Raw genomic sequence first — 56600 nt, 5'->3', positions numbered from 1 at the left:
TGGTGGCGGGCAACGTGATGGAGCCGTCCTCGATCATCCTGATCATGGCGCCGATCCTGTTCCCGGTCGCGATCAAGCTTGGCATCGATCCCATTCATTTCGGGATCCTGATGACGGTCAACATGGAGGTCGGCCTGTGCCATCCGCCTGTCGGCCTCAACCTCTACGTCGCCTCGGGCATCGCCAAGATGGGGATTACCGAACTCACGGTCGCGGTGTGGCCGTGGCTGCTGACGATGCTGGGATTCCTCGTGGTGGTGACGTATTGGCCCGGCTTGTCGCTGTGGCTGCCGCGGCTGCTGGGGATGTAACTGCGCGCACGGTGCCCCCTTTCTCCTTGTGGGAGGGGGGCTCGCCGCATAGCGGCGAGACGGGTGAGGGGTATCTATCCTCCACGAAAAGTGTTGCGGGTGGAGACATACCCCTGATCCGGCGCTTCGCGCCACCTTCTCCCGCAAGGGGAGAAGGATGAGGGCACCGCCCTTGCCTCGCTGCTTTCGCCTTCCGCCGGCAATGGCAATCATCCGCCAGATGCGGTTAGATGCCGCGCGACAAGCCGGGAGGATGCCAGCATGACTGAACGCAGCGGCGAGCCGAAGGACGCGACACCTTCCGTCATCGCGCAGCAGAACGCGATGCTGAACGCGCTGCCGTTTTCCGACACGCAGGATTTCGACGATGCCGCGCGCGGCTTCCTCGGCACGGTCGAGAACGCAGCGATCACGAACCCGCAAGGGCGGACGGTCTGGAGCCTGCAGCCTTACGGCTTCCTGTCCAATGAAGAGGCGCCGCCCACGGTCAATCCGAGCCTGTGGCGGCAGTCGCGTCTCAACATGCAGCACGGCCTGTTCGAGGTCGTGCCCGGCGTCTACCAGGTGCGCGGGCTCGACATCGCCAACATGACGCTGATCGAGGGCGACAGCGGCGTCATCGTCGTGGACACCCTGACCTCGATCGAGGGCGCGCGCGCCGCGCTCGATCTCTATTTCAGGCATCGGGGGGTGAAGCCTGTTGCGGCCGTCATCTTCACGCACACGCACACCGACCATTGGGGCGGCGCGCGCGGCGTGCTGGAGGAGGATGCGCTGGCAAGTGGCCGCGTGCCGATCATCGCGCCGAATCTGTTCATGGAGCATGCCGTTTCCGAGAACATCATTGCGGGGCCGGCGATGCTGCGCCGGGCGCAGTATCAGTTCGGCTCGCTGCTCGCCAAGGGCGCGCGGGGACAGGTCGATTGCGGGCTCGGCAAGTCGATGGCGGCAGGATCAGTCGCGCTGCTGCGGCCGACCGACCTGATCATGGCGACCGGCGATACGCGTGTGATCGATGGCGTCGCGTTCGAATTCCAGATGGCGCCGAACAGCGAAGCGCCGGCGGAGATGCATTTCTTCATCCCGCGCTACAAGGTTTTGAACCTCGCCGAGAACTGCACGCATAATTTTCACAATCTGCTGCCGTTCCGCGGTGCCGACGTGCGCGACGCCCTGGCCTGGTCGAAATATCTGGGTGAGGCCCTGCAATTGTGGGACGGCAAGGCGGAGGCGATGTGCGGCCAGCATCACTGGCCGGTGTGGGGGCGCGAGCGCATCGGCACGATGATCAGGCAGCAGCGCGACCTCTACAAATTCGCGCATGACCAGACCATCCGCCTGATGAACCACGGCCTCAACGCCGCCGAGATCGCCGAGACCATCCGCTTGCCGAAGAGCCTGGAGGGGGCCTGGCACGGGCGCGGCTATTACGGCCACATCCGCCACAATGTGAAGGCGATCTACCAGAAATATCTCGGCTGGTACGACGCCAATCCGGTCAATCTCGATCCGCTGCCGCCGGTCGAGTCAGGCAGGAAATATGTTGCGTATATGGGCGGCGCCGAGGCCATTCTGGCGCGGGCGCGTACCGATTTCGACAAGGGTGAATTCCGCTTCGTCGCCCAGGTGCTCGGCCATCTCGTCTTCGCCGAACCGGATAACACGGCGGCGCGCGATCTGCTTGCCGATACGCTGGAGCAGCTCGGCTACGCCGCCGAAAGCGCGACCTGGCGCAACGCCTATCTGTTCGGCGCGCAGGAGTTGCGGCAGGGCATGCCGAAGGTGCCGGCGCGTCCGCCGATGCCACGCGAGACGCTGGCCGCGCTGCGCACCTCGCAGCTCTGGGACGTCCTGGGTATCCGCCTCAACGGCCCCAAGGCGGAGGGCAAGCACATCGTCTTGAACTGGCGCTTTTCCGACACCGGCGAGAGCTTCGTGCTGAATCTGGAGAATTGCGCGCTGACTTACACCGAGGGCGTGCAGGCGGAAGGCGCCGATGCCAGCTTCACGCTGGCGCGCGCAACGCTCGACGAGGTGATCGCCAAGCTGACGAGCTTTCCGGAAGCCGTCGCCGCCGGCAAGGTCCAGCTCGCGGGCAATCCGATGAAGCTTGCCGAGCTGATGGGCCTGATGGACGAGTTTCCAAGGATGTTCGAGATCGTCGAGCCGAAGCGGACGGTGGTGGTGTAGAGGGCTCGTGTCCCGGGCGCAGCGCAGCGCGTCCGGGACACGAGAGTAGCAAGTGCCTCAGCGCTACTCCGCGCTGCTCACCAGCTTGATCCGCGGCGCCTGTTTTTCGGCGAGGCTACGGTAGGCCGCGAGATAGTCGAGCGCCATGCGCCGCGCGGTGAAGCGCGTCTCGAACTGCTTGCGGATCGCGGCGCGGTCGAGTTGCGCGAGGCGGCTGACGACACCGGCGGCGCTGAGCACGTCCTCGACGATGAAGCCGGTCAGCCCGTCGTCGATGATTTCAGGCACCGAGCCGCGGTTGAAGGCGATGACCGGCGTTCCGCAGGCCATGGCTTCGATCATCACGAGACCAAACGGCTCCGGCCAGTCGATCGGCAGCAGAAGCCCGAGCGCACCGCTCAGGAAATCCGACTTCTCGTGATCGCTGATCTCGCCGATGAACTCCACCAGCGGGTTGTTCTCGATCATCGGCCGGATCAGTTCGTCGTAGTAATCCTGGTCGGCGCGATCGACCTTGGCCGCGATCTTCAGCGGAATGCCGCAATGAGTCGCGATCTTGATGGCGCGGTCGACGCCCTTCTCGGGCGCGATGCGGCCGAGCACGGCGAGATATTCCTGTTTCGCCGGCTTCGGCGTCAGCAGGTTCTCCGGAAGGCCGTGATGAATCGTCGTCACCCAGTTCGCCTGCGGCACCGGCCGCCGCTGCGCGTTGGAGATCGAGATGACGGGCATCTTGGAGAAGGTGTTGAAGACCGGCTGATGCTCCGGCAGATCGAGCCGGCCGTGCAGCGTGGTCAGGAACGGCGTCGGCTGCCGGTGGAACAACGACCAGGGATAATAGTCGAGATGGAAGTGGAGGAAGTCGAATTCCTCGTCGTCACATTTCTGCCGCACGCGCTCCAGCAGCACCATGTGCAACGCATTGGGATCGCGCACGGAACCGTCGAGACGAAGGGCCTTCGGCCACAGCGCATCCAGCTTGGCTGAGGTCTGGGAATCGCCGCTGGCGAACAGCGTCACGTCGTGACCAAGCGCTACCAACTCCTCCGTCAACCAATGCACCACCCGCTCGGTGCCGCCATACAGCTTGGGTGGAACAGCCTCCGTCAACGGAGCTACCTGCGCGATGCGCATCTCACCATCTCCTCTGCGATCATGAAAGTTGAAACCCCCGCCAGTACGGCACCGGCATGCCAGACAAGGGAACGTTCCCGCAGTTGCGAAGTTCCTCCCTGCGAACGTTACTTATTCGACACGTCCGCGGAGCGTCTCGATGCTGCCACGACATCTTCTCAGATCGTCCGCATCCGCATGTCGTGATCGCCCGGCCCGGGAACCGAGGCGAAGAGGTCGATGTTCAGTCGATCAGTAACAAACGAAAACCAAGCATAACGGGGCGATAGCCACATGGATCATCTTTCTGGATACGCGCGCAGACCATTTGCCTTCGTCTTGCGCTATCTTCGGATGCGAATGGCGTCGCATCTGGTGATCCTGACCGCGGTCGTTGCAGCGGTTGCCTGCTCCGTAGGCACGCAATACGGGGTCAAATCCCTGGTCGACGCCTTGTCTGCTGGCCCGTCGCAGAACGGTGGCGTATGGCTGGCATTCATTTTACTCATGTCGCTGATCGCCGCCGACAATTTCCTGTGGCGAATTGCGAGCTGGACGGCGAGCTTCACCTTCGTTCGGGTCACGGGTGATTTACGCCGTGACATATTTCGTCATCTGACCGGGCACGCGCCGAGCTACTTCTCCGACCGCATGCCCGGCATGCTGACGAGCCGCATCACGGCGACGTCGAACGCGGTGTTCACGGTCGAGAACATGTTCGTCTGGAACGTGCTGCCGCCGTGCATTGCCACAGTTGCGGCAATCGCCTTGATTGGAACCGTCAGTCCTTACATGGCGCTCGGCCTGAGCGTGATCGCCGGCGGCATGGTCCTCGCGATGTTCCGCCTCGCCGCCGCCGGCAAACCGCTGCATGACGACTTCGCCGACAAGGCCGCCGCGGTCGACGGCGAGATGATCGACGTCATCAGCAACATGCCGCTGGTCCGCGCCTTCTGCGGCATCGGCCATGAGCATGAGCGGTTCGACGCGACCGTGAACCGCGAACTGACGGCGCGGAGCCGCAGCCTGCGATACCTCGAGAAACTGCGGCTGCTGCACGCCGCAGTGACTGTGGTTCTGACGATCGCATTGATGGCCTGGGCCATCACGCTCTGGCAGAAGAGCGAGGCGACCACCGGTGACGTCGTGTTGGTTTGTACGCTCGGTATCTCCATCCTGAGCGCGACGCGCGATCTCGCGGTTGCGCTGGTCGATGTCACCCAGCACGTCGCGCGGCTGACCGAGGCGATCGCTACGCTGCTGGTGCCTCACGAATTGCGCGACCACCCCGAGGCGGAACCTCTCGTCAAGAGCGGCGCCGCGATCGCATACAATAACGTCACCTTCGGTTATCCCGGCGGCGACAAGATTTTCGAGCGCTTCAGCCTGCGGCTTCAGCCCGGCCAGCGGGTCGGCCTGGTCGGCCAGTCCGGTGGCGGCAAGTCGACGCTGTTCACGCTGCTGCAGCGCTTCTACGATACCGACGATGGCAGCATCACCATCGACGGCCAGGACATCTCCAAGGTCACGCAGCAGAGCCTGCGCGAGGCGATCTCCGTCGTGCCGCAGGACATCTCGCTGTTCCATCGCTCGATCCGCGAGAACATCCGCTACGGCCGGCCGAATGCCACCGACGACGAGGTGCTGCGCGCGGCGATCGCGGCGCGCTGCGATTTCATCGACAGCCTGCCCGAAGGCCTCGACACCATGGTCGGCGACCGCGGCGTCAAGATGTCCGGGGGTCAGCGCCAGCGCATCGCGATCGCGCGCGCCTTCCTGAAGGACGCGCCGATCCTGCTGCTGGACGAGGCCACCGCGGCGCTCGACAGCGAGTCCGAGGAGGCCATCCGCGAGGCGCTGTCGCGCCTGATGCGCGGCCGCACCGTGATCGCGATCGCGCACCGGCTGGCGACGCTGCGCAATTTCGATCGCGTTGTCGTGCTGAGAAATGGTAAGATCATCGAAGACGGATCGCCCGAGCGCCTCATGCAGGGTCATGGCCCCTATCGTGAACTGGTCACGCAGGAAATGAGCCGGCTCGCGCAAGCCGCCGCGTAAAGCCAACAGTCGCGTTATCGAGTCGGTCGCGTTTCAAAACAAGCGCAGGGGAGCTGCTCATGTCGGCTGAAGCCGTAACCCAACTCGTCTCCGTAACGCGGACCTCGGAACAGGTCGCGGAGCAACCCTTCTATATTCCAATGACGGGGCCCTCGGCACGGCCGCGGCGGTCCCTCAAGCACGACGACATGTTCATCGTGCTCGACAGCCATGGCGACATCGGCGCGTCGGCCGGCGGGCCGGATGGCCTGTTCCATCACGATACTCGCTATCTGGCGCGGCTAGAGCTGGTGCTCGACGATCTCCAGCCGCTGCTGCTCGGCTCCAACCTGCGCGACGACAATTCGGCATTGACCATCGATCTGACCAATCCGGACATTTACCGGGGAGACAGCCTGGTCTTGCAGAAGGATCTGCTGCACATCGTGCGCACGATCTTCCTGTGGCGCGGCACCGCCTATCAGCGCATCGGTGTGCAGAACCATGGCGAGCGGCGCGCCAGCTTCGAGCTGACGCTGCTGTTCGACAACGATTTTGCCGACCTGTTCGAGGTGCGCGGCGAGCGCAGGCCGCGCCGCGGGACCGGCACGAGCAGACTGCTCGGGCCGACCGACGTGCTGTTCGAGTATCGCGGTCTCGATGACACTGAGCGCACCACGGGGCTGCATTTCGACCCGCGTCCGACGCGGCTGTCGGTGAACGCGGCGACCTGGCAGCTCGAACTGGACCCTCACGAATCGAAATCGCTGTTCGTGGCCGTATCCTGCAACCGGCCGGTCGCGGAGAAGCCCGCGCGCTTTTTCAGGGGCTTACTCGCCCACCGCCGCGAGATGCGCCAGTCCACGATGGGCGCCGCCAGCTTCGAAACCTCCAACAACATCTTCAACGAGGTGCTGTGCCAGGCCATGGCCGACCTCAACATGCTGATGACGGAGACGCCGCAGGGGCGTTATCCCTATGCCGGCATTCCCTGGTACTCCACGACGTTCGGCCGCGACGGCCTGATCACCGCGCTGCAGATGCTGTGGGTCGATCCGCGCGTCGCCAAGGGCGTCCTGCGCCGGCTCGCGCATTTCCAGGCCAAGGCGGTCGATCCGCTTGCCGATGCCGCGCCCGGCAAGATCCTGCATGAGATGCGCGGCGGAGAGATGGCGGCGCTGCGAGAGGTGCCGTTCGCGCAATATTACGGCAGCGTCGATTCGACCGCGCTGTTCGTCCTGCTGGCCGGGAGCTATTTCGAACGGACCGGCGACGAGAAGACCTTGATCGAGCTATGGCCGGCGATCGAGGCGGGGCTGGCCTGGATCGACGGTCCGGGCGATCCTGACAAGGACGGCTTCGTCGAATACCAGCGCGCGACCGAGAAGGGGCTGGCCAACCAGGGCTGGAAGGATTCGTATGACGCGATCTTCCATGCCGACGGCCAGCTCGCGGAAGGCAATATCGCGCTCGCCGAAGTCCAGGGCTACGTCTACGCCGCCAAGCAGCTCGCCGCGCGTTGCGCCTTGCGGCTCGGCAAGCCGGACCGTGCGCGCAAGCTCGAGGCCGACGCCAAGGCGCTGGCCGAACGCTTCGAGAAGGCGTTCTGGTGCGAGGAGCTCGGCACTTATGCGCTCGCCCTCGACGGCAGGAAGCGGCCCTGCAAGGTGCGGACCTCGAATGCCGGTCAGGTGCTGTTCAGCGGCATGATCCGCGAGGACCGCGCCCGCCTCGTCGCCGCCGATCTGATGCGGCCGCATTTCTTCTCGGGTTGGGGCATCCGCACCGTCGCGCGGGGCGAAGTGCGCTACAACCCGATGTCCTACCATGACGGGTCGATCTGGCCGCACGACAACGCGCTGATCGCGCTCGGGCTCGCACGCTACGGCCTCAAGCACTCGGTGGCGCACGTCTTCAAGGGGCTGTTCGACGCGGCGACCTACATGGACCTGCGCCGTTTGCCCGAATTGTTCTGCGGCTTCCGGCGCGAGAAGCGGCGCGGCCCGACGCTCTATCCGGTCGCCTGCGCGCCGCAGGCCTGGGCCAGCGCGACGCCGTTCACGCTGCTGGAAGCGGCGCTTGGCATCGAGTTCGACGTGGCGCGTGGCGAGATTCGCCTGCGCAACCCGCATCTGCCGGCGTTCCTCAACGAGGTGATCCTGCGCGATCTGCGTCTGGGCGAGTCCAGCGTCGATCTTCGCGTCAGCCGCCATGGCGACGACGTGGCGCTGGAGGTGTTGCGCACGCGCGGCCAGATCCAGGTCTCGATCGTGCTGGCGCGCTAGCGGCGCGCATGGAGGGCGTCATGCGTGCGATCGGAATATTGGGCATAGCCATCGTAGCGAGCCTGGCGGGCGCGACCTCGCACGCCGCGGACGAACCGCCCACAAGCGCGAGTGAGGCCAATGCGCCGGCGACCCAACCGCCGGCCTCGACCGTGCCGGTCACGCCGAAGGATGCCGCCCCGCCGCCGTCGGTGACCATCATCGGCGCGAGCGAGGCCCATGGCGTGCTCGGCCGCGACGTGCGCAGTGCGGCCGGCGAGGACATGGGCCGCATTGTCGACGTCATCGTCGATCGCACCGGCCATGTGCGCGCCGCAGCCATCGATTTCGGCGGTTTTCTCGGCGTCGGCAGCCGCAAGATCGTGGTGGACTGGAACGCGCTGCGCTTCGGCAAGATCGCCAACAAGAAGGACAGCATCACGCTGGAATTGACCAAGGCGCAGGTCGCGGCCGCGCCGGAATACAAGGAAGACACGCCGATCGTCGTGCTCGGTGCGTCCGGCAGCCTTCAACCGCTGCAAGCAATCCAGTGAGGTGCGGGGAGGGCTGACCGCCTGTGCTGTTGTCGAGGAAGCCGAACCATGCAGATCGCGAGGGCCGCGTTGAACAGGACGACGTCGCCGCGCCATCGGTCGCTAGCACCCCGGCGCCGTCGCGCCAGAGCCTGCGTGGCCTCGACTGGTTCATCTTCTTCCTCGCCGACGTGCAGACCGGATTCGGTCCGTTCATCGCGGTCTATCTGACCACCCAGAAATGGACCCAGGTCGAGATCGGTCTCGTGCTGTCGATCGGCGGCATCGTCGCGTTGATCGGGCAGATGCCGGGCGGGGCGATCATCGATGCCGCGAAATCGGAGCGACTGGTTGCCGCCCTTGCGATCGCGACCATCGGCGCTTGCGCGCTGGCCTATGCCGCGATGCCGATCTTCCCCGTCGTGGTGGCCGCGGCCACCTTGCACGCGGCGGCGAGCTGCGTGCTGGGGCCGGCGATCGCGGCGATCAGCCTCGGTCTCGTCGGCCCCTTCGCGATCGGCGAGCGGCTCGGCCGCAATGCGCGCTTTGCCTCGCTCGGCAACGGCGTGGCGGCGGCGGTGATGGGCACCGCGGGCTATCTGTTGTCGAGCCGCTCGGTTTTCCTGGTGACCTTCCTGCTCGCGATTCCGACCCTGATCGCGCTTTCGCGCATCCGCGAGAATGAGGTCGACATCAGGCGCTGTCATGGCGAGATGCCGGCTGACGCAGCCGTGCGCGGCGACACCAACATCTGGCACCTGATCCGGCAGCGTCCGCTCATCATCTTCGCCCTCAGCGTGCTGCTGTTGCAACTCGCCAACGCCTCGATGATGCCGCTGATGGCAAGCGCCGTGACGGCGCGGTCCGCGCAATGGGCGACGGTGCTTGTCGCCTTTTGCATCGTCGTCCCGCAGGCGATCGTGGCGCTGCTGTCGCCAACCGTCGGCCGCAAGGCGCAGGCATGGGGCCGACGGCCTCTACTTCTGATCGGCTTCGGCGCGCTGATGATTCGCGGCTTGCTGTTTGCGACCGTGCGCGATCCATATCTGCTGGTCGCGGTGCAGGTGTTCGACGGCATCACCGCGGCGGTGTTCGCGGTGATGATTCCGCTGATCGTGGCAGACGTCGCCTTCGGCAGCGGCCATTTCAACCTGGCCCAGGGTATCGTCGGCACCGCGACCGGCATCGGTGCGTCCCTGAGCACAGTGCTCGGCGGCTATGTCAGCGACAAGTTCGGCAACGCGACCGCCTTCATCGGGTTGTCCGGCGTTGCCGCGACGGGGCTGTTGCTGATTCTCTTCGTGATGCCGGAGACGCGGCGCACGGCATGATCGCCGCCTCAAGAAAATGGCCGGCCGAAACGAGTTCGGCCGGCCAAGTTGTAGGGAGGAGGAAAGCTAGGATCAGGCGTCGAGATGTTGCAGGCGCTGACGGTTGCGCAGCACGATCTGGCGGGCGCCGGAGAAGCCCAGGATGCCCTGGGTGTGAAGCTGTGACAGCGCGCGCGACACGGTTTCAAGGGTGAGACCGAGATAATCGCCGATGTCCCGGCGGCACATCGGCAGCGCCATCATGCCGGCAACGGCGAGGCGGCGGTCCATTTCGAGCAGGAAGGTCGCAACGCGCTCCATCGCGGTCTTGCGGCCCAGCAGCAGCATGTGGTCCTCGGCATGGCGCAGCTCGCCAGCCGTCATCGCCCAGAGCTTGCGGGCAACCTGGACGTCGGTGCCTGCAGCCTTCTCGAGGCTGGCGCGCTTCACGAGGCGCACGGTGGTGTCGATGATGGCTTCGGCAGCAAGGCGGTGCGCGGGACCGGATTCGAGGCCGAACACGTCGCCGGGAAGATGGAAGGCGCCGATCTGGCGGCGGCCGTCGGAAAGCAGCTTGTAGCTGCTCACTGCGCCGGAGACGACCTGGTAGACATATTCGGCCGGCTCGTCCTCGCCATAGATCTCCTCGTCCTTGCGGTAGGAGAATTCGGTCGCGACCAGACCGACATGGCCGGTGATGGCGCCGAACTGGTCGGTGACGGGATGGGCGGGAGCAGCCTTGCCGATAATCTGGGTGTTGATCGCCGGGGTGTTGATCGTCTGGGTCAGCATCTTCGCCATCTCCGTTGTGATGGCGCTTTGGTACGCGGTATCCGGCGCTTCGAAAATTTCGATCGATATCTTAAGGGGGGCGCCTTACGTAGAATCCCGTAGGTCAGGCGCGGGGATGGTCCTGGATGGCGTGGCGGATGCACTTGACCAGGTTTTCGTCGAGAAGCGGCTTCAAAACCACGTCTTTGATGCCCGCCATCGCAGCCCGGGCCGAGATGTTCTCGTCGGGGTAGCCGGTGATCAGGATCACGGGCACATGGCGGTCCGATTTGCGCAAGCGGCCGGCCAACTCGATGCCATTGATGTCCGGCATCTTGTAGTCGATGACGTAACAGTCCGGTCCTGCCGTGCTGCCGATGTTGAGCAGCGCCGTGCCACTCCTGAAGGTCCGCACGGCAAAGCCGTCGGTCTCCAGCAGGAACCGTAGGGATCCCAGGACGGCGGCGTCATCGTCGACCACAAAGACGGTGGGTCGTGCGGGGGATGACGGCCGCGCAGGATGTGAGCTGACCTCGATCATGATGTCTGGCTAGCATTGCGCCGGGAAGGTGCCTTGACCTGCCTCAATCGTTGAGCATGCCCGCGCGCATCGCCAGCCGGACCAGTTCCGAAAGGCTGTTGGCCTGCATCTTGGTCATGACATTGGCCCGGTAGACCTCGATGGTGCGCGGGCTGATGTCGTATTCGCGCGCGATCAGCTTGTTGGAGAGGCCCGCAATCAGACCTTCCATGACCTGGCGTTCCCTGGGGCTCAAGGACGCGACGCGGGCGGCGATGTCCTGCGCGACGGCTTCGTTCTTGGCGGCAGGCTCGGCCTGGCGGATCGCCGATTCGATCATGGCGGTGAGGCGGTCGTCATCGAACGGTTTTTCCAGGAAGTCGACCGCCCCGAGCTTCATCGCCTCGACCGCGAGCGGCACGTCGCCATGACCGGTCATGATCAGGATCGGGAACGCGCTTTGCTGCGCCTTCATCCGCTTGAGCAGCTCGATCCCGTCGAGGCCGGGCATGCGCACGTCGGAGAGAACGCAGCCGAAGCCGAGGCCGGGCAGGGCATCGAGAAAGGCGAGTGCGTCATCAAACAGAGTGACGTCGAAACCCGCGGAATCCAGCAGGAAATTCAGTGAATCGCGCATCGCTGCGTCGTCGTCGATGACGTAGACGTGTCCCTTGGTCGTCATGATCAGCTTTCGTCGGTTGCCGGCAAGGTGAAGCGGAATGTCGCTCCGCCCGCTGCGTTACTCTCGGCCCACATGCGGCCGCCGTGAGCTTCGATGATCGAGCGGCTGATGGAGAGCCCCACGCCCATGCCGGTGTCTTTGGTGGTGAAGAAGGTCTGGAATAGATTTGGAATGACGTCGTCCCGGAAGCCGGAGCCGGTATCGGAGACCTCCACCTCGATCATGTCGTCGGCAACGCGGGTGTTGGCGACGACGAGCTCGCGGCGCGGCGACTGCGCCATCGCCTCCAGCGCGTTGCGGAACAAATTGACCAGCACCTGCTGGATCTGCACCCGGTCGGCGAGCACGAGATCGGCGTCGGGATCGAGGCTGAAGCGGAGCTGCACGTTCTGCTCGCGCGCGCCCGCGAGCCCGAGCGCGCCGGCCTCCTCGATCAGCTTTGACAGGCTCTCGACCCGCTTCTCCGATTCGCCGCGGGACACGAAGTCGCGCAGGCGCCGGATGATCTGGCCGGCGCGCAGGGCCTGCTCCGCCGCGCGATCCAGCGCGTTTTCGACCTTCGGCGTGTTGGGATCGCTGCTACCGGCGAGAAGGCGCCGCGACCCCTTCATGTAATTGCTGATCGCCGCCAGCGGCTGGTTGAGCTCGTGGGCGAGCGCAGAGGCCATTTCGCCCATCGCGGTCAGCCGGGAGACGTGGACGAGCTCGGATTGCAATTCCTGGAGCCGGGCCTGGGTCTGCTGATGCTCGGTGAGGTCGCGAACGAAGCCCGTGAAATAGGGCTCGCCGCCGGATTCCATCTCGCCGATCGACAGGTGCATCGGAAAAGTCGTGCCGTCGCGGCGCTTGCCGGTCACGATGCGGCCGATGCCGATGATGTGCGGATCGCTCGTGGTGCGGTAACGGGCGATGTAGCTGTCGTGCCGGGTGCGATCGGGCTCCGGCATCAGGATGTTGACATTCTGGCCGATCGCCTCGTGCTCGGACCAGCCGAACAGGCGCTCCGCGGCCGTGCTGAAAAGCTGCATGATGCCATGGCCGTCGATCACGATCATGGCGTCAGGAATGGTATGGAGAATGGAGCGGAGGTGGGTCTCGCGCGTGCGGAGCGCCTCCTCGACCTGCTTTTCCTCGTCGATGTCGAGAAAGATGCCGGTGAGATGCCGGGCGGTCCCTGCGTCGTCCCTGATAACCCCGGCCCGGGCGCGGATCCACTGCCCGCTGCCGGAGGCGTTCGTGACCCTGAAGGACACGTCGAAGCTGCCGCCACGCTCGGAAACCCGCTTGATTGCGCTCTCGACCCGCTCTCTGTCCGTGGGTTGAAGCCGCGACAGGAAGAGATCGTAGGTCGCCGGTTGATCCCGCTCGATGCCGAGCAAGGCCCTGGCGGTGTCGGACCAGTCCAATTCCCGTGTCGCGAGGTCGAGATCCCAGGTGCCGACGCCAAAGCCCTCGATCCGAACGCGAAAGCGTTCGCCCCGACCGTCGTCCTGCGAGTGCGTTACGCGGGTCGGCGACAAATGATGCTCCTGTCCTGACGCGGCGGTCCCGGACGGGATTACCGCTCGCCTAATGTCGCCCAAGGCCGGGCCGGAGGCAAGTTCTGTTGCCCGCCCGTTGACGGCAAGCCGGGCGTCGGCGGCCTCCTTGATCTATCTCATCTCCATGTGCGGAGGCAGGCGTAAGCTTCACCCAAGTCTTTGCACTGGAGAATTCCGATGACATACGCGACGGTGATGGTCACCCTGGCGCTCGATCAGCCCAACGAAGCGCGTCTTCAGGTCGCCGGTGAGCTTGCTGAACGATTCGAGGCTGCCATCGTCGGGGTCGCCGCGGCGCAGTTTGCACCGCCGCTCTATTTCACCGACGGCGCCGAGGCGCAAGCGCTGATCGACGACGGCGAAGCTTCGGTCAAGGGTCGGCTGGCCGGCCTCGAGGCGCAATTCCGTGCGGCGACCAGGAATCGTGGCGGACATGCGGAGTGGCGCAGCGCCATGGACTTTCCGGCGCGATTCGCCCTGGCGCAGGCGCGCTGCGCCGACATCGTCGTCAGCGGCGGGCAGAGCCCGGCCTTCTCCGACGCGTTCGCGCTCGCAAGTCCCAAGGATCTGGTGATGCAGGCCGGTCGCCCGCTTCTCGTCGTCCCCGATCGGGCCAACTGGCTCGATCTGCGCAGCGTGCTGGTGGCGTGGAAGGACACGCCGGAGGCGCGGCGGGCGGTGGCCGATGCGCTGCCGATGCTGCGCAAGGCGAGGGACGTCACCATCGCCACAATTCCGGAGCGCGACGACGACCGTTCGGTCGTGACGGCCGGCGTCACCGACGTGGCCGCCTGGCTCGCCCGTCACGGCGTCACCGCGACGGCGCGCATCTGCGAGGGCGCCCGGAACGAGACCGCCGCCGCGCAACTGGAGCAAGTCGCGGGCGACGTCGATGCCGGCCTGATCGTTGCGGGCGCTTATGGTCATTCGAGGTTTCGCGAACTGATCCTGGGAGGCGTCACCCAGTATCTGGTCACGCAGACCGCCCGCATCGTGCTGCTGTCGCACTGACGGCCGGCCGGAATCGAATCGAGGAGACGCGCCGTGTACAGATTTCTTGAACAGACCGTCGACGGCTACATGACGCGCAACGTCAAGGCGGTGCAGCGCGACCGTGATCTGCTCGAGCTCAGCGAGATGTTCGAGACCGACGATTTCAACTCCTATCCGGTCGTGGACGACGGACAGGTGGTGGGAATCGTCACCAAATTCGACATCCTGAAGTGCTTCGCCTTCACGCCGAGCCAGATGCTGCCGCGCTATCACGACCTGATGAGCCGCAAGGTCGGCGACGTCATGACGCCCGAGTTCATCTATGTCAGTCCCGACACGCGCCTGACGCGCGTGCTCCAGATCATGGTCGAACACCGCATCCGGAGCATCATCGTGCTCGACAGCGCGCAGAAGCTGGTCGGAATCATCGCCCGCGAGGACGTCATCGCAGCACTCAAGGCGACGGCGCAGGACTGACGGACCATCCCTGATCGAGATTCATCGTCGCCTCCGGGAATTTACGGAGGCGGCTTCCGTTCGCGTGTCACGCCGGGCCGGCGTCCTCGTGCGTCGAGATATTCGAGGGAACCGGCAAGATCGTCGACGGATCCGAAGAACTTAAGTGCTGCTCTTGATTGAAATCAATTCCCGGTGAGGGCGGATGTGGTTTTTGGCGCTGTGTTCTTTCAGAGAGAATCCGCATGAGCCAGCCCTCCATCTCCAAATCCATGACCATCGGTGAAAGCGGCCTGGCTGTCGTGTTCGCAGTCACCGCCTTCCTCTGCGTGATCGCCGCAGCCAAGGCGCTCGATGCGCCCTTCGCCTTCCATGCCGCGCTCAGCGCGGCGGCGAGCCTGGCCGCGGTGTTCGTCATCGTCAACCGCTACCTCGATCGCCCGGCGGCGCTGCCGCCGGAGGAGATCAACGGTCGCCCCAACTACAATATGGGTCCGATCAAGTTCTCCTCCTTCATGGCGATGTTCTGGGGCATTGCCGGCTTCCTGGTCGGCCTCATCATCGCCTCGCAGCTGGCCTGGCCCGCGCTGAACTTCGATCTGCCCTGGACCAGCTTCGGCCGCCTGCGGCCGCTGCACACCTCGGCCGTGATCTTCGCGTTCGGCGGCAACGTGCTGATCGCGACCTCGTTCTACGTGGTGCAGAAGTCCTGCCGCGCGCGCCTTGCCGGCGATCTCGCGCCGTGGTTCGTCGTGGTGGGCTACAATTTCTTCATTCTGATCGCCGGCACCGGCTATCTGCTCGGCGTCACCCAGTCGAAGGAATATGCCGAGCCGGAATGGTACGCCGATCTGTGGCTGACCATCGTCTGGGTCGCCTATCTGCTCGTCTTCCTTGCCACCATCATCAAGCGCAAGGAGCCGCACATCTTCGTCGCGAACTGGTTCTATCTCGCCTTCATCGTGACGATCGCGGTCCTGCATCTCGGCAACAATCCGGCGCTTCCCGTCTCGGTGTTCGGCTCGAAGTCCTACGTCGCCTGGGGCGGCATCCAGGACGCCATGTTCCAGTGGTGGTACGGCCACAACGCGGTCGGCTTCTTCCTGACCGCCGGCTTCCTCGCCATCATGTACTACTTCATCCCCAAGCGCGCCGAGCGGCCGATCTATTCCTACCGGCTGTCGATCATCCACTTCTGGGCGCTGATCTTCCTCTACATCTGGGCTGGTCCCCACCATCTGCACTACACGGCGCTGCCGGACTGGACGCAGACGCTGGGCATGACCTTCTCGATCATGCTGTGGATGCCCTCCTGGGGCGGCATGATCAACGGCCTGATGACGCTGTCGGGTGCCTGGGACAAGCTGCGCACCGACCCCGTGCTGCGCATGCTGGTGGTCTCCGTCGCCTTCTACGGCATGTCGACCTTCGAAGGCCCGATGATGTCGATCAAGGTGGTCAACTCGCTCAGCCACTACACCGACTGGACCATCGGCCACGTGCACTCCGGCGCGCTCGGCTGGGTCGGCTTCGTCTCCTTCGGCGCGCTGTACTGCCTGGTGCCGTGGGCGTGGAATCGCAAGGGCCTCTACAGCCTGAAGCTCGTCAACTGGCACTTCTGGGTCGCGACCCTCGGCATCGTCCTCTACATCTCGGCAATGTGGGTGTCCGGCATCCTCCAGGGCCTGATGTGGCGTGCCTACACCTCGCTCGGCTTCCTCGAATATTCCTTCATCGAGACCGTCGAGGCGATGCATCCCTTCTACATCATCCGCGCCGCCGGCGGTGGGCTGTTCCTGATCGGCGCGCTGATCATGGCCTACAATCTCTGGATGACCGTTCGCGTCGGCGAACAGGAAGTTCAGATGCCCGTCGCTCTTCAGCCGGCGGAATGAGGAGCTAAAGCAATGTCGTTCTGGACACGCCACCAAGTCTTCGAAAAGAACTCGATCGTCCTGATCGTCGGCATCCTGCTGGTGATCGCGATCGGCGGTCTCGTCGAGATCACCCCGTTGTTCTACCTCAAGAGCACGATCGAGAAGGTCGACGGGGTCAGGCCCTACACGCCGCTGGAGCTGGCGGGGCGCAACGTCTACGTCCGCGAGGGCTGCTATCTCTGCCATTCGCAGATGGTCCGCCCCCTGCGCGACGAGGTCGAGCGCTACGGCCACTTCTCGCTCGCCGCCGAGAGCATGTACGACCACCCGTTCCAGTGGGGCTCCAAGCGCACCGGGCCGGATCTTGCCCGCGTCGGCGCCAAATACTCCGACGACTGGCACGTCACCCATCTGACCAACCCGCGGGCGATCGTGCCGCAGTCGGTGATGCCCGGCTACCCGTTCCTCAGCAAGACCGAGGTCGACCCGGATGCGATCGCCGGCGACATGCGCACGCTGAGGGTCGTCGGCGTGCCCTATAGCGACGAGCAGATCGCCAATGCTGCCGCCGATATGAAGGCCCAGGCCGATCCGGAGAACGCCGGCACCGACGCCTTCAACAAGCGCTACGCCAAGGCCGTCGTGCGCAATTTCGACGGCAAGGCCGGCACGCCGACCGAGATGGATGCGCTGATCGCGTACCTGCAGATGCTCGGCACGCTGGTCGACTTCAAGATCTACAACGAGAAAGCCAATCTACGCTGAGAAGGCACGTACGATGAAAGCTATCCTGTCAGTCCACAATCTAGCGTCCGAGCTCGTGACGACGATCTGGACGCCGGTGTTCGTCGCGATCTTTCTCGCGATCATCGCCTACGCATTTTGGCCCCGTAACAAGGCTGCTTTCGATGAAGCAGCACACCTGCCGTTGCGGGAGGAGTGAGAGACCATGACCGATCATCATAGCGACATCGATTCCGTCTCCGGCAAGTCCACGACCGGGCACGAGTGGGACGGCATCAAGGAGCTCAACACGCCGCTGCCGCGCTGGTGGGTGATCTGCTTCTACCTCACCATCGTCTGGTCGATCGGCTACTGGGTCGTCTATCCGGCCTGGCCGCTCGTCTCCAGCAACACCACGGGCATGTTCGGCTACTCCTCGCGCGCCGACGTCGCGGTCGAACTCGCCAATCTCGAGAAGATCCGCGGTGACAAGATGACGGCGCTGGGAGCGGCCTCGCTCGCCGACATCGAGAAGGACCCGGCCTTGCTGGCGCTCGCCCGCGCCAAGGGCAAGACCGTGTTCGGCGACAATTGCGCGCCCTGCCACGGCTCCGGCGCCGCCGGCGCCAAGGGCTATCCGAACCTGAACGACGACGACTGGCTGTGGGGCGGCACGCTCGACCAGATCATGCAGACCATCCAGTTCGGCGCACGTTCTGGTCATGCCAAGACGCATGAGGGCCAGATGCTCGCCTTCGGCAAGGACGGCGTGCTGAAGGGTGACGAGATCGTCACGGTCGCCAATTACGTGCGGTCGCTGTCGGGCCTGTCGACCCGTCAGGGCTTCGACAAAGCCAAGGGTGAGAAGATCTTCGCGGAAAACTGCGTCGCCTGCCACGGCGACGGCGGCAAGGGCAACCAGGAGATGGGCGCCCCGAACCTGACCGACAAGATCTGGCTCTACGGCTCCGAAGAGGCGAGCCTGATCGAGACCATCGGCCAGGGCCGTGCCGGCGTGATGCCGGCCTGGGAAGGGCGGCTCGATCCCGCCACCATCAAGGCGATGGCGGTCTACGTCCACTCGCTCGGCGGTGGAAAATAGCGGATCCGCGGCTCGAACGGTTCAGGCGGGGGCGAACAAAAGTGCCCCCGTTTGAGCTGGATCAACTGATGCGGCGGTGTCGGGTCTAGGTTCAATCGCACCTCTTTCAGAAGTTCCAAGCGATGAACAAGACCGTCAACCCGAACGAGCTGAAGCCTGCGGACGACAACGGACCGCTCTACGCGGCCCGCAAGAAGGTCTATCCGCAGAGCGTCTCCGGCACCTTCCGCCGGATCAAATGGGGCCTGATGGCGATCTGCCTCGGCGTCTATTATTTCCTGCCGTTCGTGCGCTGGAACCGCGGCCTTGGCGCCCCCAGCCAGGCGGTGCTGATCGATCTTCCCAACAGCCGCTTCTACTTCTTCTTCATCGAGCTGTGGCCGCAGGAGGTCTACTACTTCACCGGCCTGTTGATCGTGGCCGCGGTGGCGCTGTTCCTGATGAACTCGGTCGGCGGCCGCATCTGGTGCGGCTATCTCTGTCCGCAGACGGTGTGGACCGACCTGTTCTACGCGGTCGAGCGTCTGATCGAAGGTGACCGGCGCGAGCGGATGAAGAAGGACAAATCGTCCGACCCCCTGAAGCTCGAGCGCATCTCCGAGATCGTGCTCAAGCATTCGATCTGGCTCATGATCGCCTGGTGGACCGGCGGCGCCTGGGTGCTCTACTTCAATGACGCGCCGACCCTGGTGAAGGAGCTCGTCACCTTCCAGGGGCCGATGATCGCCTATATCTGGATCGGCATCCTCACTGCGACGACCTACATCCTCGCCGGCTACATGCGCGAGCAGGTCTGCACCTATATGTGCCCGTGGCCGCGCATTCAGGCCGCGCTCACCGACGAATGGGCGCTCAACGTCACCTACCGCTACGACCGTGGCGAGAAGCGCACCTCGGTCAAGAAGGCTGCCGAGCTGCGCGCGCTCGGCGAGCAGGTCGGCGATTGCGTCGATTGCTACCAATGCGTCGCGGTCTGCCCGACCGGCATCGACATCCGCAATGGACCGCAGATGGAGTGCATCCAGTGCGGCCTGTGCATCGATGCCTGCGACAACGTGATGGCCAAGATCGGCCGGCCGAAGCGGCTGATCGGCTACGACAACGACATCAACATCCATCGCCGCCAGGAAGGCAAGGCGCCGATCTACCGGATCGTCCGGGCCCGCACCATCGTCTACAGCGCGATCATCGCGGCGATCGGCGGCTTCATGGTCTATACGCTGGCGACCCGCAGCCTGCTCGACGTCAACGTGCTGCACGACCGCAATCCGGTCGCGGTCAAGCTCAGCGACGGCTCGATCCGTAACGCCTACACGGTGCGGCTGTTGAACAAGAGCGGCTACGATCGCGCCATCGCCATCGACGTCGAGGGGCCGGTCAATCCCACGATGCACGTCGTCGGCGTCGATTCGGTGACGCCGGATCGGCCGATCATCGTGATCCCGCGCGACTCCACCAGCGAGCTGCGGCTGCTCGTCACCGCACCGGCTGAAAACAACCCGGAGAAGTCAATTCCGGTTCGCTTCCACGTCATGGATATCGGCCTCGGCGTCGCCGCGAGCGCCACCGACAATTTCGTCGCGCCGTAAGTTCAGGAGACCGTCATGTCATCCAAGCCGCTGACTGGAACCAAGGTCTTCCTGATGCTGGTCGCTTTCTTCGGCCTCGTGATCGGCGTCAACGTCACCATGATGAAGCTGGCGATCGCGACGCTGCCCGGCACCGACGTCGACAGCCCCTATGCCGCCGGCCTGACCTACGAGCGCGAGATCTTGGCGGCGCACGACCAGGCTTCGCGCAAATGGAAGGTCAACGCCCATATCGAGCGCCGCAACGACGGCGGCGCAATGGTCCAGGTCGAGGCGCGCGATGCCGGCGGCCAGCCGATCTCCGGGCTGAAATTCGGCGGACGCCTGGAAAGGCCGACCGACAAGCGCGCCGATCTCGCCGTCGAGCTCACCGAGGCCGGCATCGGCCTTTATCGCGGCGATGCCGCGTCCGTCGCGCCGGGCCAATGGGACCTGGTGATCGAGGGCGAGGCGCGGGGGACGCGCGTGTTCATGTCGCGCAATCGCGTGATCCTGAACTGAAGGATTTTGTCATGCAGGTCACGCGCGATTTCTCTCACTATGTTCGCGATGCGGGCGAAGGGGTCCAGCATATCGACCTCGCGGTCGAAGGCGTTCACTGCGCCGGCTGCATGGCCAAGATCGAGCGCGGCCTGTCCGCCATCCCCGACGTCACGCTGGCGCGCGTCAACCTCACCGACCGCCGCGTCGCGCTGGAATGGAAGGCGGGCACGCTCGACCCCGGCCGCTTCATCGACCGGCTCGAGGAGCTCGGCTACAAGGCCTATCCGTTCGAGACCGAGAGCGCGGAGGTGGCGGAGGTCGCCGAATCGCGCTTCCTGCTGCGCTGCCTCGGCGTCGCCGCCTTCGCCACCATGAACGTGATGATGCTGTCGATCCCGGTGTGGTCGGGCAACGTCTCGGACATGCTGCCCGAGCAGCGCGACTTCTTCCACTGGCTCTCGGCGCTGATCGCGCTGCCGGCGGCGGCCTATGCCGGCCAGCCTTTCTTCCGTTCGGCCTGGCGCGCGCTGTCGGCGAAGACGACCAACATGGACGTGCCGATCTCGATCGGCGTGATCCTGGCGCTCGGCATGTCCGTGGTCGAGACCGTCCACCACGCCGAGCACGCCTATTTCGACGCGGCGATCATGCTGCTGACCTTCCTCCTGGTCGGCCGCTTCCTCGACCAGAACATGCGGCGGCGGACCCGCGCGGTCGCCGGCAATCTCGCGGCGCTGAAGGCGGAGACGGCCGCGAAGTTCATAGGTCCCGACGAGATCTCGCAGGTGCCGGTCGCTGCGATCCATCCCGGCGACATCGTGCTGCTCAGGCCCGGCGAGCGCTGCGCGGTCGACGGCACCGTGATCGAGGGCCGCTCCGAAATCGACCAGAGCCTGATCACCGGCGAGACGCTCTATGTCACGGCCGAGCATGGCACGCCTGTCTATGCGGGATCGATGAACATCTCCGGCACGCTGCGGGTGCGGGTCTCGGCTGCGTCCGAGGCGACGCTGCTCGCCGAGATCACGCGGCTGCTCGACAACGCGCTGCAGGCGCGCTCGCGCTACATGCGGCTCGCCGATCGCGCCTCGCGGCTGTACGCGCCGGTGGTGCATGCGACCGCGCTTCTGACCATCCTCGGCTGGGTGGTTGCAGGCGCGTCCTGGCATGATGCGATCGTGACCGGCGTTGCCGTGCTGATCATCACCTGTCCCTGTGCGCTAGGCCTTGCCATTCCGACCGTGCAGACCATCGCCTCCGGCGCGATGTTCAAGTCCGGCGTGCTGCTCAATTCCGGCGATGCGATCGAGCGGCTGGCCGAGGCCGACCATGTCATCTTCGACAAGACCGGCACGCTGACGCTGCCCGATCTCGAAGTGATGAATGCCGCCGACATTCCCACTGACATCTTCGAACTCGCTGGCCGGCTCGCGCTGTCGAGCCATCATCCGGTCGCCGCCGCCGTGGCGCAGGCCGCCGGCGCCAAGTCGCCTGTGGTCGGTGCGGTCGAAGAGGCCGGGCAGGGCGTCCATGCGACCGTAGACGGCATCGCGCTTCGGCTTGGCCGCCCCTCCTTCTGCGGCGCTGAAGCGCTGGTCGGCAGCGCCATGGTCGATCCCGAAGCCTCCATCGTCGCGTTCAGCAAGGGCAACGAAAGCTTCATCCTCTCGGTTCGCCAGGGCCTTCGCCCGGATGCGCAGGCCGTGATTGCAGCGCTGAAGGCGCGCAACATCGGCATCGAGATCCTCTCCGGCGACCGCGAGCCGGCGGTGAAGGCGGCGGCGCATGCGCTCGCAATCCCCGAATGGCGCGCCGGCGTGACGCCTGCAGACAAGATCGCGCGGATCGAGGAATTGAAGCAGCGCGGCGCCAAGGTGCTGATGGTCGGCGACGGCATGAACGATGCGCCTTCGCTCGCGGCGGCCCATGTCTCGATGTCCCCGATTTCGGCCGCGCATCTGAGCCAGGCCACCGCCGATCTCGTCTTCCTCGGCCGGCCGCTGGCTCCGGTGGTCGCCGCGATCGATGCCTCGCGCAAGGCGCTGCATTTGATGCGGCAGAATCTCTGGCTTGCGATCGGCTACAATGTCCTCGCCGTGCCGGTTGCGGTCAGCGGTGTCGTGACGCCCCTGATTGCGGCGGCGGCGATGAGCGGATCCTCGATCCTGGTCATGCTGAATTCGCTGCGCGCCCGCAGCGCCTCGCGGGAGATCGTGTGATGGAGATCCTGGTTATCCTGGTCCCGCTGGCCTTGATGCTCGGCGGTGCCGGCCTCGTCGCCTTCCTGTGGTCGCTCCGGAGCGGCCAGTACGACGATCTCGACGGGGCCGCCTGGCGCGCCATCGCCGACGACGAGCCGCCGCAGGAAGCCCCGGCCAAGCGCTAGCGCTTCAGGGCGAAGGTGAGCAGGGCTGCGACCCCCAGGGCCATGCCGATTCCGGCCACGCATGCATGCCAGCCGAAGGTGTCGAACAGGCGTCCGAGCACGGCCGTACCGATCAGCCCGCCGCTGAAATAACACGCAAGGTAGGTCCCGCTGGCGATGCCGCGGTTGTCGGCGGCCGCCTGTCCGACCAACCCTGTCGCTGCTGCCTGCGCGAAGAATGTGCCGACGCCGACCAGCACCATACCGGTGAGGACTTCGCCCAGATGCGGCATCAGCATCAAGGGCAGGCCCAGCCCGGCAATGGCGAGCGCGCCCCAGATGGTCGGACGCGTTCCGAGCTTTGACGCCACCCTGCCGGCCAGAAGCGTCGTGACGACCGACGGCAGGAAGACGAAATAGACCAGGCCCAGATCCATCATCCCCAGCGCCAGCGGCGGCCGCACCAGCACGAAATTCACGAAGGTGAAGGTGCCGATGAAGGCGAACAGGATGCAGAAGCCGATGCCGAAGGCAGCGCGCAGCCGCGGATTGCGCCAATGTGCGATCATGGCGGCCAGCGGCGGTTCCGGCGGCGCCGCCGCATGCATGGGCGGCACGTGCTTGATCGTGACGTAGACCAGCGCCGCGCCCGCAAGATTGAGGGCCGCGAAGAAATAGAAATTCCAGGCGAGGCCGAGACTGTCGGCAACCGCCGCCGAAATCAGCCGCCCAACGAGATTGCTCGCAACGTTCCCCGTGATGTAGGCAGCAAAAGCGCCGCCGGCGTCCATCGCGCTGCATTGCTCGCCGAGATAGGCGAGGGTGAGCGCGAAGGCTGACGCCATGCAAAGGCCCTGTGCGACCCGCAGGGCGGTGAAGACGGCAAGATTTGGCGCCGAGGCCAGCAGGCTGGTCGGGATCGCCAGCAGCGCCAGGCTGAGCAGGATGCCGCTGCGACGGTCGATGTGCGGGCTGAAAAGGCCGACCACGAGGCTGGCCGTGGCCATGCCGAAGGTGCTGGCGTTGACGGCAAAGCCCATCGCCGCCGGCGTGACGCCGTAGTGCCGCGTCAGCGAGGGCAGGATCGCCTGCGTCGCGAAGAGGTCGACGACGGTCAGGAACGCGGTGAGGCCGATGACGAGCGAGCGCAGCGCCAGACCCGGCGCGTGCGCCTCCATTGTCGGCGTGGCCGGTTTGATCAGTGCGGAAAGATCGGTCATGTCGGTCGTCCTGTAGGGATGCGGCGCCCAGGGTGGGGAAGTCCCGGGCGCCGCATCTCGTAGCGAGCGCGCTGGGGCTGGGGGCGCTCGTTACATGTGGTGGTCGTTGGGATCCTTGCGGACGTCGCCGACATAGAGAATGACGGTGTCCTTGCCGAGGTTCTTCCACCAATGCGAGGTGCCGTGGACTTCGGGACGGATGTCGCCGGCCTTGTGCACGATCGGATCGACGCAGTTCGAGGCGTATTCGACGATCTCGCCCTGCTGCACGAAGATCAGCGCGGGACGGTCGTCATGGCTATGCCAGGGCACGATGCCGCCGGGTGCGATGGTCAGCTTGCGGAAGCGCAGCTCGCGGCCCTCGATATGGGCGGGCTGCTTGCCGAGGTCGATGGCGCCCAGCGTCACGTCGGTGACGCCGACCGGCTTGTAGTCGACCATCTGCTGGGCGTTTGGCTTGACCTTGTCGGCGGGGCATTCGCCCGCGGCGGCCGGCTGCGACACGAATGTCAGTGCGCCGACGAGGGCAAGGCCGGACCAGGCCAGGCGCGACAATCCGGGATGCTTGGACATGAGAAATCTCCTGTGTTGACCGCAACCACGCTGGTTGCCGGCTATGACGGGAGCTTCATCGAGATCGCCTCCATCCTGAAATGCCGGCTCGCTCTCGATGCGATAGCGCGGTGCTATGTTGATGCGCGGCGGCTATCGATCCGATTGGGCAATTGCATTTCCGCTTTCGCGTCATTCGGCGTCCGATGACAGGGCGCCCGATTGGCGGGCGTTCACGTCAATCCGGAGGAGCACCCCCATGCCGAAATTGTCCAAGACCCTGATCGCCACCGCAGCGTTTGCCATTATCGCCACCTCGGCTTTCTCGGAGGCCGCCTGGGACTTCAAGGCCGGCATGGCCTATGTCTATGGCGGCCCGGGCAAGATGTCGGCGATGGCCATGGCCCCGGCCGAGAAGAACCACGAGGCGATGATGAAGAACGCCAAGAAGGTGCCCGACAACACCGTCTTCTTCATGAGCAACGGATCGATGTACTATACTTCGGGGCGGCTCGATCCGACCGGCAATTTCTACGTGAACTGAACGGGTCCTGGCATCGCGGCCGCCCCTTGCGGGCGGCCGAACCGGGAAAATAATATTCACCGAATGCAATGCCGGAGCAGAAGATGACGTCTCTCTCGCCAGCCGATGCCGAACAGCTCAGGCTTGCCTTCCAGCGCTGTCGCGACATGGACGGCACGCTGAACGAGCAGCTCCGCGCCTATGCTGATGCCAGCCGCGCGGTCTTTCCGGCCTATGGCGAGGCCGTCGACCGCCTGGTGGCGAGATTGGGCGGTAACGGCGGCGGCGAGACCGCGCCGCGTCCGGGCGATGCGATGCCGCCGTTCATGCTGCCGGACGAGGGCGGCCATCTCGTCACGCTGCCTGCGCTGCTGGAGCGCGGTCCGCTCGCCGTGATGTTCTTCCGCGGCCACTGGTGTCCCTATTGCCGGCTCAATGTCCGCGCCGTGGTCCAGGCGCTCGATCGCATCAAGGCGATGGGGGCGCAGGTCGTCGCGGTCATGCCGGAGACGCAGGAATACACTCGGCAGCTCAAGGCCGAATCCGGCGCGCCGTTTCCGATCCTGACCGATCTGGACAACGGCTATGCGCTGTCGCTCAATCTCGCGATTTGGCTCGGCGCCGAGATCCAGGGCCTGTTGTCGTATCAGGACATGGCGAGATTCCACGGCAATGACGGCTGGTTGCTGCCGATCCCGGCCGTGTTCGTGGTCGGCCGCGACGGGATCGTCAAAGCCCGCTTCGTCGACCCCGATTTCCGCAAGCGCATGGAAATCGATGATCTGCTCGAGGCGCTGGAGAGTGCGAGCAGGGGTTGAGGCTGCGCACACTCTTCCCCTCCTTGCTTGTGGGGAGGGCGGCTCGCCGCGAAGCGGCGAGACGGGTGAGGGTTCTCTCCGCGCGTGAATCTTTTGCGTCGAATACGCGGACAGAACCCCTCATCCGGCGCTTCGCGCCACCTTCTTCCGCAAGGGGAGAAGAGAAAAAGCAGTCCCTATTATCCCGCGATCTCGCGCCAGTCGGCGCCGCGCAGCATGCGCATCACGGCGTTGGCGACCGCCGTGCGCTGCCGGCCGGCCACTCCGTAAAGGCTGACGGTGCGACGGGCGTCCAGTCCGGCGACAGTGGCGCGCGTCAGCGTTTCCGGCAAGGGGGAGGTGTGCGGCATCATGGCGACACCGATATCGGCCTCGACGAGCTCGATCAGGTCGCGCTCGCTCGAAATCTCGTGGCCATGCTCGATGCCGTGCTCGCGCAGGCTGGCGGAGATGCGGCGCGAATGCTCGCAGAACGTCCGGCTCAGCAATTGCTCCGAGCGCAGATCCTCCAGTTCGATGCTGCTGCGTCCGGCCAGCCGATGTCCGTCGCCAACGACGAGCTCGAAGCTCTCGGTGAACAGCGGCCAGGCGTCGAGCCGGTCCCAGGCCTCGTCGATCTCCGCGGCGATGCCGAGCTCGGCCTCGCCCTTCTTCAGGAATTCACCGACCTCGCGGCTCGTCCCGCGCAGGAAGCGCAGTTCGAGCCGGTTGAACTGTCGCCTGATCTCGTTGAGGTGCGGGATCAGCAATGCCAGATCGATCGAATGCGTCAGCGCGATGCGCAGCGCGCCGATCTCTCCGCTCCTGAACGAGGAGGCGAGCGAGCGCGCGCCGGCGGCGGCGTCGAAGCACTGCTTCAGGAGCGGATGCATGCGCTGGCCGAGCTCGGTCAGTTGCGCCGCCGGCCGCTCGCGGCGAAACAGGTCGCCGCCGAGCTCGGCCTCGAGCTGCTTGATCGCGCGCGTCAGCGAGGGCTGCGTGACGTTGCACTCCTCGGCCGCGCGCGTGAAGTTCAAAAGCTGCGCCACCGCGAGGAAATAGCGGACCTGGTGCATTTCCATGGATCGGCTCCCCAGCAAGATGGGCTCGAATCTAGCCGATCGGAACGGGAAATGACATCCCGCCCGCAATAGCGCGGACGTATGGAGTCGGAAGCCAGCCGGTATTTCCGTTTGGGCTGGCGATCCTTCAAGTCTTGCGAAGGCCGGAAGCCCAGTCATCGCCAACGGAGACCGTGTCATGAACATACCGCTGAAGCCGCAGACATCCCAACCTGCGCGCGCGCTCGCCGGCAGGGTCGCGCTGGTCACGGGCTCGACCAGCGGCATCGGTCTTGGCATCGCACGTGCCCTGGCGGCAGCCGGCGCCGATGTCGTGCTGAACGGTCTCGGTGTCGTCGCCGAGATCGGCCGGACACGGGAACAGATCGCCGCCGAGTTCGGCGTCAAGGCGAGCTACTCGCCGGCCGACATGACGAGACCGAAATCGATTGCCGAGATGATCGCGGCGACCATCGCCGAGTCCGGCCGGCTCGACATCCTCGTCAACAACGCCGGCATCCAGCATGTCGCGCCGCTCGAGCAGTTTCCGGTCGAGAAATGGGACCAGATCCTCGCGATCAACCTGACCTCGGCCTTCCACACCACGCGGCTCGCGCTGCCGGCGATGCGCCAGAACGGTTTTGGCCGGATCATCAACGTAGCCTCGGCGCACGGCCTGGTCGGCTCGCCGTTCAAGGCGGCCTATGTCGCCGCCAAGCACGGCATCGTCGGTCTGACGAAGGTCACGGCGCTGGAGACCGCGGAGGCGGGCATCACCTGCAACGCGGTCTGTCCCGGCTACGTCTATACGCCGCTGGTCGAAGCGCAGATCGACGGGCAGGCCAAGGCGCACGGCATCTCGCGCGATCAGGTGATCCGCGACGTGCTGCTCGCGCAGCAGCCGAACAAGCGCTTTGCCACGGTCGAGGAGCTCGGCGCGCTGACGGTGTTCCTGTCGACGGACGCGGCGGCTTCGATCACCGGCATCGCGCTTCCCGTCGACGGCGGCTGGACCGCGCACTAACATGAGCCGGCGTAACAAGCCGCCTTCGGCAGCGGCAGTGCAAGCTGATCAGGAGCGACACATGAATGGTACGCAGACGGACATCCAGCGCAAGGACCTGCCGGGACAGGTGGTTCTCGTGCTCCAGGGCGGCGGCGCACTCGGCTCCTATCAGGCCGGGGCCTACCAGGCATTGCACGAAGCCGGCATCGAGCCGGACTGGATCATCGGCACCTCGATCGGCGCGATCAATGCGAGCCTCATTGCGGGCAACGCGCCCGAGCACCGGCTTGCGCGCCTGAAGGAGTTCTGGAAGCGGATGGAGCAGCAGCCGGTCTGGGATTGGCGCACCGTGTTTCCGGGCTTCAACGAGAAGCTGGCCTATTGGGCGACCGTGACCCACGGCATTCCAGGTTTCTTCCGCCCGAATCCGCTGGCACATGCCGGCGATTCCTACCCACTCGGTGCCGATCACGCGGGCTATTACTCGACCGCTCCGCTGGAGAAGACGCTGTGCGAGCTCGTCGATTTCGATCTCGCCAACCGCTGCACGCCGCGCCTGACGGTTGGCGCAGCTCATGTCGGCACGAGCGAGATGCGCTATTTCGACAGCCGAGACGGCGAACTGACGGTGAAGCATGTCATGGCTTCGGGCGCACTGCCGCCCGCTTTTCCCGCCGTGCGGATCGATGGCGAGCTCTATTGGGACGGCGGCATCCTCTCGAACACGCCAACCGAAGCGGTGTTCGACGACAACCCACGCAGGGACTCGCTGATCTTCTCCGTTCATCTGTGGAACCCGGTCGGGCCCGAACCCACCACGATGGCGGAGGTGCTGAACCGGCACAAGGACGTGCAATATTCCAGCCGGATCGCGAGCCAGATCGTCCGTCAGCAGCAGGCGCATCGCCTGCGCCATGTCATCAACCAGCTCGCGGCGCGGCTCCCCGAGAGCGAACGCAACGATCCTGCGGTGAGGGAGCTGACGAGCTACGGCTGTCCGACCCGCATGCACGTCGTGCGGCTGCTGGCGCCGCAGCTCGAGCGCGAGACCCATACCAAGGATATCGACTTCAGCCCGGCCGGGATCACGCGGCGCTGGCACGCCGGCTATGCTCACACGAAGTCGGTGCTGGCGCGCAAGCCCTGGATCGGCGAATTCGATCCGCTCGCCGGTGTGGTGCTGCACGAGCATACGGACGAGATGCCGATGGCAGCGGAATAGGGACGGCGCCGCTCTTCATCGAATTGCCACAGGGCTTGCCGATCGTCGGTCATCCCACGCAGCCGAAGGGCGTGCAGATGGTGTCCGCGAACGATCTCGAGGCAACGCTCGATCAGGTCCGCGCTTGCGCAGCGGGGCCGGTCGCCGGAGTGTTCGGCCCTGACACGCTGACCTGGCGGATCGACCGCGAGGCCATCATCTTTCTCGGCGCCGGCCGCGCGTTGTTGCTGCAGCTGGCCCACCCTTGGGTCGCTGCCGCCATCGCCGAGCATTCCAGCACGTTTGCCGATCCGATCGGCCGCTTCCATCGCACCTTCGACATCGTCTTTGCCATGGTGTTCGGCTCGCTCGACCGGGCCTTGCTATCGGCCCGGCAATTGCACCGTCGTCACAGCATGATCGTCGGAGAGATGCCCGAGACCGTCGGCCCGTTCGCGGCAGGCTCGCGCTATTGTGCCAACGACATTCCGTCGCTGCGCTGGGTTCACGCGACGCTGGTGGAGTCCGCGCTGATGGCGCACGATTTGGTGCTGCCGTCATTCTCGGCGGAGGAGCGCGAGCGTTACTGGATGGAGAGCCGGCTGTTCGGTGCCTTGTTCGGATTGACCTCGGACGATCTGCCGGCGGACTGGTCGGGCTTTACCGCCTACACCGCGACGATGGCGCAGTCGGAGACGCTGACCGTCAGCCCGGCGGCACGCGAGATCGCGACGCAAATCTTCAGCGGTGCGCGACCTTGGCTGCGGCCGCCGCGCTGGTACCGCGCGCTGACGGCGCAGATGTTGCCGGAGCCGATACGTGCAGGCTTTGGGTTTGAGCTGGACGCGCGCGACGAGAAGGCGGCCGACAATGCGCTGCGCTGGATCCGGCGCGTCTATCCGAAATTGCCGGCCAGGCTGCGCTACGTCGGGCCCTTTCAGGAAGCGCAGGCGCGCTTGCGCGGCGAACCGCAGCCCGACTGGATGACGCGCTGTCTCAACCGCGCCTGGATCGGTCGGCCGCAGATGGACATGCGCGGGAAGGGGTGAAAGCCTGATCTCTCGTGTCCCGGACAAGCCACAACGCGCGAAGCGCGTTGCGGCGCAGAGCCGGGACCCAGGGGCCACGAACTCCGGCGCATCATGGGCCCCGGCTCAGCAGCGCACCGTCGGAGAGACGCTGCGCTGCGTCCGGGGCACGAAGCCGGAGTGGAGCGCAGACTCTCTCAACGCCGTGATTGCGAGGAGCCTACCTCACACCGACGCCAGCCTGCGATACAGCGCGCTGTAGCTTCCCGCCGAGATGCTCCAGGAGAACGAACGTCCCATAGCGCTGCGGCGCATGGTGTCGAGTTGGTCTTGCGCCCTGAAAGCCGAGAAGGCCCGGCGGACGCCGCCGAGGAAGGAATCGCGCGAGGGTTTCGAGAACAGGAATCCGGTCTCGCCGTCGGTGATGGTCTCGGCGAGGCCGCCGGTCTGGTGCCCGATCGGCAGCGAGCCGAAGCGCTGGGCGTACATCTGGCTGAGGCCGCAGGGCTCGAAACGCGACGGCATCAGGGTGAAATCGCTGCCCGCAAAGATGCGGCGAGCCTGAGCGTCGTTGAAGCCGATCACCACGCCGATGGCGTCGGGGCGGCGGCGGTGCGCGTCGATCAGGGCCTGCTCGAGCGCCGGCTCGCCGGAGCCGGTGACCACGATCTGCCCGCCGGCATCGACGATCTCGTCGGCGGCCGACAGCACGAGGTCGATGCCCTTCTGGTGCACGAGGCGCGCGACGATGCCGAACATCGGGCCGCGCGAGACCGCAAGGCCGAATTGCTTGCGGACGTAATCCGCGTTGGCCCTCTTGCCGACCCAGTCACCGGCACCGAACTGCTGGGCCAGCTGGGCACAGGAGCGCGGGTCCCAGCTCTCGTCGATGCCGTTGAGGATGCCGGTGAGCTCGGCCGCGTCCGAGCGCTGACGGAGCAGGCCCTCCAGACCGCAGCCGAACTCGGCCGTGGTGATCTCCCGCGCATAGGTGCCGCTGACGGTGGTGAGGTGCGAGGCGTAGACGAGGCCGGCCTTGAGGAAGGAGAGCTGGTCGTAGAACTCGATGCCGTCGATGTGGAAGGAGCTCTCCGGTGCGCCGATCCGCCGCAGCGCCTCCTTCGGGAAGAGGCCCTGATAGGCGAGGTTGTGAATCGTCAGGATCGACGGCAGCTTGGCGCCGCCCCAGGCGAGATAGGCCGGCACGAGCGAGGCCTGCCAGTCATTGGCATGGATCAGGTCTGCTGCCCAATTCTTGTCCAGCCTGCCCATGGCCAGCTCAGCGGCCGCAGAGGCAAAGCGCGCGAAGCGGATGTCGTTGTCCGGCCAGTCGCGTCCGGACTCGTCGCCATAGGGGTTGCCCGGCCGGTCGTAGAGTTGCGAGCAGAGCAGCACGTAGACCGGCATTCCGTCCTTGGTCGCGGCCCGGCCGAGCGAGCAGGCCGGCATTTCCGCGAACGCCGGACAACGGCCAACGACCTGAATATGCGTGAGTTGTTCGATGATGTCGCGATAGCCGGGCAGCATGATCCGGATATCGGCGAAGGAGCGAAGGGCGCGGGGCAGGGCCGCAGACACGGCGCCGAGTCCGCCGACGCGGACGAAGTCGTCCATCTCCGTGGTGACGAACAAGACCCTCAAGAACAGCTGCCCTCTTCCGATCCCGTTTGCTGTTATGCAAGAACGGGTCCAGTTGTCCCGGAAATTCCCAAGCCCGCCTACGAGACACGTCGGTTCGGTAAAGACTTTCCTACTCAGCCGCCGCCCTCTAGGGTCGGCGCATCAACAAGAGAGAACATCGATTGTTCCTACGCGACCGAGGACGCAGCGAGTATGCAGCTAGCAGATGAGCATGAGGGGATGACGACAAAGGCCTTCGCGGGCCTGAGGGTCCTGGATTTTTCGACCACCATCGCCGGTCCTCATTGCGCGCGGATGCTTGCAGACATGGGCGCCGAGGTCATCAAGATCGAGACCGACGGCGGCGAAACGATGCGGACCCGGCCGCCTCTGCGCAAGGGTCATAGTACCACGTTCGGCCAGCTCAATGTAGGCAAGAAGAGCGTGGTGCTGGACCTCAAATCCGAGGACGGCAAGGAGGCGGTCCGCCGGCTGGCCGCGACATCGGATATCCTGGTCGAGAACTTCCGCCCCGGCGTGATGCACCGGCTGCGGCTCGACTACGACAGGCTGCGCACCGTCAATCCGAGGCTGATCTATTGCTCGATCTCCGGCTACGGCCAGAGCGGCCCTTCGGCCGAGCTGCCGGCCTACGCGCCGGTGATCCATGCCGCCTCCGGCTACGACATGGCGCATCTCGCCTACCAGCCCGGCCGCAATCGCCCCGATTATTGCGGCATCTATCACGCCGACGTCGTCACCGGCACCTATGGTTTCGGCGCGATCGCGTCCGCGCTCTATCAGCGGACCGTGACCGGGCTCGGCCAGCACATCGACGTGTCCATGCTGGAATCGATGCTGTCACTGACGCTGACCGAATTACAGAGTGCGCAATTCGCCGTGAAGCCGCCGCCACGCCCGATGTTCGGGCCGACCGAGACGGCAAGCGGCTATGTCATGATCACGGTCGCCAGCGAGAAGACATTTCAGGCGCTGATGGGTGTGATCGGCCGTCCCGAATGGATCACCGATGCGCGCTTTGCCACCTATGCCCCGCGCCGCGACAATTGGGCGGAGGTGATGGACGGCGTCGAAGCCTGGTCGCGGCAGTTCACGACCGATGCGTGTCTCGCAGCGCTCAGTGCGGCCGGCGTGCCGGCTTCGGCCTATCGCACCGTGTCCGAGGCGCTGGCCGATCCGCAGCTCGCGCACCGGCAGGCGCTCACGTCCGTGCAGGACGAGGGCGGCTCCTTTCGGGTGCTCAACCTGCCGTTCCGGATGTCGGGCGCCGACACCACGCCCGCCAAGACGATGGCTGCGCTCGGCGAGCATACGGATGCGCTGCGCGAGGAGCTCGGCCTCGCTGACGAGGCGTCAATTCCGACAGGCAAAACCGCCGCGACATTGTGAGCAGCATTGCGTCGCACATGCGGCGTGATCTCGCGCGCGTTCCTCTTGCCGCGGCGCGCTTTTGTCGTCAATCTCGCCTCCAGTCATTCAGCGATCCGAAACATCGGACGAGGGATCCCGGGAGGAACCATGACGAAGATTGCTGCCGCGGCGCGCAAGCACGCGCCGATTTTCCTTGTTGCGGCATTTGGCATCCTTCCGCTGGCCGAGCCTGCGCAGGCGCAGAAGTCCGGTGGCAGCATCACCGTCGGCCAGGAGCTCGACATCCCCGGCTTCGACCCGCTCAAGGTCGGCGTTTACGACACCTCGACCAACACCGCTGCCGCCGCGATCTTCGACACGCTGACAACGCTCGACGACAAGGGCGAGCCGGCACCGAAGCTCGCGGTGTCCTGGACCCATTCCGACGATTACAAGAGCTGGACCTTCAAGCTGCGCGAGGGCGTGAAATTCCACGACGGCACGCCGTTCAATGCGCAGGCCTTCAAGGAGAATTTCGACCGGCAGAAGGACCCCGCCAACAAGTGCCGCTGCGCCTTCTACATCACCAACATGAAGGAGGTGCTGGCGCCGGACGAGCACACCGTCGTCTTCAATCTGACCGATCCCTCCGTGAACCTGCCGGCGACGATCACCATCCAGAGTCAGAACAATGTCGTGCATTCGCCGACGGCCTGGAAGACTAAGGGCGACGACTACAACCGCAACCCCGTCGGCACCGGTCCCTACATCCTGAAATCATGGACCGCCGGCGACCGCATGGTGCTGGAGAAGAATCCCAATTACTGGGACAAGGGCCGGCCCTATCTCGACCGCATTGTCCTGAAGCCGTTGCCCGATGCGCAGTCGCGCTTCGCTTCGCTGCAATCGGGCGAGGCCGACATCATCTGGGACGACGAGAACGACGCCGACAACATCATGAAGGCGCAGAAGGACCCCAAGCTCACCGTTCACACCTACAAGGGCTCGGGTGCGCAGGTTTACGCCTTCAACACCAAGGTGGCGCCATTCGACGACGTTCGTGTGCGACAGGCGCTCGTGATGGCGATCGATCGCCCGAAGATGTCGCAGGCGATCACCAATGGCCTCGGCCGGCCCGCGACCAACCCCTATGGCGACGGCTCCTGGGTCAAGTGCAAGGACGACGGCGCGCTGCCGTTCGACGTCGAGAAGGCCAAGGCGCTGATCAAGGATTACGGCAAGCCGGTCGAGTTCAAGACGCTGGTGACCGCGACGCCTAGGGGCCGCATGGTGGGCCAGGTGCTGCAGCAGTTCTGGAAGCGCGTCGGCGCCAACATGGAGATCGAGCAGGTCGATCAGGCCACCATTCCCTCGCGTGCCTTCACCCGCCAGTTCCAGATGACGCCGTGGCGCATCGTCGATCTCGCCGATCCAGATCCGCAAATGTACGCGAATTTCCGCACCGGCAGCCCGCTGGCGCTCGCCGGGTATTCGAACCCCGAACTGGACAAGCTGCTGGACCACGCGCGCGTCACCGCCGATGTCGGCCAGCGCACCGAGGATTACTGCGCCATCGGCCGCCTGATCAACAAGGAGGCGATCTGGTTCTGGACGTTCCAGAACACCTATTACGCGCTGTCGAGCGCCAAGCTGAAGGGCTTCCCGAAGATCTACAACGGTGTGATCGACGTTTCGACGACCTGGCTGGAATGACGGCGCGATGCTGAACTTCGTCGTTCGGCGACTGCTTGCCATGCTGCCGGTGCTGCTCGCGGTCTCGCTGCTGACCTTTCTGATCGCCTCGCTGCTGCCGGGCGATCTTGCTTTGGTCATCCTCGGCGATCAGGCGACGCCGGAGAACGTAGCGGCGCTGCGCCGCGACATGGGGCTCGACCAGCCGCTGTGGTGGCGTTATCTGAGCTGGCTCGGTCACGTCCTGCAAGGCGACCTCGGCCGCTCGTTCCGCACCGGGCAGACGGTGTTGCAGGCGGTCGCCGAGCGCATTCCGGTCTCGCTCGAGCTGATGCTGATGGCCGAGTTCATCGGCCTCTTGATCGGCGTTCCCGTCGCGATCGCCTGTGCTGCGCGGGCCGGCGGCGCGTTCGACCGCTTCATGACGGGCAGCGCGTTCGCGATGCTGTCGATGCCGTCTTTCCTGATGGCGATCCTGCTGATCTATTTGTTTGCGGTCGAGCTGCACTGGCTGCCGGCGACTGGCTATGTGCCGTTCACCGAGGAGCCGCTGGGCAATCTGCGCTTCTTCGTGCTGCCGGCGCTGACGCTGGCGCTGGCGGAATGGCCTGGCATCATGCGGGTGCTGCGCTCCGACATGATCGCGACCCTGCAGGAGGACTATATCGCGCTCGCCAAGGCAAAAGGCCTCAAGCCGGCGCGTATCCTGTTCGTGCATGCGCTGAAGCCGTCGTCCCTGACCCTGGTGACGGTGACCGGCATCAATATCGGCCGCCTGCTCGGCGGCACGTTGATCGTGGAATCGATCTTTGCGCTGCCCGGCATCGGCCGTCTCCTGGTCGGTGCGATCTACACCCGCGACCTCGTCATTCTCCAGGGCGTGGTGCTGTTGGTCGCCTGCGGCTTCGTCATCGTGAACTTCATCGTCGACATGCTCTACGCCGTGCTCGACCCCAGGATCCGCCATGCCCGCGCTTGAGCTCTCGATGCAGGACGAGGCGGTGCCCGTGCCGGCTGGCCGCAAGCGCCAGCTCGGCCTCTTGTTCTGGCTCGCGAGCACCTGGCTCGCGATCATCCTTGCGCTCGCGATCCTCGCGCCGGTGCTGCCACTGCAAAATCCCGTCGACATGGACATGCTGGAGCGACGTGCGGCGTTCTCCAGCGCGCATTGGTTCGGCACCGACGGACTCGGCCGCGACGAGCTTGCCCGCCTGATTTTCGGCGCGCGGGCCTCGCTGACGGTCGGGTTGATCGCACCGATGATCGGCCTGACTATCGGCGGCGCGTTTGGCCTGCTCGCCGGCTATTTCCGCGGCCGGTTCGAGACGCTGGTGGTCGGCGGCATGGACGTGCTGCTTGCCTTTCCGCCGCTGATTTTTGCGCTCGCGGTGACCGCTTATCTCGGCCAGTCGGTCCCCAACCTCACCCTGATCCTCGGTGTGCTCGGCATTCCCGCCTTCATGCGGGTCGCGCGGGCGGCGACGCTGACGCTAGCGCGGCGGGAATTCGTGATTGCGGCCGAGGCGCTCGGTGCCAGCCATGCGCGCATCCTCCTGCGCGAGCTGTTGCCAAACGTGATCCTGCCGCTGCTGGCCTTCTTCCTGCTCGGCGTCGCCGTCACCATCGTCGTCGAGGGTGCGCTGTCCTTCCTCGGTCTCGGCGTGCCGCCGCCGATGGCGAGCTGGGGCAGCATGATCGGCGAGGGGCGCGACAGCCTCGACGTCGCGCCGCGGCTGGCGTTTCTGCCGGCGGCCGGACTGTTCCTGACCGTGCTGGCCTTCAATCTGGTCGGCGACACCTTGCGGGCCCTGACCGACCCGCGTCAGGGGGCGCTGTGAGCGGCCCCCTTCTGACCATCGCGAACGTCGCGGTCGAGCTGCCGACCCCGCGCGGAACGCTGCGGGCCGTCGATCATGTCGACCTGTCGCTGGAGGCGGGCCGCACGCTCGGCATCGTCGGCGAATCCGGTTGCGGCAAGACCATGCTGTCGCGCGCGGTGCTGCAGCTGCTGCCGAAAAAGGCAAAGCTCACGGGTCGCGTGATGTTCGACGGCCAGGACCTGGTGCGGCTCGCGCCGGAACGCCTGCGACGCCTGCGCGGGCGCGACCTCGCCGTCGTGTTCCAGGATCCCATGACCTCGCTCAATCCGGTCCTGACCATCGGCACACAGTTGATGGAGACGATCCAGGAGCATCTCGAGCTCGATGCGCCCGAGGCACGGAAGCGCAGCATCGAGCTGCTGGCGGCGGTCGGCATTCCCGCGCCGGAGCAGCGGCTCGCGCAATATCCGCATCAATGTTCCGGCGGCATGCGACAGCGCATCGCGATTGCGATCGCGCTGTCCTGCGAGCCGAAGCTCTTGATCGCGGACGAGCCGACGACCGCGCTCGACGTGACCATCCAGGCGCAGATCCTGGATCTGCTCGCGCGCGAACAACGCCGCCGCCACATGGCCATGATCATCATCACCCACGATCTCGGCGTCGTCGCCGGCCGTGCCGACGAGGTCGCAGTGATGTATGCCGGCAGGGTGGTGGAGCGCGCACCGACCTCGGCCTTGTTCAAGCGCATGCATATGCCCTACACCGAGGCGTTGCTGGCGGCGATCCCGAAGCTGGATGCCGCGCCGCATACGCCGCTGCCGGCCATCTCCGGCCGCCCGCCCGATCCGACGCGACCGCTGCGCGGCTGCTCCTTCGCGCCGCGCTGCCGCTATGCGGCGAGCGATTGTCACCACGCCAAGCCCGCGCTGACGCGCGCGGAGATACCCGGACATCTCTATGCCTGCTTCCATCCGATCCAGATGACGGAGGGAGTTGGCGCATGATGCACCCTGCCGTGCGCGCCGAACCGCTCCTGAACGTCGACAATCTCGTCGTAGAATACGGTCTCGGCAACAAGACGGTGCATGCCGTTTCCGGCGTCAGCTTTCAGGTCGCGCGCGGCGAGACGCTGGGGCTGGTCGGCGAATCCGGCTGCGGCAAGTCGACGCTGGGCCGCGCCGTGCTGCAATTGCGCCGCGCCAGATCCGGGCGTGTACTGTTCGACGGCGAGGATCTCACCGCGATGGAGGGCGAGGCGTTGCGCAAGATGCGCCGCCGCGTGCAGCTGATCTTCCAGGATCCGATCGCTTCCCTGAACCCGCGCCGCCGCATTGGCGACATCGTGGCCGAACCGCTGATCATCGCCGGCGTCAGGGATGCGGCCGAGCGCAAGCGCAGGGTTTACGAGGTGCTTGGCGCGGTCGGGCTCGATCCTGATCTCGTGGCGAACCGCCTGCCGCATGAGTTCTCCGGTGGCCAGTGCCAGCGCATCTGTATCGCACGGTCTCTGGTGCTCAATCCGGAGTTCATCGTCTGCGACGAGCCGGTCTCGGCGCTCGACGTCTCCATTCGCGCGCAGATCCTCAACCTGCTGGAGGAGATGAAGGCGCGGTTCGGCCTGACATTGCTGTTCATCGCGCATGATCTTGCAGTGGTCAAAGCGGTCAGCGACCGCGTCGCGGTGATGTATCTCGGCCGTCTCTGCGAGGTCGGCCCTTCCGAGCAATTGTTCGCGAGGCCCGCGCATCCCTATACGGGACTGCTGTTGCAGGCGATCCCGGTGCCCGATCCGGACGTTCGTCCCGCCGAGAGTGTCGCGGGCGGCGAGCCGCCATCGCCGATTGCACCGCCGTCCGGCTGCCGCTTCCGCACCCGCTGCCCGCGGGCCGATCAGCGATGCAGCGCGGAGATACCGGAGTTGCGCGAAGTCGCACCCGGCCAGTTCGTGGCTTGCCATCATCCGCTGGCCTGAACTAAGACCGGTTTGTCTCACCTTGCCGGCCATGGCATGGTGGCGCGGCGACAAGAAGCATGCGGGAGGACGCCGATGAAGAGTTTCAAGGTTGCCGATTTCAAGGCGCCGTTGCAGGAGTTCGACGAAGCTACGCCGCAGCCGTCGGGCACGCAGGTGCTGATCAAGGTGAAGGCGGCCGGCGTCTGCCACAGCGATCTCCACATCTGGGAAGGCGGCTACGATCTCGGTCACGGCCGCAAGCCGCTCTCGCTGAAGGACCGCGGCATCAATCTGCCGCTGACCATGGGACACGAGACCGTCGGCGAAGTCCTGGCTTTCGGCCCCGATGTGAAGCCGACCGACCAGGGCGATCTCAAGCTCGGCGACGTCGGTCTCGTCTACCCCTGGATTGGCTGCGGCAAATGTGCGACCTGCCTGGCTGGCGACGAAAACATGTGCCTGACGCCGCGTTCGCTCGGCGTCTATTGCGACGGCGGCTATTCCGATCACATGCTGGTGCCGCATCCGCGCTATCTGCTCAATCTGAGAGGGCTCGATCCGGCGACCACCGCGCCCTATGCCTGCTCGGGCGTCACCACCTACAGTGCGCTGAAGAAGGTCGAGCAGTACTTCGATACGCCGATCGTGATGTTCGGTGCCGGCGGCCTCGGCCTGATGGCGCTGTCGCTCTTGAAGGCGATGGGCGGCAAGGGCGCGATCATGGTCGATATCGACGCCAGGAAACGCGAAGCCGCCGAGAAGGCCGGTGCGCTTGCCACCGTCGACCCCAAGGCGCCCGACGCGCTGGAGCAGCTTGCCAAGAAAGCGGGCGGGCCGATCCGCGCCGTGATCGACCTCGTCGGCAACGCCGCGACGACCCAGCTCGGGTTTGATTGCCTCACCAAGGGCGGCAAGCTCGTCATCGTCGGCCTGTTCGGCGGCGGCGCGACCTGGGCGCTGCCGCTGATTCCGATCAAGGCGATCACGATCCAGGGCAGCTATGTCGGAAACTTGCGCGAAACGCAGGAGCTGCTCGACCTCGTTCGCACCAAGAAGGTGCCGCCGATCCCGGTGACGACGGCGCCGCTCGCCAAAGCCAACGATGCGCTGTTGCAATTGCAGCAGGGCGCGGTGGTCGGGCGCACGGTGCTGACGCCGTAATTCAGTTGTCGTTCCGGGGCGATGCGAAGCATCGAACCCGGAACCTCGAGATTCCGGGTTCGGTCCTGCGGACCGCCCCGGAATGACACCTTGTCTTAGGAATATCCATGTCCGCAAACAACGCCTTCCACATTGCCGTGCTCGCCGGTGACGGCATCGGTCCCGAAGTCATGGCGCCCGCGCTCGAGGTGCTGCGCAAGGTCGGCGACAAATCTGGCCTGAGCTTCCGCTTCACCGAGGCGCCGGCTGGCGCCACCAATTATCTGGCGACCGGAAAATCGATGCCTGATTCGACGATCAAGCTCTGCGAGGAGGCCGACGCGATCCTGCTCGGCGCCTGCGGGCTGCCGTCGGTGCGCTACCCCGACAATACCGAGATCGCGCCGCAGATCGAGCTGCGCTTCATCTTCGATCTCTATGCCGGCGTGCGGCCCGCGCGCCTCATTCCTGGCGTGCCGAGCCCGATCGTCGGTGCCGACCAGCGCGGCATCGATCTCGTCGTGATCCGCGAATCCACGGAAGGGCTGTTCGCCTCGATGGGCAAGGGCGTCGTCACCCACGAGGAGGCGCGCGAGACCATGGTGATCACGCGCAGGACTTCCGAGCGTCTGTTCGAGTTCTCGTTTCGCCTGGCCGAGCGGCGCAAGGCGCGCGGCAAGCCGGGGATGCTCACCTGCGTCGACAAGGCGAACGTGTTCAAGGCCTTTGCATTCTTCCGCGGCATCTTCGACGAGATCGAGAAGAAGCATCCTGGGGTGAAGACCGACCGGCTCTATGTCGACGCCTGTTCGGCGATGCTGGTGAAGCGCCCCTGGGATTTCGACGTGATGGTGATGGAGAACATGTTCGGCGACATCGTCTCCGACATCACCGCGAGCCTGATCGGCGGCCTCGGCATGGCGCCGTCGGCCGACATCGGCGACAAATACGCGGTGTTCCAGCCCTGCCATGGCACGGCGCCCGATATCATGGGGCAGGGCAAGGCCAATCCGACCGGCATGATCCTGTCGGCGGCTATGATGCTCGACTGGCTCGCCGACAAGCACGGCGTCGAGAGCGCGGCGGAAGCGGGCGAGACGATCGAGCGTGCGGTGGATCAGGTCTATGCCGGCGGCATCAAGCCGATGGAGTTCGGCGGCAGCAACGGCACCGCGGACATCACGAAAGCGGTGCTGGGCGCGCTCTGAAAAGCAATCGAGGGCTCCAGTTCATCTCAAAGAAAAGGGGCCTTACGGCCCCTTTGTCGTTCACCAGCGGCGCCAGTGGTGGCGGTGACCCCAGCCCCACGGACGCGGGCCGTAGAAGCGGCGCGGGCCGCCATAATAGCCATAGGCGCCGTAATAGTTCGGGCGCCAGAAGCAGCGGCCCCAGGGGTTACAGACCCAGCGCACCTGATCGACATTCGCGGCCGGCCCGCTCGCGACTCGGTCGGCCTGCGGAATGCCGTTCGGCATCGCGGCAAGCGCTTGCCCTGATGCGAGCGCCGCGCCGCCAAGGGCAGCCAGACCAAGCACAGCAAATTTCAGTTTCATCGCAATCTCCCTCGTTGGTGGCGGGAGAACTACCGCGGGATCAACTGGTTGCTACCGCGCTGAGCCGCACGAGGAATTTAATCTTCCTGAACAAAGGTTCAGCTACTTGCCCTGGAACTGCGGCTTGCGCTTTTCCATGAAGGCCTGCCGGCCCTCGCGGAAATCCGCGCTGTCCATGCAGGCGGTGCCGATCGACTTGATCGCGTCCATGTCGCGTCGGCTTTCGTCCTTCAGCACCTCTGCAATCGTGATCTTTGCGGCCTTGATCGCCAGCGGGGCGTTCTCGGAGATGGTCTGCGCGATCGCCATCGTCTCACCCCAGAGCTCGCCCTCCGGGAACACGCGCTCGACGAGGCCGATGCGCAGCGCCTCCGCGGACTCGATGCGCATGCCCGTGTACATCAGCAGCCGTGCCCAGGACGGGCCGACCAGCGACACCAGATGCTTCAAGCCGTCATAGCCATAGGCGATGCCGAGTTTCGCGGCGGGAATGCCGAACTGGCTGCCGTGTGCGGCGAGGCGGATATCGGCGAGCATCGCGACCTGCATGCCGCCGCCGAGACAGAAGCCCTGGATGCAGGCGATGGTCGGCTTGGGATAGTTGGCCAGCAGTGCGCGCTGGGCGGCGCTGCGCTTGGCATATTCCTCGGACGCCGCCGCGTTATGGCGGGTCTTCTCGAACTGGCTGATGTCGGCGCCGGAGACGAAGGCCTTGCCGCCGGCACCGCGCAGGATCACGACGCGCACGGCATCGTCGTCGCGCAAGGCCGTCAGCGCCTCGCCAAATCCCTCCCACATCTCCAGCGACATCGCGTTGCGCTTGTCGGGATTGTTGAAGGTGATCACGCCGACGCCGTCGGTGACGTGCTGGAGGATCTTGCCGTCGGCGTAGGCTATTTCACGGGAGATGTCGGGCATTGCGCGCTCGCTGGTCGTAGGCCGGGGGCAATGTGGGGCGCCGGCCCTTGCGGGGTCAACCGGGGCCGGGCGGGCTTGTTTGCATCCGCCTGTGCGGTGATTGCATGGCGCGTCGTCCGGAGTGGCGTGCGCGCAAAGAAAAAGGGGCGGTCGAGCCGCCCCGGAAAGGCCACGCGCGAGTGCGCGGGCCGGAATATGCTCGTTCAATCCGGCCGCGCCCCCGCGACGCGGCGGATTGAAAGATCGGCCTTGAAGACCGGAGCGTCGGTCGATCTCAGCTTTCGTTCGCTGCGATCGATTCCATCAGCGAGACGAGCTGGCGTTGCACCGTCTGGTCCTTGATCTTGCTGTAGGCGCGCAGCAGGCGGAGGCTGAAGGCCGAATCGAGGAACAGCAGGCTCTCGACTTCGCGCGCCTTGTTGTCGCCGTCGTAGAAGAAAGTCACGGGCACGTCGAGGGCGGAGGCTATCTGCTGAAGCCGAGCCGCGCCGACGCGATTGACGCCTTTCTCGTATTTCTGGACCTGCTGGAAGCTGACGCCGAGCTTTTCGCCGAGCTCGGCCTGCGAGATCTTCATCTCGACGCGCCGCAGACGAATCCGCTTGCCGAGCTCGATGTCCGGCTTGCCGGCACTACGCTGCTTCATTCTCTTCGCCGCTGCTTTCATTTTCGTTTTCACCTTTGTTCTTCGGTTGAAAATCCCCCGAAGAGCTGGGTCAGGGGTTCGCCCATATACGAGTCCTTGAATTCATGCGGGTGCACGAATTCTTCCTTAAACCACGGGAAACGAGCTGGACTGAAAGCTTCGATCAGCCAGTCGATCATGTGCCGCACGCGCGGAATACGGCCGCTACCGGGATGGTAGGACAACCAGATATCCAGCGGCCGGTTCAGCTCGACCTCCAGTGGAATCAATTTCCCGCCGAGCGCAATGGCGTAGCTGGGGAAGACGCCGATGCCGGCGCCATTCGCGACCGCCCAATAATTGGCGCTCGACACGTTGGTCTTCATGACCAGAAGGTCACGCTCCGAAACGCCCGGGAAGAAGCTCTCGAAGGATTCCTTGGCGGCGAGCTGGTCGGCGAATTGCAGCACCAGGCGATGCTTGATCAATTCCGCCGCCGAACGCGGCGCGCCATGCTTTTCGATGTATTTCTCGGAGGCCCAGAACATCAGGTGCATGCGGCCGAGCCGCACCAGCTTGATGTCGAGCGCCGAGGGACGCGACAGATGGATGGCGACGTCGGCCTCGTGGCGCGAGACGTCGGCCGAGCGCATCGCGCAATGCAGGTCGACCAGGATTTTCGGATAGGCCTGCTGGAACTCGACCAGGCGCGGGGCGAGCCAGAACGTGCCGAGCCCCTCGGTGACGGCGACGCGGACCTCGCCGGACAGTGCGTTGGCCATCGAATCACTGGCGCGCAGCACGTCGAAGGTGGCAGCCTCCATGCGCTCGACGGCGGACACCACGAGCGCGCCTTCATCAGTCAGATGGGTACCGTGGACATCGCGGGTGAACAGCGTGGTGCCGGTCTGGCGTTCGAAATCGTCGATCCGCCGGCGCACGGCGTTGATGGACAGCGACAGGCGTTCGGCCGCCGAACGGAAACTTCCGCATCGGACGACTTCGAGGAATATGCGGGCCGCATCCCAATCAGAGAGGCCGCTGAGATTTGTCTTTGGGCGTTCCGCCACAGGAACGCCCCTTTCCGCCAAGGAGTGCATACAAGTCCCTTCGGAAAGCTAAACTGGCAGAATCTGGCGCAAACCACAACCACTGCGGGTTGGGGGATGATGAGTTTTGAACGTCATCCTTACTACCCCGTAGGTGGTATCAGAATGCTGCCAAGGGCTGGGAATCGGGCGGACTGTTCGCCCGGATGAGGGGTGTGGCGTGAGTTCCGTTGCGAGCCGTGAAATGGCTGCGGGATTGCAGGCACTGTCCGCAATGAATGCCGTTGCGCGAGAGCTAGTGCCGTCTCCCTCGATGGATCAATCACAGCGCTCCAAGCGTTTCCTCGCCGATCATTTCGAAACCGAGCGACATCGCAACGCGGCGATGGCAGCCGGAACCGCGGTTCCACAGCGGAATCCCGCTGAAATCAGGTTCAGAGGCACAGCGGCCTCGTGCTATCCTTGGTCTTCCATGGGGGCCGAGGGGGTCGTCACCATTACGTCTCGCAGGCCGAATTAACGGAAAGAACGCCGGTGTCGCATTCAGACGAACAGTTGCAGTCGGTGCTGGAAACGCTCGAGGAGTGCCGCAAGGTTCTCAACGCGTGCAACAGCCGTGAGTCGGCCGAGCTGCTGTCCATTGTCATCCTCGACGTCAGGATGAAACTCAAAGGAATCGACAGTGCCGATCTCAAGGCATTGTGCGACGAAATGCTGCGGAGCGCCGCGAGCGAACCGCCGCACCCTTCCAAGCAGACGCAGGACCAGCCCCGGCGTCCGCTGCTCCGCGTGGTGAAATAGCCACGCCGCCGAGTCTCGCTTTTTGGCGAGATTTGTGCGCGTCCCGATGCCGCACCTGTGATCACAGACGGCATCGGGAGGAGCCCTGGTTTCGTGCGCTTCTGTTGCGCATTCTCCGGCATCGGCTACACCTGAGCCGGTTCGGCTCCGGGCCGGGCGCATTCCCCGCGCGCCGTACCGGCACCTGAGATGGCTCAGACGGCATCATGCAAAATGTTTCGATCCCGGCGGCGCTGATTGCCGGCCTCGTCAGCTTCCTCTCGCCTTGCGTCCTGCCGCTGGTCCCGCCCTATCTGATCTACCTCACGGGCGCCACGATCGAGCATGTCGAGAGCGACGAGCCGTCCTCGGCCTCCAAGCGCGCGATCATGATGTCGGCGCTGCTGTTCGTGCTCGGCTTCTCCACAGTCTTCGTCGCGCTCGGTGCCAGCGCCTCGCTGGTCGGCGGGCTGATCCGAGCCTGGTCGGCGGAGCTGTCGATCCTCGCCGGCATCGTCATCATCGTCATGGGGCTGCACTTCCTCGGACTGACGCGCATCGGCCTGTTGATGCGCGAAGGACGGCTGCCCATTCCCAAGCCGGTCGGCCTCTGGGGCGCCTATATCATGGGCCTTGCCTTCGCGTTCGGCTGGACCCCCTGTATCGGCCCGATCCTGGCCGCCATCCTGTCGATCGCCGCGGCCGAGGCCACGGTGACGAAGGGCGCCGGCCTGCTCGCGGTTTATTCCGCGGGCCTCGGCATTCCCTTCCTGATCGCCGCCCTGATGATCGAGCAGTTCTCGGCGCTGTTCGCGCGCATGAAGGGCCACCTCGTCAATGTCGAGCGCGCCATGGGCGTGTTGATGGTGATCACCGGCATCGGCTTTCTCACCGGCGCGGTCTCCAATGTGAGCATCTGGCTGCTGGAGACCTTTCCGGCGCTGCAGACGATCGGGTAGGGCGTCCCCGTTTACCGTGCCTCGTCCAGCGTGCAGACCACCGTGCAGACCACGCCGCGCGGCAGGAAGTCGACGGTTGCTTCGCCGCCGAGCTGGTCGCGGGCGCTGCGCTCGATCAGGCGCGAGCCGAAGCCGCGTCGCACCGGCGCCGTCACCGGCGGTCCGCCGATCTCGGTCCAGATCAGCCGGAGCCGCGGCTTCGGCGCATCGGTGATGACCTCCCAGTTCAGCGTCACCCGGCCGGTCTCGTTGGACAGCGCGCCGTATTTCGCGGCGTTGGTGGCGATCTCGTGCACGATCATCGACAGCACCACGGCAAGACGCGGCGATAGCGGCACGTCGGGACCGGCCATGCGGATGCGGTCGGGACTGTTCAGCAGGAATGGTTGAAGCGCGCGGGCGATCACGTCGCGGAGCTCGGAGCCGGCCCATTTCTCCTGGCTCAGCAGGTTGTGCGCTTCGGCCAGCGCGCCGAGCCGGCCCTCGAACTTGGTCCGCTCGTCCCGGCTGGCGCTGCGGAAGGTCTGCACCGCGATCGCCTGCATCAAGGCCAATGTGTTCTTGACGCGATGGTTGAGCTCGTCGATCAGGAGATTGTGCAGCATCTCGCCGCGCGCGATCGTCGTCGCCATTCTGACCGCGAAGGTCAGGCCGGTCAGCAGCAGGATGCCGCCGATCAGGCTGGTGATCGCGATGTTGCGCCAGAGCGGCGCGATCAGCGAGCTCTCGGCGACGCCGGCCACGACCCTCCAGCCGGTCAGGTGCGAGGTGGTGAAGGCGGAAGACAGCGCCACGCCGTCGAGCGACACCGTCGACAAGGTCTCCTCCGAGCTGCGCGACATCGCGTCGTAGATCGCGCCAGACGCCTGCTTGCCGATCGTCGCGCTCGGGTTCGGTACGCGGGCGAAAACGATGGCTTTGGTGTCGACCAGGGACACGGTCCAGAGCTGGTCGGGCCGCTGCTTTTCGACAAGGTCCTGAAAGATGCTGATCGGCGGGCTGAAGCAGAGATCGTAGATCACCTCTCCGTCGCGAAACACCGGAACCTCGACGGTGAGCACCTGCCGTCCGTTGATCGCACCGGTGAACAGATCGGAATATTGCGGCGACTTGTTCGCAAAGACCCTTTCGACGATCGCGAGATTGCCGCGCGCCGGCAGGCTCGCGGTGTCGTCCGTCGCGGAGGAAAACAGCAACCGGCCCTTGCGGTCGGAGACCAGCACCAGACCGCCTTTGCCATACTGCTCGACAAAACCGAGCGCGATGCGGCGGAAGCTCTCGAAGTCGCCGTTGCGCAGCGAATTGGTCAGCGCCAGCACCTGCAGGCCGCCGGTCATGCGCTGAACCTCGGAATCCAGCACGAGGCGCATGCTGCGCACGTTCTCCAGCACGCGGCGCGTGGCGTCGCCGCGGTCCTGTTGGTAATTGTAGACGGCAATGCCGACCGCGAAGACGATCAGCGGCAACATCGTTCCCGTGACCAGAAGAGCGAGGCGGACCGGCAGGGTAAGCTTTGACAAACGCGAGTGTCCCGGTTCCGGCGCGGCGGCGCCGGAGTATGATTTTGGCCAGACCATACGGGCGGGACTGGCGCTGCGCCACGATTTTCGCGTCGAGCGCAAGCCTCTGCGTATTGAAGAGAGGGACAGAAGTGCAGGCCGGCTGGAGGCCGATTGCACTGCAGCAGTGGCCCTGCGACGAAGGAGTCGCTCCTACGCAGGCGAAATGACTTCCGTCCGGCCGGGGTTTTTCATACGCTTGCCCTCGCAAGCCGCATACCGGCTGCGCTCACGCCCCGGCGACAGGGTCGGAGCATCAAAGGGAGGGGAGACGATGAAGCGAAGATCATTTCTCGCTGGTATCGGCGCGACCACTGCGGCGGCTACGATCGGCATGCCGTCGATCCTCAGGGCGCAAGCGCCGATCACGCTCAACGGAGCCGTGCAGTTCAACGACGACCACGCCTTCAACCGGGCGCTGCTCCGGTTCGAGGAGCTCGTGAAGAAGTATTACGGCAAGCCCGTCAATTTCACCCTGCACAGAAATTCCTCGCTCGGCCTCGAAAAGCAGTATTTCGAGTACATGTCGCAAGGAAAGGCGGTCGATTACGGTATCGTCTCGCCGGCCCATATGTCGACCTTCGCCAAGGCCGCCCCGTTCATCGATGCGCCCTTCGTGTTCAAGGGCATCGACCACATGAACAAGGTGGTCGAAGCCAACATCCTGGCGCCGATCGCCGACGAGGTCGCGGCGAAGGCCGAGGTGGTCCTGATCGGCTATTCCGGCGGCGGCATCCGCAACATCTTCGCCAACAAGCCGCTCAAGAACCTTGCCGATCTCAAGGGGCTCAAGGTTCGCGTGCAGGGTGCACCGATCTGGTCGAAGACCTTCGCGGCGGTCGGCATGAGCCCGACGGTGATCGCCTATAACGAGATCTACAACGCGATCCAGAACGGTGTGATCGCCGCCGGCGAAAACGAGGCGGCCGGCGTCGAGGCGATGAAGTTCTACGAAGTGGCTCCGCATCTCAGCCTGACCCAGCACGCCGTGTCGATCCGGCCGATCTGCTTCTCGGTGAAGACGCTGAAGACCTTGCCGAAGGATCTGCAGGACGCGATCATGAAGGCCGGCAAGGAGGCCGGCGATTACGGCCGCCAGCTCGAGTCGAGCGAAGAGGTCGTCAAGCTCGACACGCTCGAGAAGGCCGGCAAGCTCAAGCGCGTTCCCTTCGAGGAGCGGGACGCCATGAAGAAGCTCGCCGACCCCGTGATGGCCACCTACGCCAAGGAAATCGGCGCGGAAGGCATTTTCGAGAAGATCAACGTCGTCTGAGATCTCTGCGTCCGCCGACAGCATCTCCGGGCAAGCCCCGCTTCTTGCCCGGACGTGGCGGATGTGCTGCCGCTGGGAGTCCCAATGTCTGAAATGCCCGTCCCGTCCACACCGTCGCTGTGGCGCCGCGCTACGGCGGCTTATGCGAAATTGCTGGAGTTCCTGTTGGCCGCCTGCGTCGGCATCCTCGTCGTTCCGGTCACGCTGCAGATCATCTCGCGCTACACGCCCTTCATTCCGTCCTACATCTGGACGGAGGAGATGGCGCGCTTCCTGTTCATCTGGACGATCATGATCGGTGCCATGGTCGGCGTCCGCGAAGCGCAGCATTTCGAGGTCGACGTGTGGCCGGATCTGTCGCGGCGATCGGAGGCTGCCGTGCGGATCCTGGCGCGGCTCGGCGTGCTGGCGCTGGCGCTGGTGTTCGTAACGGCCGGAATCGAGTTCACCCGCTTTGCCTGGAACAGGACGTCGGAACTGGCCGATCTGCCGCTCTGGCTGATTCACGTCGCATGGCCCGTTGCCGGCGTGACGTGGATTGTCTTCGCGGGCGAACAGATCGTCGATGAAATGCGCGTACTGGTCGGGGCACGGCGATGAGCGGCAATGTACTCTCCGCCGGACAGGCCGCGATGGTGCTGTTCGGGGTCTTCGTCGGCCTGCTCATCGTGCGCGTGCCGGTCGCTTTCGCGCTTGGCTTCGCCTGCGTGCCGATCCTGCTGATCGAGCCGCACCTGTCGCTGATGATGCTCGCGCAGGAGACCTTCAATGCCTACAATTCCTTCATCCTGCTGGCGGTGCCGTTCTTCCTGCTGACGGCGAACCTGATGAGCATCGGCGGCATCACTGACCGTCTGGTGACGCTGTCGCGCTCGATGGTCGGGCATTGGCCGGGGTCCCTCGCGCAGATCAACGTCGTGCTGTCGGTGTTCTTTGCAGGCATCTCGGGCTCGTCGACCGCAGACGCGGCGAGCCAATCGAAAATCTTCATCGATGCCCAGACCAAGGAGGGCTACGACCTTTCGTTCTCGATCGCGATCACCGCGGTTTCCGCGGTGCTGGCAGTCATCATCCCGCCGTCGATCCTCATGATCGTCTGGGGCGGGCTGATCTCGACCTCGATTGCGGCGATGTATCTGGCCGGCATCGTGCCGGGTCTGCTGGTCGCGGGCGCGCAGATGGCGACGGTGCACGTCTACGCCGTCCGACGCGGCTACCCGACCTATCCAAAGTCGACCTGGGTGGAGATGCGCTGCGCCATCTGGAAGTCGATACCTGCGCTGATGACGCCGTTCATCATCGTGGGCGGCATTCTGCTCGGCTGGTTCACTGCGACAGAGTCGGCTTGTGTCGCCGTGCTCTATTCCGTGGCGCTCTCGGCATTCTTCTATCGCGAGACTGGCATTCGCGAGTTGTACAAGGCGCTGCTCGACACCGGGCGCCTTGCCGGCGTGGCGCTGTTCTGCGTCGGCACCGCCAGCGCGTTCGGCTGGCTGCTCGCCTACTACAAGATCCCACAGGAGCTCCTGGCCAATGTCTCGACCTGGGGCATGGGCGCCGTTGCGGCCGGCTTCTTCATCTCCTTCTGCTTTCTGGTGGTGGGCTGCTTTCTCGACGCCATCCCGGCCATCATCATCGTCGGCACCGTTTTGGAGCCGCTCGCCAAATCGGTCGATCTTCATCCGGTCCAGTTTGCGATCATTTCCATCGTGTCGCTGGCCTTCGGACTGGTGACGCCGCCTTATGGTCTTTGTCTGATGATCGCCTGTTCGATCGCGGGCGTGCGGCTGCGCTATGCCCTGAAGGACACGGTGATCATGCTGATCCCGATGCTGCTCGTGCTGGCGGCCGTCATCGTCTGGCCCAGCGTGTCGCTGTTCCTGCCGCGCCTGATCGTGCCGCAAATGCTCAAATGAGCCTCTGCAAGTGAGCTTCTGCAAATAAGCTTCTGAAAGTGCGATCCCGCGGACGAGGGCCGCGGGATCGAGGCAATTGGCTACAGGTTGCTCTCGGTGATCGCGGCGTAGACCATGCTGCGCAGCTCGCGCCGGATCGGGTAGGCGCTCGACGGCAGCACCTGCGTCATGAAGATCGCAATCAGCTCCTCGGCCGGATCGATCCAGAACGAGGTGGTGGCCGCGCCGCCCCAATTGTATTCGCCGGGGCTGCCGGCGATCAGCGTCTCGGCCGGGCGCATCGTCACGGCAAAGCCGAGGCCGAAGCCGATGCCGTTATAGGCGGCTTCGGAAAACAGCGAGCGGGAGACCTCCGGCAGCGCGCGTCCGCCCGGAATGTGATTGCTCGTCATCAACGCCAGCGTCTTCGGTCCGATCAACCTGACACCGCCGAGCTCGCCGCCATTCAGCAGCGCGCGGCAGAAGGTGAGATAGTCGGCGACCGTCGAGCACAAGCCGCCGCCACCCGAGATGAAGGACGGCGGGGTGAGGAACGAGCTCGTCGACGGATCGTCCTGCAGGGTCAGGCCCTCGCGCCGCTGGCCGGCATGGAACGTCATGCCGCCGCCGGGGTCGGCAGAATAGCACGCAGCAAAGCGGTGAGCCTTCGAAGCGGGCACATGGAAATCGGTGTCGGTCATGCCGAGCGGATCGAGGATGCGTTGTTTGAGGAATTGCTCGAACGGCATGCCCGAGATTTTGCCGACGAGATAACCGAGCACGTCGGTCGCGACCGAGTAGTTCCAGGCTTCGCCCGGCGAGAATTCCAGCGGGATCTTCGCCAGACCCTCGATCATGGTCTGCAGCGTGCCCGACTTCTCGACCTCGCCGATCTTTTCAGTGCGGTAGGCGGCGTCGACATTGGAGCGCTGCTGGAAGCCGTAGGTGAGGCCCGCGGTATGGCGCAAGAGATCGACGATCAGCATCGGCCGGGACGGCGGCCGGGTCAGGAAGGCCGGGTACGTGCCGGCGACGAAGACGCCGAGATCCTTCCATTCCGGAATGTACTTGGCGACGGGTTCGTCGATCGCGACGAGGCCTTGCTCGACCAGCATCATGAAGGCGACGCTGGTGAGCGGCTTGGTCATGGAATAGATGCGGTAGATGGTGTCGTCCTTGACCGGCAGCTTGCGCTCGACATCGGCAAGGCCCTGGATCGAGCTGTGCGCGACCTTGCCGCGGCGATAGACCAGAAGATGCGTGCCCGGGAAGCGGCCGGCATCGATGTACCGGCTCTTGAGATGCCCATCGATGCGGTCGAGCGCGGCCTTGGACATGCCGACGGATTCGGGCGAGGCGGGGGTGGGCGCGAGCATCAGTTCCTCCGGGCAGTTTTGTCGCTCCGTTGATAGCCAAATGACGGCCCCATTCCAAGCCGCTCTGGCTTAACGCAGGGGGGCGGGCTGGTGTAGGCTGACCCTGGAACGCCTCCAAGGAGCCCCCGGGGCGAACGAGAAAAACACAGGGCAAGCCATCATGACCCAGTTCAACGAGACTGACCTCACCGAAGCCGTCGTCAGGAGCTTCGACAGCACGCCCAATCCCCGCGCGAAATTCCTGCTCCAGGAATTGGTGAAGTCGCTGCACGATTACGTGAGCAAGACCGGCCTGACGTTCGAGGAATGGGACTACGCCATCGATTTCCTGACCCGCACCGGGCAGAAATGCACCGACACCCGCCAGGAGTTCATTCTCCTGTCCGACGTGCTCGGCGTCTCCATGCTGGTCGACGCGGTCAACCATCGCGACCGCGAAGGTGCCACCCAGACCACCGTGCTGGGCCCGTTCTATGTCGGCGAGCACAAGGTGACGGCGCACGGCACCGACATCTCGCCGAACAACCAGACCGGCGAGCGGATGTTCGTGCAGAGCCGCGTCACGGATTTGAAGGGCAAGCCGCTCGCGAACGTGCCCGTCGACGTCTGGCATGCCGATGACGACGGCTTCTACGATTCCCAGAAGGCCAATTATGACGAGGTCGGCGCCTCGGCGCGGGCGCGCTTCATCACCGACGATGACGGCCGCTTCGTCTTCCGCACCATCCTGCCATGCAGCTACCCGATCCCGACCGACGGGCCGGTCGGCGAGATGATCGTGCAGACGGGCCGCCATCCGATGCGCCCCGCGCATGTGCATTTCCTGGTGAATGCGAAAGGCTATGAGCCGCTGATCACCCACGTCTTCATGGACGGCGACAAATATCTGGATTCCGACGTGGTGTTCGGCGTGAAGGACGATCTCGTCGCCAAGGTCGAGCCGCGCACCGACCCCACGATGCCCGACGGTACCAAGGCGAGCGGGCGCTGGCATTTGATGTCTTACGAATTCCACCTCAAGCCCGGTGGCGGCATGGCGCCGAAGCCGCTGGGCGTGAAGGCCGGAGAGCCGGCGTAAGGGCGCGGATTCATCCCCCGATGTAGGCTGCCAACTCGTCGGGCGTTCCCTTCGGAAATGCTTCCTTGAGATGATCGAGGAAAGCGGAGACGCGAGCACTCAGCAATCGCCGCGAGGGATAGAGCGTCCACAGGGCGATATCGGATCCCTCAACGTCGCCCCAGCGTAGCAGCGTGCCGCTGGCCAGGTCGTGGCTGACCAGTGACAGGGGCAGCCGCGCAGCGCCGACGCCGGCTCGAATAGCATCGCGAACCATCATCAGCGACGACAGTCGAAGAACGGGGTCGACAGCGAGACGCGAGGTACCGCTTGGTCGCTTGATGTTCCAGGCGGCAGCCTCGTTGTCCGCTCCGCGCACGACGACAGGAACGGCGAGATCGCCCTTCGGTCGCTTGAGATTGGGACTGGCCACGACCACCAGGCGGTCGTGCAAGAAGATGCGGCCGACCAGGCTTTCATCTGGATGGGGGTTGACCCTGATCGCGAGGTCAAAACCCTCCTCGATCATGTCGACGTAGCGATCATCCGTCGTGACCTCGAGCCTCACTTCGGGATGCTTGAGCGCGAAGCCGGCCGCGAGCCGGCCCATCGCGGTCTGCGAAAAGAGCAGGGGAGCGCTGATCCGCAATCTGCCTCTCGGCTTGTCGCCGCCCGCGGCGATCGCCGCCGCCGCCTCGTCGAGCTCGGTGAGGAGCGCGCCCGTCCGCTCGTACAGCGCGCGTCCCTCCTGGGTGAGCTTGAGCGTGCGGCCGCCGCGCTCGAAAAGGCGCAAATCGAGGCTGCTCTCGAGTTCCGACACGCGCCGGGACAAGGTCGCTTTCGGACGTCCCGCGGCGCGCGCGGCCTTTCCGAACCCTCCGTGTCGGGCGACGAGATTGAAGTCGGCGAGCGCAAGCAAATCCATCTGTTCCACCAGTGAGACGGCCTGTCCAGATATAGCGTCTATCGGCCCACATGTGGATCACTAATTTCCGAGTGTCTCAACCAAACCGGAGTGATCCCCATGACCATCCTCGTTACTGGCGCGACCGGCACGATCGGCCGTCACGTCGTCGAGCAGCTCGTCAAGCGCGGTGCCGATGTGCGCGTGCTGGTCCGAAATCCCGCGAAGGCCAATTTCCCGGCAGGCGTCGCCGTCGCCCAGGGCGACTTGCTGGACGTCGATTCCCTGCGCGCGGCGTTCTCAGGCGTTTCGACGCTGTTTCTGCTCAACGCCGTGGTGCCCGATGAATTCACCCAGGCGCTGACGGCGCTCAACCTTGCCCGCGAGGCCGGCATCGAACGGTTCGTCTATCTGTCGGTCATTCACAGCGACCGCTACGTGAACGTTCCGCACTTCGCCGGCAAGTTCGGTGTCGAGCGGATGATCGAGCAAATGGGCTTCAATGCGACCATCCTGCGCCCCGCCTATTTCATGAACAACGAGCTCATGATCAAGGATGCCGTGACCGGATATGGCGTCTATCCCATGCCGATCGGCAGCAAGGGGCTCGCGATGATCGACGCGCGCGATATCGGTGAGATCGCGGCGATCGAATTGATCCGCCGCGAGACGTCCGCCGCGACGCTTCCGATCGAGCGCATCAATCTCGTTGGCCCCGATACGATCACTGGCGCCAAGGCGGCCGCGATCTGGTCGGACGTGCTCGGACGCTCGATCGCCTATGGCGGCGACGACGCCGCGGCATTCGAAAAGAATCTCAGGCAGTTCATGCCCGGCTGGATGGCGTTCGACATGCGGGTGATGAGCGAGCGCTTCGTCACGGAGGGGATGATCCCCGAAGCCGGTGACGTCAAGCGTCTGACCGACATCCTGGGACGTCCCTTGCGCTCCTATCGCGACTTCGTCGCCGAGATCACGGCCTCGGCCTGAGGGCTTGCTCGAGCAGGTGCGCGCTGGCGCCTGGCTGCATCGCTCGCCACTGATCATGTGGTGAGCGGGTAGCCCGGATCAGCGCGCGTGCAAGAGCGCCAGCAGCACGACCACCGCGCAGGCAAGCGCGGCCGAGGTCAGTTTCCAGAACATCAGCGGGCTGCGCTCGAGCAGCGGCGTGATCCGCGTGTCGAGATAGGCCGGGTTGGGGGTGCGCAGCTCGAAGACGAACTCGGACAGATCCTCGTGCCGCTTGTAGGGATCGGGATGCAGCGCGCGGCGGAGCGCGCCGTCGACCCAGGCCGGCACGTTGCGGTCGTCGTCGGCCGGACGGTATTTGAGCTTTCGCACGTCCGCCTTGCGGCGGATCCTGGCGACGTGGGTGCCATAAGGCAGCTTTCCCGTGAGCATCTGGTAGCAGATCACGGCCAGCGAGAACATATCGGAGCGCGGCGAGCCGCCTTGCCCGAGAAAATATTCCGGCGCGGTGTACTGCACCGTGCCCAGGATTTCGTCGGATTCGTCCGGCGGCGCGGCCTCGGCGACGCCGGCGACCCTGACCGATCCGAAGTCGATGATCTTCGCGGTGCCGGTCTTGTCGATCAGGATGTTGTCGGGCCTGAGGTCCTGGTGCAGCATCTCCATGCGATGGAAGGCGCGCAAGCCCGCGGCGATCTGCTCAATGATGCCGCGCACGGTTTCGAGATCGGGGCGCGGATTGTCGGTCATCCACTGCTTCAGCGTCTGCCCCTCGACGAACTCGGTCGCGACGTAGAGATAGCTGCGCCGCCGCGACTGGGACAGCGGCTTGAGCACATGCGGGCTGTCGATCCGGCGGGCGATCCATTCCTCCATCAGGAATCGCTTGAGATAGGCGGCGTTGTCGCGCAGATCGACCGACGGCAGCTTGAGCGCCACCGGCTGCTCGGTCTCGGTGTCGACGGCAAGGTAGATATGGCTGCGGCTGCTGCCGTGGATCTCGCGGACGATCCGATAGCCGTCGAACAACGCGCGCGGCTCCGGCAGCGCGGGAAGCGGCAGTTGCGAGGTCTGATTGAAGATGCCGGCCGGCTCGCGCTGCGGCACCGCATCGATGCGAATGATCTGGACGGTGATGTTGTCGTCGCTGCCGCGCCGGTAGGCTTCCTCGACGATCGCCTTGGCCGCTCCGTCGAGCTCGGCGGCGTGCTCATTCAGCGCGCTCGTGATGAAACGCGCGTCGACGAATTCGTAGGCGCCGTCCGTCGCCAGCAGGAAGGTGTCGCCGGCCTCGACCTCGAACGCCTGATAGTCGATCTCGAGCTGCTGATTGATGCCGAGCGCGCGGCCGAGATAGGTCTGCTCGGACGAGACGATGATGCGGTGGTCGTCGGTCAGCTGCTCCAGCGCCTTGCCGGCGACGCGGTAGATGCGGCAGTCGCCGACATGGAAGATGTGCGCGGTGGTCGCCTTGATGACCATGGCGCTGAGGGTGCAGACATAGCCCTTGTCGCGGTCATAGGCGTATTGGCTCTTGCGCGTCTGCGCGTGCAGCCAGGAATTGGTGGCATCGAGCACGCGGCGCGCGGACGTCTTCACCGTCCAGGATTCCGACGTGCAGTAATAGTCCATCAGGAAGCTCTTGACCGCCGACTCGCTGGCGATCTGGCTCACGCTGCTGCTCGAGATGCCGTCGGCGAGAACCGCGGCGATCCCCTTCAGGCCGAGCAGCGGCTCCTCGGGAATCAGGACACCGTGGAAATCCTGGTTGACGGGCTTGCGACCCTTGTCGGAGTGCTGGCCGACCGAAATCAGGAGTCCGCGGGTCATCGTCG

The 56600-nt window shown here is 65.0% G+C and carries 53 protein-coding genes (1 of these 53 cut by a window edge); 36 read left to right on the top strand and 17 right to left on the bottom strand.

The window, feature by feature from the left end; all coding sequences use genetic code 11:
- Together RPS27_RS36360 and RPS27_RS36355 are read left to right on the top strand one after the other, a co-directional pair.
- Positions 1–311: the 3' end of a TRAP transporter large permease gene (locus RPS27_RS36360; protein WP_249131519.1), read on the top strand. The gene continues 970 nt to the left of window position 1, outside the view; only the last 311 of its 1281 coding nucleotides appear in the window; the start codon falls outside the window, past its left edge; its stop codon occupies positions 309–311.
- Positions 312–572: 261 nt separating this feature from the next.
- Complete coding sequence (locus RPS27_RS36355; protein ID WP_212065389.1) at positions 573–2501, top strand: alkyl/aryl-sulfatase; 1929 nt, start codon at positions 573–575, stop codon at positions 2499–2501.
- A gap of 63 nt (positions 2502–2564) precedes the next feature.
- On the opposite strand, the gene RPS27_RS36350 is transcribed toward RPS27_RS36355, so the two are convergent.
- Positions 2565–3635 (bottom strand): glycosyltransferase family 4 protein, encoded by a 1071-nt coding sequence (locus tag RPS27_RS36350; RefSeq protein WP_212065388.1) that lies wholly within the window; start codon positions 3633–3635, stop codon positions 2565–2567.
- A 273-nt stretch (positions 3636–3908) separates the two neighbouring features.
- Here RPS27_RS36350 and RPS27_RS36345 point away from each other — a divergent pair, with 273 nt between their 5' ends.
- From RPS27_RS36345 to RPS27_RS36330, 4 genes are read left to right on the top strand one after another with little or no spacing between them, the layout of a single operon-like run.
- Positions 3909–5672, top strand: coding sequence for an ABC transporter ATP-binding protein (locus RPS27_RS36345; protein WP_212065387.1), 1764 nt, complete (start codon positions 3909–3911; stop codon positions 5670–5672).
- 59 nt (positions 5673–5731) lie between these two features.
- On the top strand, positions 5732–7936 hold the full coding sequence (locus tag RPS27_RS36340; RefSeq protein WP_212065386.1) for an amylo-alpha-1,6-glucosidase: 2205 nt from the start codon (positions 5732–5734) through the stop codon (positions 7934–7936).
- A 20-nt stretch (positions 7937–7956) separates the two neighbouring features.
- The gene (locus RPS27_RS36335) at positions 7957–8469 is read left to right on the top strand and encodes a PRC-barrel domain-containing protein (protein WP_211417872.1); all 513 of its coding nucleotides are present in this window, start codon (positions 7957–7959) and stop codon (positions 8467–8469) included.
- Positions 8470–8492: 23 nt separating this feature from the next.
- On the top strand, positions 8493–9779 hold the full coding sequence (locus RPS27_RS36330; protein WP_212065385.1) for an MFS transporter: 1287 nt from the start codon (positions 8493–8495) through the stop codon (positions 9777–9779).
- Between the two features lie 72 nt (positions 9780–9851).
- Here the strand turns inward: RPS27_RS36330 and RPS27_RS36325 are convergent, their stop codons facing one another.
- The 4 genes from RPS27_RS36325 to fixL all read right to left on the bottom strand — a co-directional run bounded on the left by RPS27_RS36325 (position 9852) and on the right by fixL (position 13251).
- Positions 9852–10550, bottom strand: coding sequence for a helix-turn-helix domain-containing protein (locus tag RPS27_RS36325; RefSeq protein WP_194406874.1), 699 nt, complete (start codon positions 10548–10550; stop codon positions 9852–9854).
- Between the two features lie 103 nt (positions 10551–10653).
- Complete coding sequence (locus tag RPS27_RS36320) at positions 10654–11070, bottom strand: response regulator (RefSeq protein ID WP_211417870.1); 417 nt, start codon at positions 11068–11070, stop codon at positions 10654–10656.
- A 43-nt stretch (positions 11071–11113) separates the two neighbouring features.
- Positions 11114–11731, bottom strand: a complete 618-nt coding sequence (gene fixJ / locus RPS27_RS36315; RefSeq protein ID WP_211417869.1) for a response regulator FixJ — start codon at positions 11729–11731, stop codon at positions 11114–11116.
- Between the two features lie 2 nt (positions 11732–11733).
- Positions 11734–13251 carry a sensor protein FixL gene (gene fixL / locus RPS27_RS36310; protein WP_211417868.1) on the bottom strand — a complete coding sequence of 506 codons (1518 nt, stop codon included), beginning with the start codon at positions 13249–13251 and terminating at the stop codon, positions 11734–11736.
- 198 nt (positions 13252–13449) lie between these two features.
- Between fixL and RPS27_RS36305 the strand changes: the two genes are divergently transcribed.
- The 10 genes from RPS27_RS36305 (at position 13450) to ccoS (ending at position 22881) form a co-directional block, all read left to right on the top strand.
- A complete protein-coding gene (locus tag RPS27_RS36305; RefSeq protein WP_212065384.1) occupies positions 13450–14283 on the top strand; it encodes a universal stress protein in 834 nt (277 codons plus the stop codon).
- Positions 14284–14316: 33 nt separating this feature from the next.
- Positions 14317–14742, top strand: a complete 426-nt coding sequence (locus tag RPS27_RS36300; protein ID WP_211417866.1) for an HPP family protein — start codon at positions 14317–14319, stop codon at positions 14740–14742.
- 224 nt (positions 14743–14966) lie between these two features.
- Positions 14967–16616, top strand: a complete 1650-nt coding sequence (ccoN, locus tag RPS27_RS36295) for a cytochrome-c oxidase, cbb3-type subunit I (RefSeq protein WP_212065383.1) — start codon at positions 14967–14969, stop codon at positions 16614–16616.
- Positions 16617–16628: 12 nt separating this feature from the next.
- Complete coding sequence (ccoO, locus tag RPS27_RS36290) at positions 16629–17363, top strand: cytochrome-c oxidase, cbb3-type subunit II (RefSeq protein WP_212065382.1); 735 nt, start codon at positions 16629–16631, stop codon at positions 17361–17363.
- A 13-nt stretch (positions 17364–17376) separates the two neighbouring features.
- Complete coding sequence (locus RPS27_RS36285; RefSeq protein ID WP_194406882.1) at positions 17377–17541, top strand: cbb3-type cytochrome oxidase subunit 3; 165 nt, start codon at positions 17377–17379, stop codon at positions 17539–17541.
- A gap of 6 nt (positions 17542–17547) precedes the next feature.
- Positions 17548–18423, top strand: coding sequence for a cytochrome-c oxidase, cbb3-type subunit III (gene ccoP, locus RPS27_RS36280; RefSeq protein WP_212065381.1), 876 nt, complete (start codon positions 17548–17550; stop codon positions 18421–18423).
- A 122-nt stretch (positions 18424–18545) separates the two neighbouring features.
- The gene (gene ccoG / locus RPS27_RS36275) at positions 18546–20012 is read left to right on the top strand and encodes a cytochrome c oxidase accessory protein CcoG (RefSeq protein ID WP_212065380.1); all 1467 of its coding nucleotides are present in this window, start codon (positions 18546–18548) and stop codon (positions 20010–20012) included.
- 15 nt (positions 20013–20027) lie between these two features.
- Positions 20028–20513 carry a FixH family protein gene (locus RPS27_RS36270; RefSeq protein WP_212065379.1) on the top strand — a complete coding sequence of 162 codons (486 nt, stop codon included), beginning with the start codon at positions 20028–20030 and terminating at the stop codon, positions 20511–20513.
- An 11-nt stretch (positions 20514–20524) separates the two neighbouring features.
- Positions 20525–22714 carry a cation-translocating P-type ATPase gene (locus RPS27_RS36265; RefSeq protein ID WP_212065378.1) on the top strand — a complete coding sequence of 730 codons (2190 nt, stop codon included), beginning with the start codon at positions 20525–20527 and terminating at the stop codon, positions 22712–22714.
- Positions 22714–22881 (top strand): cbb3-type cytochrome oxidase assembly protein CcoS, encoded by a 168-nt coding sequence (gene ccoS / locus RPS27_RS36260; RefSeq protein ID WP_008550618.1) that lies wholly within the window; start codon positions 22714–22716, stop codon positions 22879–22881. Before RPS27_RS36265 ends, ccoS begins: the two co-directional genes overlap by 1 nt.
- Here ccoS and RPS27_RS36255 read toward each other — a convergent pair.
- Both RPS27_RS36255 and RPS27_RS36250 read right to left on the bottom strand, forming a co-directional pair.
- Entirely contained in the window at positions 22878–24080 is a 1203-nt protein-coding gene (locus RPS27_RS36255) for an MFS transporter (protein WP_212065377.1), read from the bottom strand. The two genes, ccoS and RPS27_RS36255, sit on opposite strands and share 4 nt — an antisense overlap.
- 90 nt (positions 24081–24170) lie before the next feature.
- Entirely contained in the window at positions 24171–24653 is a 483-nt protein-coding gene (locus RPS27_RS36250; RefSeq protein WP_211417860.1) for a cupin domain-containing protein, read from the bottom strand.
- A 238-nt stretch (positions 24654–24891) separates the two neighbouring features.
- Here RPS27_RS36250 and RPS27_RS36245 point away from each other — a divergent pair, with 238 nt between their 5' ends.
- Positions 24892–25176, top strand: a complete 285-nt coding sequence (locus tag RPS27_RS36245) for a hypothetical protein (protein WP_194406889.1) — start codon at positions 24892–24894, stop codon at positions 25174–25176.
- An 83-nt stretch (positions 25177–25259) separates the two neighbouring features.
- Positions 25260–25973 (top strand): peroxiredoxin-like family protein, encoded by a 714-nt coding sequence (locus RPS27_RS36240; protein WP_212065376.1) that lies wholly within the window; start codon positions 25260–25262, stop codon positions 25971–25973.
- Positions 25974–26152: 179 nt separating this feature from the next.
- Here RPS27_RS36240 and RPS27_RS36235 read toward each other — a convergent pair whose 3' ends face one another.
- Positions 26153–27034 carry a LysR family transcriptional regulator gene (locus tag RPS27_RS36235; RefSeq protein WP_194406891.1) on the bottom strand — a complete coding sequence of 294 codons (882 nt, stop codon included), beginning with the start codon at positions 27032–27034 and terminating at the stop codon, positions 26153–26155.
- Between the two features lie 178 nt (positions 27035–27212).
- Between RPS27_RS36235 and RPS27_RS36230 the strand changes: the two genes are divergently transcribed.
- The 3 genes from RPS27_RS36230 to RPS27_RS36220 all read left to right on the top strand — a co-directional run bounded on the left by RPS27_RS36230 (position 27213) and on the right by RPS27_RS36220 (position 30269).
- The gene (locus RPS27_RS36230; protein ID WP_194406892.1) at positions 27213–28037 is read left to right on the top strand and encodes a 3-hydroxybutyrate dehydrogenase; all 825 of its coding nucleotides are present in this window, start codon (positions 27213–27215) and stop codon (positions 28035–28037) included.
- Between the two features lie 61 nt (positions 28038–28098).
- Entirely contained in the window at positions 28099–29241 is a 1143-nt protein-coding gene (locus RPS27_RS36225; protein ID WP_212065375.1) for a DUF3734 domain-containing protein, read from the top strand.
- Between the two features lie 77 nt (positions 29242–29318).
- Positions 29319–30269, top strand: coding sequence for an oxygenase MpaB family protein (locus RPS27_RS36220; protein ID WP_212065697.1), 951 nt, complete (start codon positions 29319–29321; stop codon positions 30267–30269).
- Positions 30270–30473: 204 nt separating this feature from the next.
- On the opposite strand, the gene glgA is transcribed toward RPS27_RS36220, so the two are convergent.
- On the bottom strand, positions 30474–31889 hold the full coding sequence (glgA, locus tag RPS27_RS36215) for a glycogen synthase GlgA (protein WP_212065374.1): 1416 nt from the start codon (positions 31887–31889) through the stop codon (positions 30474–30476).
- 192 nt (positions 31890–32081) lie between these two features.
- Between glgA and RPS27_RS36210 the strand changes: the two genes are divergently transcribed.
- From RPS27_RS36210 to RPS27_RS36175, 8 genes are all read left to right on the top strand, one after another.
- Positions 32082–33278, top strand: a complete 1197-nt coding sequence (locus RPS27_RS36210) for a CaiB/BaiF CoA transferase family protein (protein WP_212065373.1) — start codon at positions 32082–32084, stop codon at positions 33276–33278.
- 129 nt (positions 33279–33407) lie between these two features.
- A complete protein-coding gene (locus RPS27_RS36205) occupies positions 33408–34952 on the top strand; it encodes an ABC transporter substrate-binding protein (RefSeq protein WP_313755007.1) in 1545 nt (514 codons plus the stop codon).
- A 7-nt stretch (positions 34953–34959) separates the two neighbouring features.
- Positions 34960–35910 carry an ABC transporter permease gene (locus RPS27_RS36200; RefSeq protein WP_212065371.1) on the top strand — a complete coding sequence of 317 codons (951 nt, stop codon included), beginning with the start codon at positions 34960–34962 and terminating at the stop codon, positions 35908–35910.
- Positions 35897–36769: an ABC transporter permease gene (locus RPS27_RS36195; protein WP_212065370.1), complete on the top strand. Its 873-nt coding sequence runs from the start codon at positions 35897–35899 to the stop codon at positions 36767–36769. Before RPS27_RS36200 ends, RPS27_RS36195 begins: the two co-directional genes overlap by 14 nt.
- Positions 36766–37758 (top strand): ABC transporter ATP-binding protein, encoded by a 993-nt coding sequence (locus tag RPS27_RS36190; protein WP_212065369.1) that lies wholly within the window; start codon positions 36766–36768, stop codon positions 37756–37758. The genes RPS27_RS36195 and RPS27_RS36190 overlap by 4 nt, the downstream gene beginning before the upstream one ends.
- Positions 37755–38726 carry an ABC transporter ATP-binding protein gene (locus RPS27_RS36185; RefSeq protein WP_212065368.1) on the top strand — a complete coding sequence of 324 codons (972 nt, stop codon included), beginning with the start codon at positions 37755–37757 and terminating at the stop codon, positions 38724–38726. Before RPS27_RS36190 ends, RPS27_RS36185 begins: the two co-directional genes overlap by 4 nt.
- A gap of 75 nt (positions 38727–38801) precedes the next feature.
- A complete protein-coding gene (locus tag RPS27_RS36180; protein ID WP_212065367.1) occupies positions 38802–39869 on the top strand; it encodes an alcohol dehydrogenase in 1068 nt (355 codons plus the stop codon).
- 107 nt (positions 39870–39976) lie between these two features.
- Complete coding sequence (locus RPS27_RS36175) at positions 39977–41056, top strand: isocitrate/isopropylmalate dehydrogenase family protein (protein ID WP_212065366.1); 1080 nt, start codon at positions 39977–39979, stop codon at positions 41054–41056.
- 60 nt (positions 41057–41116) lie between these two features.
- Here the strand turns inward: RPS27_RS36175 and RPS27_RS36170 are convergent, their stop codons facing one another.
- From RPS27_RS36170 to RPS27_RS36155, 4 genes are all read right to left on the bottom strand, one after another.
- Positions 41117–41401, bottom strand: coding sequence for a hypothetical protein (locus RPS27_RS36170; RefSeq protein WP_194406903.1), 285 nt, complete (start codon positions 41399–41401; stop codon positions 41117–41119).
- 102 nt (positions 41402–41503) lie between these two features.
- Positions 41504–42319, bottom strand: a complete 816-nt coding sequence (locus tag RPS27_RS36165; RefSeq protein ID WP_211417851.1) for an enoyl-CoA hydratase — start codon at positions 42317–42319, stop codon at positions 41504–41506.
- A 274-nt stretch (positions 42320–42593) separates the two neighbouring features.
- Positions 42594–42965 carry a helix-turn-helix domain-containing protein gene (locus RPS27_RS36160; protein ID WP_020608151.1) on the bottom strand — a complete coding sequence of 124 codons (372 nt, stop codon included), beginning with the start codon at positions 42963–42965 and terminating at the stop codon, positions 42594–42596.
- Between the two features lie 29 nt (positions 42966–42994).
- A complete protein-coding gene (locus tag RPS27_RS36155; protein ID WP_194406905.1) occupies positions 42995–44044 on the bottom strand; it encodes a LysR family transcriptional regulator in 1050 nt (349 codons plus the stop codon).
- A 483-nt stretch (positions 44045–44527) separates the two neighbouring features.
- Here RPS27_RS36155 and RPS27_RS36150 point away from each other — a divergent pair, with 483 nt between their 5' ends.
- Positions 44528–44794: a hypothetical protein gene (locus RPS27_RS36150; protein WP_194406906.1), complete on the top strand. Its 267-nt coding sequence runs from the start codon at positions 44528–44530 to the stop codon at positions 44792–44794.
- A 206-nt stretch (positions 44795–45000) separates the two neighbouring features.
- Positions 45001–45732 (top strand): cytochrome c biogenesis CcdA family protein, encoded by a 732-nt coding sequence (locus tag RPS27_RS36145; RefSeq protein ID WP_194406907.1) that lies wholly within the window; start codon positions 45001–45003, stop codon positions 45730–45732.
- Between the two features lie 11 nt (positions 45733–45743).
- On the opposite strand, the gene RPS27_RS36140 is transcribed toward RPS27_RS36145, so the two are convergent.
- The gene (locus RPS27_RS36140; RefSeq protein WP_211418306.1) at positions 45744–47201 is read right to left on the bottom strand and encodes a sensor histidine kinase; all 1458 of its coding nucleotides are present in this window, start codon (positions 47199–47201) and stop codon (positions 45744–45746) included.
- Positions 47202–47565: 364 nt separating this feature from the next.
- Between RPS27_RS36140 and RPS27_RS36135 the strand changes: the two genes are divergently transcribed.
- The 3 genes from RPS27_RS36135 (at position 47566) to RPS27_RS36125 (ending at position 50480) form a co-directional block, all read left to right on the top strand.
- Complete coding sequence (locus RPS27_RS36135; RefSeq protein WP_211417850.1) at positions 47566–48564, top strand: TRAP transporter substrate-binding protein; 999 nt, start codon at positions 47566–47568, stop codon at positions 48562–48564.
- 84 nt (positions 48565–48648) lie between these two features.
- Positions 48649–49164 (top strand): TRAP transporter small permease, encoded by a 516-nt coding sequence (locus RPS27_RS36130; RefSeq protein ID WP_212065365.1) that lies wholly within the window; start codon positions 48649–48651, stop codon positions 49162–49164.
- Positions 49161–50480: a TRAP transporter large permease gene (locus RPS27_RS36125; RefSeq protein ID WP_212065364.1), complete on the top strand. Its 1320-nt coding sequence runs from the start codon at positions 49161–49163 to the stop codon at positions 50478–50480. The genes RPS27_RS36130 and RPS27_RS36125 overlap by 4 nt, the downstream gene beginning before the upstream one ends.
- 80 nt (positions 50481–50560) lie before the next feature.
- On the opposite strand, the gene RPS27_RS36120 is transcribed toward RPS27_RS36125, so the two are convergent.
- Complete coding sequence (locus tag RPS27_RS36120) at positions 50561–51835, bottom strand: serine hydrolase (protein ID WP_212065363.1); 1275 nt, start codon at positions 51833–51835, stop codon at positions 50561–50563.
- 160 nt (positions 51836–51995) lie between these two features.
- On the opposite strand from RPS27_RS36120, the gene RPS27_RS36115 reads away from it, so the two are divergent.
- Positions 51996–52913, top strand: a complete 918-nt coding sequence (locus tag RPS27_RS36115; RefSeq protein ID WP_212065362.1) for an intradiol ring-cleavage dioxygenase — start codon at positions 51996–51998, stop codon at positions 52911–52913.
- A 10-nt stretch (positions 52914–52923) separates the two neighbouring features.
- Here RPS27_RS36115 and RPS27_RS36110 read toward each other — a convergent pair whose 3' ends face one another.
- Positions 52924–53817 carry a LysR family transcriptional regulator gene (locus tag RPS27_RS36110; RefSeq protein ID WP_194406913.1) on the bottom strand — a complete coding sequence of 298 codons (894 nt, stop codon included), beginning with the start codon at positions 53815–53817 and terminating at the stop codon, positions 52924–52926.
- 99 nt (positions 53818–53916) lie between these two features.
- On the opposite strand from RPS27_RS36110, the gene RPS27_RS36105 reads away from it, so the two are divergent.
- Positions 53917–54786, top strand: coding sequence for an SDR family oxidoreductase (locus tag RPS27_RS36105; RefSeq protein WP_212065361.1), 870 nt, complete (start codon positions 53917–53919; stop codon positions 54784–54786).
- A gap of 78 nt (positions 54787–54864) precedes the next feature.
- On the opposite strand, the gene RPS27_RS36100 is transcribed toward RPS27_RS36105, so the two are convergent.
- On the bottom strand, positions 54865–56595 hold the full coding sequence (locus RPS27_RS36100; RefSeq protein WP_212065360.1) for a bifunctional protein-serine/threonine kinase/phosphatase: 1731 nt from the start codon (positions 56593–56595) through the stop codon (positions 54865–54867).
- Between the last annotated feature and the right edge of the window lie 5 nt (positions 56596–56600).

This window comes from Bradyrhizobium sp. WYCCWR 12699, assembly GCF_032144035.1.
GTDB lineage: Bacteria > Pseudomonadota > Alphaproteobacteria > Rhizobiales > Xanthobacteraceae > Bradyrhizobium.
The sequence above is the reverse complement of the archived record's forward strand: the minus strand, read 5'-3'. Positions and strand labels throughout refer to the sequence as shown.

Coding starts and splice junctions, on each gene's coding strand:
- RPS27_RS36355 (WP_212065389.1), top strand. CDS start 573: ATGACTGAACGCAGCGGCGAGCCGAAGGACGCGACACCTTCCGTCATC.
- RPS27_RS36350 (WP_212065388.1), bottom strand. CDS start 3,635: ATGCGCATCGCGCAGGTAGCTCCGTTGACGGAGGCTGTTCCACCCAAG.
- RPS27_RS36345 (WP_212065387.1), top strand. CDS start 3,909: ATGGATCATCTTTCTGGATACGCGCGCAGACCATTTGCCTTCGTCTTG.
- RPS27_RS36340 (WP_212065386.1), top strand. CDS start 5,732: ATGTCGGCTGAAGCCGTAACCCAACTCGTCTCCGTAACGCGGACCTCG.
- RPS27_RS36335 (WP_211417872.1), top strand. CDS start 7,957: ATGCGTGCGATCGGAATATTGGGCATAGCCATCGTAGCGAGCCTGGCG.
- RPS27_RS36325 (WP_194406874.1), bottom strand. CDS start 10,550: ATGCTGACCCAGACGATCAACACCCCGGCGATCAACACCCAGATTATC.
- RPS27_RS36320 (WP_211417870.1), bottom strand. CDS start 11,070: ATGATCGAGGTCAGCTCACATCCTGCGCGGCCGTCATCCCCCGCACGA.
- fixJ (WP_211417869.1), bottom strand. CDS start 11,731: ATGACGACCAAGGGACACGTCTACGTCATCGACGACGACGCAGCGATG.
- RPS27_RS36305 (WP_212065384.1), top strand. CDS start 13,450: ATGACATACGCGACGGTGATGGTCACCCTGGCGCTCGATCAGCCCAAC.
- ccoN (WP_212065383.1), top strand. CDS start 14,967: ATGAGCCAGCCCTCCATCTCCAAATCCATGACCATCGGTGAAAGCGGC.
- ccoO (WP_212065382.1), top strand. CDS start 16,629: ATGTCGTTCTGGACACGCCACCAAGTCTTCGAAAAGAACTCGATCGTC.
- RPS27_RS36285 (WP_194406882.1), top strand. CDS start 17,377: ATGAAAGCTATCCTGTCAGTCCACAATCTAGCGTCCGAGCTCGTGACG.
- ccoP (WP_212065381.1), top strand. CDS start 17,548: ATGACCGATCATCATAGCGACATCGATTCCGTCTCCGGCAAGTCCACG.
- ccoG (WP_212065380.1), top strand. CDS start 18,546: ATGAACAAGACCGTCAACCCGAACGAGCTGAAGCCTGCGGACGACAAC.
- RPS27_RS36270 (WP_212065379.1), top strand. CDS start 20,028: ATGTCATCCAAGCCGCTGACTGGAACCAAGGTCTTCCTGATGCTGGTC.
- RPS27_RS36265 (WP_212065378.1), top strand. CDS start 20,525: ATGCAGGTCACGCGCGATTTCTCTCACTATGTTCGCGATGCGGGCGAA.
- ccoS (WP_008550618.1), top strand. CDS start 22,714: ATGGAGATCCTGGTTATCCTGGTCCCGCTGGCCTTGATGCTCGGCGGT.
- RPS27_RS36255 (WP_212065377.1), bottom strand. CDS start 24,080: ATGACCGATCTTTCCGCACTGATCAAACCGGCCACGCCGACAATGGAG.
- RPS27_RS36250 (WP_211417860.1), bottom strand. CDS start 24,653: ATGTCCAAGCATCCCGGATTGTCGCGCCTGGCCTGGTCCGGCCTTGCC.
- RPS27_RS36245 (WP_194406889.1), top strand. CDS start 24,892: ATGCCGAAATTGTCCAAGACCCTGATCGCCACCGCAGCGTTTGCCATT.
- RPS27_RS36240 (WP_212065376.1), top strand. CDS start 25,260: ATGACGTCTCTCTCGCCAGCCGATGCCGAACAGCTCAGGCTTGCCTTC.
- RPS27_RS36235 (WP_194406891.1), bottom strand. CDS start 27,034: ATGGAAATGCACCAGGTCCGCTATTTCCTCGCGGTGGCGCAGCTTTTG.
- RPS27_RS36230 (WP_194406892.1), top strand. CDS start 27,213: ATGAACATACCGCTGAAGCCGCAGACATCCCAACCTGCGCGCGCGCTC.
- RPS27_RS36225 (WP_212065375.1), top strand. CDS start 28,099: ATGAATGGTACGCAGACGGACATCCAGCGCAAGGACCTGCCGGGACAG.
- RPS27_RS36220 (WP_212065697.1), top strand. CDS start 29,319: ATGGTGTCCGCGAACGATCTCGAGGCAACGCTCGATCAGGTCCGCGCT.
- RPS27_RS36210 (WP_212065373.1), top strand. CDS start 32,082: ATGCAGCTAGCAGATGAGCATGAGGGGATGACGACAAAGGCCTTCGCG.
- RPS27_RS36205 (WP_313755007.1), top strand. CDS start 33,408: ATGACGAAGATTGCTGCCGCGGCGCGCAAGCACGCGCCGATTTTCCTT.
- RPS27_RS36200 (WP_212065371.1), top strand. CDS start 34,960: ATGCTGAACTTCGTCGTTCGGCGACTGCTTGCCATGCTGCCGGTGCTG.
- RPS27_RS36195 (WP_212065370.1), top strand. CDS start 35,897: ATGCCCGCGCTTGAGCTCTCGATGCAGGACGAGGCGGTGCCCGTGCCG.
- RPS27_RS36185 (WP_212065368.1), top strand. CDS start 37,755: ATGATGCACCCTGCCGTGCGCGCCGAACCGCTCCTGAACGTCGACAAT.
- RPS27_RS36180 (WP_212065367.1), top strand. CDS start 38,802: ATGAAGAGTTTCAAGGTTGCCGATTTCAAGGCGCCGTTGCAGGAGTTC.
- RPS27_RS36175 (WP_212065366.1), top strand. CDS start 39,977: ATGTCCGCAAACAACGCCTTCCACATTGCCGTGCTCGCCGGTGACGGC.
- RPS27_RS36170 (WP_194406903.1), bottom strand. CDS start 41,401: ATGAAACTGAAATTTGCTGTGCTTGGTCTGGCTGCCCTTGGCGGCGCG.
- RPS27_RS36165 (WP_211417851.1), bottom strand. CDS start 42,319: ATGCCCGACATCTCCCGTGAAATAGCCTACGCCGACGGCAAGATCCTC.
- RPS27_RS36160 (WP_020608151.1), bottom strand. CDS start 42,965: ATGAAGCAGCGTAGTGCCGGCAAGCCGGACATCGAGCTCGGCAAGCGG.
- RPS27_RS36155 (WP_194406905.1), bottom strand. CDS start 44,044: ATGCACTCCTTGGCGGAAAGGGGCGTTCCTGTGGCGGAACGCCCAAAG.
- RPS27_RS36145 (WP_194406907.1), top strand. CDS start 45,001: ATGCAAAATGTTTCGATCCCGGCGGCGCTGATTGCCGGCCTCGTCAGC.
- RPS27_RS36140 (WP_211418306.1), bottom strand. CDS start 47,201: ATGTTGCCGCTGATCGTCTTCGCGGTCGGCATTGCCGTCTACAATTAC.
- RPS27_RS36135 (WP_211417850.1), top strand. CDS start 47,566: ATGAAGCGAAGATCATTTCTCGCTGGTATCGGCGCGACCACTGCGGCG.
- RPS27_RS36130 (WP_212065365.1), top strand. CDS start 48,649: ATGTCTGAAATGCCCGTCCCGTCCACACCGTCGCTGTGGCGCCGCGCT.
- RPS27_RS36125 (WP_212065364.1), top strand. CDS start 49,161: ATGAGCGGCAATGTACTCTCCGCCGGACAGGCCGCGATGGTGCTGTTC.
- RPS27_RS36120 (WP_212065363.1), bottom strand. CDS start 51,835: ATGCTCGCGCCCACCCCCGCCTCGCCCGAATCCGTCGGCATGTCCAAG.
- RPS27_RS36115 (WP_212065362.1), top strand. CDS start 51,996: ATGACCCAGTTCAACGAGACTGACCTCACCGAAGCCGTCGTCAGGAGC.
- RPS27_RS36110 (WP_194406913.1), bottom strand. CDS start 53,817: ATGGATTTGCTTGCGCTCGCCGACTTCAATCTCGTCGCCCGACACGGA.
- RPS27_RS36105 (WP_212065361.1), top strand. CDS start 53,917: ATGACCATCCTCGTTACTGGCGCGACCGGCACGATCGGCCGTCACGTC.
- RPS27_RS36100 (WP_212065360.1), bottom strand. CDS start 56,595: ATGACCCGCGGACTCCTGATTTCGGTCGGCCAGCACTCCGACAAGGGT.